Annotated in this window: 56 protein-coding genes (1 of these 56 running past the window's edge); 29 read left to right on the forward strand and 27 right to left on the reverse strand. The window is 33.9% G+C overall.

Annotation, left to right across the window (positions count from 1 at the left end; genetic code table 11):
* The first annotated feature begins 87 nt into the window (after positions 1-87).
* Positions 88-1,323, forward strand: coding sequence for a 4Fe-4S binding protein (locus tag ACJMLD_RS07120; protein WP_405269831.1), 1,236 nt, complete (start codon positions 88-90; stop codon positions 1,321-1,323).
* Positions 1,324-1,369: 46 nt separating this feature from the next.
* On the opposite strand, the gene ACJMLD_RS07125 is transcribed toward ACJMLD_RS07120, so the two are convergent.
* The gene (locus tag ACJMLD_RS07125; protein WP_405269834.1) at positions 1,370-2,626 is read right to left on the reverse strand and encodes a dihydroorotase; all 1,257 of its coding nucleotides are present in this window, start codon (positions 2,624-2,626) and stop codon (positions 1,370-1,372) included.
* Between the two features lie 91 nt (positions 2,627-2,717).
* Between ACJMLD_RS07125 and ACJMLD_RS07130 the strand changes: the two genes are divergently transcribed.
* The gene (locus ACJMLD_RS07130; RefSeq protein WP_405269837.1) at positions 2,718-3,812 is read left to right on the forward strand and encodes a nucleotidyltransferase family protein; all 1,095 of its coding nucleotides are present in this window, start codon (positions 2,718-2,720) and stop codon (positions 3,810-3,812) included.
* On the opposite strand, the gene ACJMLD_RS07135 is transcribed toward ACJMLD_RS07130, so the two are convergent.
* Entirely contained in the window at positions 3,796-4,914 is a 1,119-nt protein-coding gene (locus ACJMLD_RS07135) for an ATPase (RefSeq protein WP_405269840.1), read from the reverse strand. The genes ACJMLD_RS07130 and ACJMLD_RS07135 overlap by 17 nt on opposite strands.
* A 78-nt stretch (positions 4,915-4,992) precedes the next feature.
* Entirely contained in the window at positions 4,993-5,220 is a 228-nt protein-coding gene (locus tag ACJMLD_RS07140) for a KEOPS complex subunit Pcc1 (RefSeq protein ID WP_405269843.1), read from the reverse strand.
* Between the two features lie 206 nt (positions 5,221-5,426).
* On the opposite strand from ACJMLD_RS07140, the gene rplJ reads away from it, so the two are divergent.
* The 3 genes from rplJ (at position 5,427) to mfnA (ending at position 9,581) form a co-directional block, all read left to right on the forward strand.
* Positions 5,427-5,909, forward strand: a complete 483-nt coding sequence (gene rplJ / locus ACJMLD_RS07145) for a 50S ribosomal protein L16 (protein WP_405269846.1) — start codon at positions 5,427-5,429, stop codon at positions 5,907-5,909.
* Positions 5,910-6,089: 180 nt separating this feature from the next.
* Entirely contained in the window at positions 6,090-8,363 is a 2,274-nt protein-coding gene (ppsA, locus tag ACJMLD_RS07150; protein WP_405269850.1) for a phosphoenolpyruvate synthase, read from the forward strand.
* 60 nt (positions 8,364-8,423) lie between these two features.
* Positions 8,424-9,581, forward strand: coding sequence for a tyrosine decarboxylase MfnA (gene mfnA, locus ACJMLD_RS07155; RefSeq protein ID WP_405269853.1), 1,158 nt, complete (start codon positions 8,424-8,426; stop codon positions 9,579-9,581).
* Positions 9,582-9,584: 3 nt separating this feature from the next.
* Here the strand turns inward: mfnA and ACJMLD_RS07160 are convergent, their stop codons facing one another.
* Genes ACJMLD_RS07160 through ACJMLD_RS07175 form a run of 4 tightly spaced genes read right to left on the reverse strand, consistent with a single transcriptional unit; the run spans position 9,585 to position 12,635 of the window.
* The gene (locus tag ACJMLD_RS07160) at positions 9,585-9,959 is read right to left on the reverse strand and encodes a dihydroneopterin aldolase family protein (protein ID WP_405269856.1); all 375 of its coding nucleotides are present in this window, start codon (positions 9,957-9,959) and stop codon (positions 9,585-9,587) included.
* On the reverse strand, positions 9,960-10,679 hold the full coding sequence (locus ACJMLD_RS07165; RefSeq protein WP_405269859.1) for a sortase: 720 nt from the start codon (positions 10,677-10,679) through the stop codon (positions 9,960-9,962). It abuts the gene before it with no gap.
* Positions 10,680-10,715: 36 nt separating this feature from the next.
* On the reverse strand, positions 10,716-11,879 hold the full coding sequence (locus ACJMLD_RS07170; RefSeq protein WP_405269862.1) for a DUF515 domain-containing protein: 1,164 nt from the start codon (positions 11,877-11,879) through the stop codon (positions 10,716-10,718).
* Between the two features lie 60 nt (positions 11,880-11,939).
* The gene (locus ACJMLD_RS07175; protein ID WP_405269865.1) at positions 11,940-12,635 is read right to left on the reverse strand and encodes an archaetidylserine synthase; all 696 of its coding nucleotides are present in this window, start codon (positions 12,633-12,635) and stop codon (positions 11,940-11,942) included.
* Between the two features lie 428 nt (positions 12,636-13,063).
* Between ACJMLD_RS07175 and ACJMLD_RS07180 the strand changes: the two genes are divergently transcribed.
* The 11 genes from ACJMLD_RS07180 to atwA all read left to right on the forward strand — a co-directional run bounded on the left by ACJMLD_RS07180 (position 13,064) and on the right by atwA (position 22,342).
* The gene (locus ACJMLD_RS07180; RefSeq protein ID WP_405269867.1) at positions 13,064-13,702 is read left to right on the forward strand and encodes a hypothetical protein; all 639 of its coding nucleotides are present in this window, start codon (positions 13,064-13,066) and stop codon (positions 13,700-13,702) included.
* Positions 13,703-13,704: 2 nt separating this feature from the next.
* A complete protein-coding gene (locus ACJMLD_RS07185) occupies positions 13,705-14,778 on the forward strand; it encodes a rod shape-determining protein (protein ID WP_405269870.1) in 1,074 nt (357 codons plus the stop codon).
* Positions 14,779-14,824: 46 nt separating this feature from the next.
* The gene (gene rnhB / locus ACJMLD_RS07190) at positions 14,825-15,439 is read left to right on the forward strand and encodes a ribonuclease HII (protein WP_405269873.1); all 615 of its coding nucleotides are present in this window, start codon (positions 14,825-14,827) and stop codon (positions 15,437-15,439) included.
* Positions 15,440-15,528: 89 nt separating this feature from the next.
* Complete coding sequence (locus ACJMLD_RS07195; RefSeq protein WP_405269876.1) at positions 15,529-16,368, forward strand: MotA/TolQ/ExbB proton channel family protein; 840 nt, start codon at positions 15,529-15,531, stop codon at positions 16,366-16,368.
* Positions 16,369-16,376: 8 nt separating this feature from the next.
* Positions 16,377-16,790, forward strand: coding sequence for an ExbD/TolR family protein (locus ACJMLD_RS07200; protein WP_405269879.1), 414 nt, complete (start codon positions 16,377-16,379; stop codon positions 16,788-16,790).
* Between the two features lie 16 nt (positions 16,791-16,806).
* Positions 16,807-17,433 carry an IMP cyclohydrolase gene (locus ACJMLD_RS07205; protein ID WP_405269882.1) on the forward strand — a complete coding sequence of 209 codons (627 nt, stop codon included), beginning with the start codon at positions 16,807-16,809 and terminating at the stop codon, positions 17,431-17,433.
* 24 nt (positions 17,434-17,457) lie between these two features.
* On the forward strand, positions 17,458-18,231 hold the full coding sequence (locus ACJMLD_RS07210; RefSeq protein WP_405269885.1) for a coenzyme F420-0:L-glutamate ligase: 774 nt from the start codon (positions 17,458-17,460) through the stop codon (positions 18,229-18,231).
* Positions 18,232-18,240: 9 nt separating this feature from the next.
* Complete coding sequence (gene cofD, locus ACJMLD_RS07215) at positions 18,241-19,146, forward strand: 2-phospho-L-lactate transferase (RefSeq protein WP_405269888.1); 906 nt, start codon at positions 18,241-18,243, stop codon at positions 19,144-19,146.
* A gap of 21 nt (positions 19,147-19,167) precedes the next feature.
* Positions 19,168-19,929: a GTP cyclohydrolase III gene (locus ACJMLD_RS07220; RefSeq protein WP_405269891.1), complete on the forward strand. Its 762-nt coding sequence runs from the start codon at positions 19,168-19,170 to the stop codon at positions 19,927-19,929.
* A gap of 29 nt (positions 19,930-19,958) precedes the next feature.
* Complete coding sequence (locus ACJMLD_RS07225) at positions 19,959-20,669, forward strand: tRNA-dihydrouridine synthase (protein ID WP_405270053.1); 711 nt, start codon at positions 19,959-19,961, stop codon at positions 20,667-20,669.
* 74 nt (positions 20,670-20,743) lie between these two features.
* The gene (gene atwA / locus ACJMLD_RS07230; RefSeq protein WP_405269895.1) at positions 20,744-22,342 is read left to right on the forward strand and encodes a methyl coenzyme M reductase system, component A2; all 1,599 of its coding nucleotides are present in this window, start codon (positions 20,744-20,746) and stop codon (positions 22,340-22,342) included.
* A gap of 5 nt (positions 22,343-22,347) precedes the next feature.
* On the opposite strand, the gene ACJMLD_RS07235 is transcribed toward atwA, so the two are convergent.
* Positions 22,348-23,037: a M48 family metallopeptidase gene (locus ACJMLD_RS07235; RefSeq protein ID WP_405269897.1), complete on the reverse strand. Its 690-nt coding sequence runs from the start codon at positions 23,035-23,037 to the stop codon at positions 22,348-22,350.
* A gap of 203 nt (positions 23,038-23,240) precedes the next feature.
* Between ACJMLD_RS07235 and ACJMLD_RS07240 the strand changes: the two genes are divergently transcribed.
* From ACJMLD_RS07240 to hemA, 3 genes are read left to right on the forward strand one after another with little or no spacing between them, the layout of a single operon-like run.
* Positions 23,241-23,723 carry a methanogenesis marker 9 domain-containing protein gene (locus ACJMLD_RS07240; protein ID WP_405269900.1) on the forward strand — a complete coding sequence of 161 codons (483 nt, stop codon included), beginning with the start codon at positions 23,241-23,243 and terminating at the stop codon, positions 23,721-23,723.
* 1 nt (position 23,724) lies between these two features.
* Positions 23,725-24,345, forward strand: a complete 621-nt coding sequence (locus ACJMLD_RS07245; protein WP_405270056.1) for a bifunctional precorrin-2 dehydrogenase/sirohydrochlorin ferrochelatase — start codon at positions 23,725-23,727, stop codon at positions 24,343-24,345.
* On the forward strand, positions 24,342-25,541 hold the full coding sequence (hemA, locus tag ACJMLD_RS07250; RefSeq protein ID WP_405269902.1) for a glutamyl-tRNA reductase: 1,200 nt from the start codon (positions 24,342-24,344) through the stop codon (positions 25,539-25,541). Before ACJMLD_RS07245 ends, hemA begins: the two co-directional genes overlap by 4 nt.
* A 12-nt stretch (positions 25,542-25,553) precedes the next feature.
* Here hemA and ACJMLD_RS07255 read toward each other — a convergent pair whose 3' ends face one another.
* Positions 25,554-26,678 (reverse strand): AAA family ATPase, encoded by a 1,125-nt coding sequence (locus tag ACJMLD_RS07255; RefSeq protein WP_405269905.1) that lies wholly within the window; start codon positions 26,676-26,678, stop codon positions 25,554-25,556.
* A 92-nt stretch (positions 26,679-26,770) separates the two neighbouring features.
* Here ACJMLD_RS07255 and ACJMLD_RS07260 point away from each other — a divergent pair, with 92 nt between their 5' ends.
* The gene (locus ACJMLD_RS07260) at positions 26,771-27,838 is read left to right on the forward strand and encodes a metallophosphoesterase (RefSeq protein ID WP_405269907.1); all 1,068 of its coding nucleotides are present in this window, start codon (positions 26,771-26,773) and stop codon (positions 27,836-27,838) included.
* A 57-nt stretch (positions 27,839-27,895) separates the two neighbouring features.
* Complete coding sequence (locus ACJMLD_RS07265; protein ID WP_405269909.1) at positions 27,896-29,056, forward strand: zinc ribbon domain-containing protein; 1,161 nt, start codon at positions 27,896-27,898, stop codon at positions 29,054-29,056.
* Here the strand turns inward: ACJMLD_RS07265 and ACJMLD_RS07270 are convergent.
* Positions 29,053-29,889 (reverse strand): TIM barrel protein, encoded by an 837-nt coding sequence (locus tag ACJMLD_RS07270; RefSeq protein WP_405269912.1) that lies wholly within the window; start codon positions 29,887-29,889, stop codon positions 29,053-29,055. The two genes, ACJMLD_RS07265 and ACJMLD_RS07270, sit on opposite strands and share 4 nt — an antisense overlap.
* A 34-nt stretch (positions 29,890-29,923) precedes the next feature.
* The gene (locus tag ACJMLD_RS07275; protein ID WP_405269915.1) at positions 29,924-30,940 is read right to left on the reverse strand and encodes a phosphorylating glyceraldehyde-3-phosphate dehydrogenase; all 1,017 of its coding nucleotides are present in this window, start codon (positions 30,938-30,940) and stop codon (positions 29,924-29,926) included.
* A 121-nt stretch (positions 30,941-31,061) separates the two neighbouring features.
* Between ACJMLD_RS07275 and ACJMLD_RS07280 the strand changes: the two genes are divergently transcribed.
* Positions 31,062-31,835 carry an alpha/beta fold hydrolase gene (locus ACJMLD_RS07280; protein ID WP_405269918.1) on the forward strand — a complete coding sequence of 258 codons (774 nt, stop codon included), beginning with the start codon at positions 31,062-31,064 and terminating at the stop codon, positions 31,833-31,835.
* Positions 31,836-31,840: 5 nt separating this feature from the next.
* Here ACJMLD_RS07280 and ACJMLD_RS07285 read toward each other — a convergent pair whose 3' ends face one another.
* From ACJMLD_RS07285 to eif1A, 10 genes are all read right to left on the reverse strand, one after another.
* Positions 31,841-32,044, reverse strand: coding sequence for a heavy-metal-associated domain-containing protein (locus tag ACJMLD_RS07285; protein WP_405269921.1), 204 nt, complete (start codon positions 32,042-32,044; stop codon positions 31,841-31,843).
* A 30-nt stretch (positions 32,045-32,074) separates the two neighbouring features.
* Positions 32,075-33,940, reverse strand: coding sequence for a heavy metal translocating P-type ATPase (locus ACJMLD_RS07290; protein ID WP_405269924.1), 1,866 nt, complete (start codon positions 33,938-33,940; stop codon positions 32,075-32,077).
* Between the two features lie 60 nt (positions 33,941-34,000).
* Positions 34,001-34,273, reverse strand: a complete 273-nt coding sequence (locus tag ACJMLD_RS07295) for a metal-sensing transcriptional repressor (RefSeq protein ID WP_405269927.1) — start codon at positions 34,271-34,273, stop codon at positions 34,001-34,003.
* A 105-nt stretch (positions 34,274-34,378) separates the two neighbouring features.
* Positions 34,379-35,476, reverse strand: coding sequence for a DNA topoisomerase IV subunit A (locus ACJMLD_RS07300; RefSeq protein WP_405269930.1), 1,098 nt, complete (start codon positions 35,474-35,476; stop codon positions 34,379-34,381).
* Between the two features lie 8 nt (positions 35,477-35,484).
* Positions 35,485-37,194 carry a DNA topoisomerase VI subunit B gene (gene top6B / locus ACJMLD_RS07305; protein ID WP_405269933.1) on the reverse strand — a complete coding sequence of 570 codons (1,710 nt, stop codon included), beginning with the start codon at positions 37,192-37,194 and terminating at the stop codon, positions 35,485-35,487.
* Between the two features lie 349 nt (positions 37,195-37,543).
* Positions 37,544-38,161 carry a KH domain-containing protein gene (locus tag ACJMLD_RS07310; RefSeq protein WP_405269936.1) on the reverse strand — a complete coding sequence of 206 codons (618 nt, stop codon included), beginning with the start codon at positions 38,159-38,161 and terminating at the stop codon, positions 37,544-37,546.
* A gap of 196 nt (positions 38,162-38,357) precedes the next feature.
* Positions 38,358-41,825 (reverse strand): lectin like domain-containing protein, encoded by a 3,468-nt coding sequence (locus ACJMLD_RS07315; protein ID WP_405269939.1) that lies wholly within the window; start codon positions 41,823-41,825, stop codon positions 38,358-38,360.
* Between the two features lie 201 nt (positions 41,826-42,026).
* Positions 42,027-42,335: a hypothetical protein gene (locus tag ACJMLD_RS07320; RefSeq protein ID WP_405269942.1), complete on the reverse strand. Its 309-nt coding sequence runs from the start codon at positions 42,333-42,335 to the stop codon at positions 42,027-42,029.
* A 167-nt stretch (positions 42,336-42,502) separates the two neighbouring features.
* A complete protein-coding gene (locus ACJMLD_RS07325) occupies positions 42,503-43,276 on the reverse strand; it encodes a serine protein kinase RIO (RefSeq protein ID WP_405269945.1) in 774 nt (257 codons plus the stop codon).
* A gap of 26 nt (positions 43,277-43,302) precedes the next feature.
* A complete protein-coding gene (eif1A, locus tag ACJMLD_RS07330; protein WP_405269948.1) occupies positions 43,303-43,635 on the reverse strand; it encodes a translation initiation factor eIF-1A in 333 nt (110 codons plus the stop codon).
* Between the two features lie 79 nt (positions 43,636-43,714).
* Here eif1A and glp point away from each other — a divergent pair, with 79 nt between their 5' ends.
* From glp to ACJMLD_RS07345, 3 genes are read left to right on the forward strand one after another with little or no spacing between them, the layout of a single operon-like run.
* On the forward strand, positions 43,715-44,938 hold the full coding sequence (gene glp / locus ACJMLD_RS07335; protein ID WP_405269951.1) for a gephyrin-like molybdotransferase Glp: 1,224 nt from the start codon (positions 43,715-43,717) through the stop codon (positions 44,936-44,938).
* Positions 44,939-44,964: 26 nt separating this feature from the next.
* Entirely contained in the window at positions 44,965-45,426 is a 462-nt protein-coding gene (locus tag ACJMLD_RS07340) for a GyrI-like domain-containing protein (RefSeq protein ID WP_405269954.1), read from the forward strand.
* A 9-nt stretch (positions 45,427-45,435) separates the two neighbouring features.
* Positions 45,436-45,684, forward strand: a complete 249-nt coding sequence (locus ACJMLD_RS07345) for a hypothetical protein (protein WP_405269957.1) — start codon at positions 45,436-45,438, stop codon at positions 45,682-45,684.
* 12 nt (positions 45,685-45,696) lie between these two features.
* Here the strand turns inward: ACJMLD_RS07345 and ACJMLD_RS07350 are convergent, their stop codons facing one another.
* Genes ACJMLD_RS07350 through hypD form a run of 3 tightly spaced genes read right to left on the reverse strand, consistent with a single transcriptional unit; the run spans position 45,697 to position 48,767 of the window.
* Positions 45,697-47,007, reverse strand: coding sequence for a TldD/PmbA family protein (locus ACJMLD_RS07350; RefSeq protein WP_405269960.1), 1,311 nt, complete (start codon positions 47,005-47,007; stop codon positions 45,697-45,699).
* 7 nt (positions 47,008-47,014) lie between these two features.
* Positions 47,015-47,719 carry a phosphoglycolate phosphatase gene (locus ACJMLD_RS07355; protein ID WP_405269963.1) on the reverse strand — a complete coding sequence of 235 codons (705 nt, stop codon included), beginning with the start codon at positions 47,717-47,719 and terminating at the stop codon, positions 47,015-47,017.
* 1 nt (position 47,720) lies between these two features.
* Positions 47,721-48,767, reverse strand: coding sequence for a hydrogenase formation protein HypD (gene hypD, locus ACJMLD_RS07360; RefSeq protein ID WP_405270059.1), 1,047 nt, complete (start codon positions 48,765-48,767; stop codon positions 47,721-47,723).
* A gap of 91 nt (positions 48,768-48,858) precedes the next feature.
* Between hypD and ACJMLD_RS07365 the strand changes: the two genes are divergently transcribed.
* Together ACJMLD_RS07365 and ACJMLD_RS07370 are read left to right on the forward strand one after the other, a co-directional pair.
* The gene (locus ACJMLD_RS07365) at positions 48,859-50,535 is read left to right on the forward strand and encodes a cytidylyltransferase domain-containing protein (RefSeq protein ID WP_405269966.1); all 1,677 of its coding nucleotides are present in this window, start codon (positions 48,859-48,861) and stop codon (positions 50,533-50,535) included.
* A complete protein-coding gene (locus ACJMLD_RS07370; RefSeq protein WP_405269968.1) occupies positions 50,522-51,526 on the forward strand; it encodes an N-acetylneuraminate synthase family protein in 1,005 nt (334 codons plus the stop codon). The genes ACJMLD_RS07365 and ACJMLD_RS07370 overlap by 14 nt, the downstream gene beginning before the upstream one ends.
* Positions 51,527-51,556: 30 nt before the next feature.
* Here ACJMLD_RS07370 and ACJMLD_RS07375 read toward each other — a convergent pair whose 3' ends face one another.
* The 3 genes from ACJMLD_RS07375 to ACJMLD_RS07385 all read right to left on the reverse strand — a co-directional run bounded on the left by ACJMLD_RS07375 (position 51,557) and on the right by ACJMLD_RS07385 (position 55,682).
* Positions 51,557-53,083 (reverse strand): NERD domain-containing protein, encoded by a 1,527-nt coding sequence (locus tag ACJMLD_RS07375; RefSeq protein WP_405269971.1) that lies wholly within the window; start codon positions 53,081-53,083, stop codon positions 51,557-51,559.
* Between the two features lie 134 nt (positions 53,084-53,217).
* Positions 53,218-54,792: a glycosyltransferase family 39 protein gene (locus tag ACJMLD_RS07380; protein ID WP_405269974.1), complete on the reverse strand. Its 1,575-nt coding sequence runs from the start codon at positions 54,790-54,792 to the stop codon at positions 53,218-53,220.
* A gap of 47 nt (positions 54,793-54,839) precedes the next feature.
* Positions 54,840-55,682, reverse strand: coding sequence for a UbiA family prenyltransferase (locus ACJMLD_RS07385; RefSeq protein ID WP_405269977.1), 843 nt, complete (start codon positions 55,680-55,682; stop codon positions 54,840-54,842).
* 143 nt (positions 55,683-55,825) lie between these two features.
* Here ACJMLD_RS07385 and ACJMLD_RS07390 point away from each other — a divergent pair, with 143 nt between their 5' ends.
* Entirely contained in the window at positions 55,826-56,920 is a 1,095-nt protein-coding gene (locus ACJMLD_RS07390) for an inositol-3-phosphate synthase (protein ID WP_405269980.1), read from the forward strand.
* 172 nt (positions 56,921-57,092) lie between these two features.
* Positions 57,093-57,671, forward strand: partial view of a sodium-extruding oxaloacetate decarboxylase subunit alpha gene (oadA, locus tag ACJMLD_RS07395; protein WP_405269982.1) — the beginning only. 1,134 nt of this gene lie beyond the right edge of the window; 579 of the gene's 1,713 nt are visible here — the first part of the coding sequence; it begins with the start codon at positions 57,093-57,095; its stop codon lies beyond the right edge, outside the window.

The following is a 57,671-nucleotide window of genomic DNA, read 5'->3' on the forward strand; positions in this document are numbered from 1 at the left end:
AGTCAAATGAGATTAGCTGAAGTAGATATTGTAGACAGTGAAGGAAACCTCATTAAAAAATTCTAAATTTAAGGGGGTTTTTATAAAATGATAGTATTTAACGAAGATGGCTGTATTAAATGTGGCGCTTGTGAAGGTACTTGTCCTACATCAGCTATTGCTGTAAAACCTGACACAATCATTCACTGTGACACTTGCGGAGAAGAACCTAAATGTGCAGACGTTTGTCCTCAAGGAGCATTAAAAGCAGAAGAATACGAAATTGCTGATGGCGTAACCCAAATCAGATTAGTATTCAACTCTGTATTGTGTGACTCCTGTGGTAAATGTGAAGAAGTCTGTCCACAAGAAACTCTTAAAGTCACTGGTGAAAAATTAAAAGAAGTTGAAGGTTTCTGTGTAATGTGTCAAAAATGTGTTGACATTTGCCCAGTTGATGTAATTGGTATTCCAGGTGTAAAAGAACCTGCAGAATATGAGTTAGACCTCAAAGGCAAAGGCCCTGTTTTCATCGACGACTGTGTCGGTTGTGGAACTTGTGTCGACGATTGTCCTGTAAGCGCTATTACACTTGAAGAAGTAGGAAGCCCAATTACTGTAAATGATGATTGTATCAGATGCGGATTATGTTCACAAACTTGTCCTTGGAATGCAATTTTCATTTCTGAAAAAATACCTGTTAAACGTTCAAAAGAAATTACTTCATTTACCTTTGATTCAGCTAAATGTATTGGATGTAACACTTGTGTAGAAGCTTGTCCTGGTGATTTCATTTCTGCAAACAGTGCTAGTTTAACTGTTGCAATTCCAAGCGTATGTGCTGCATGTGGTTTATGTGCAAAACTTTGTCCTGTTGATGCATTAGATATCAATGTCGAATGGGGTGAAGGTGCACCTGTAGATGCAGAAGGTATTGGAAGAGATGTAGAAAAATGTGATTTCATTGGTGCATGTGCTAACAAATGTCCTACTGAAGCTATTCGTGTAGTTACCAAAACTGGTATGTCCTGTCCTGCTTTAGTAGAAACTGATGGTGAACCATCCTTTGTAAGCTGTATTAGATGTGGAGCATGTGCTTCAATGTGTTCTAACGACGCATTAAAAGTTGAACAATACGAAGTTACTATTGATGGCGAAGCTGTCACAAGAGACAGAATTGCATTCAACCCATCTAAATGTGATCAATGTGGTGACTGTATCGAAGCTTGTCCATATGACATGATTCATGAAACAGAAAATCCTAAATTACCAATTGCAGGATTCTGTACATTATGTGGTCAATGTATACAAGCTTGTCCTGAAGACGCTTTATGTTATAAATAGGTGTGATAACACACACCCTATTTTTTTCTTTTTTTAAAAAAATTAGTTATATTTTATCCATTACTATTTTTCCATTTACGATTGTCATTATAGGCATTCCAATGTAGCTCCAACCATCAAATGGAGAATATTCCGCTTTTGTTTTAAATTCATCTATATTGAACTTTCCTTCTCTTTTTAAGTCAATCACGGTAAAATCGGCATCTTTTCCAATAGCAATTTCTCCTTTATTTTCAAGCCCATAAACTTTGGAAGCATTCTCAGAAAAGATCTTTGGAATAATTTTCAAGTCAATATTGCCTTTATTCACCTCAGTCAATAATAATGGCACGACTGTTTCTAAATTCGGTATCCCCGGTGATGAATCCCAAACTCCTTTTGCTTTATCTTCTAATGTATGTGGTGCATGGTCAGTTCCAATAATCGAATCATCGTTTAAACAACTTAAGTTAACACTTTCCTCTTTTGGCCTTAAGGGAGGATTAGTTTTTATGAATGTGCCGTATATATTGTATGCAGAATTGTCGAGCAATAAATGGTGTGGTGTAAATTCCCAGGAAACCGGCATTGTTTTACTGGCATTTTCCAACATCCTTAATGATTTCAATGAGCTCAGATGGCAAATATGCAATCTCAAATCATTTTTTTCTGCAAGTCCAATAGCTTGCTTTACAGATTCATCTTCACTTCTTGCAGGTCTTGCATAACTGTAGTCAATAGCTTCATTTTCTTCTTTTTGTTTTAGTTTCTCAGTTTCGCATTCAACAATTGACTTTTTTTCACAGTGAGTTGCTACAAGCCCGTTGTAATCAGTAGTATTTTTCAATGTTGACAAATCTTTGAATATCTTTTCTAAGTCTTCGTCAGTTTCCAAGTCCATGAATACCTTAAAGGAGATTGGCTTCAATGCAAGCATCTTTTCCATTTCTTCAAGAGTATTGGGGCCTGCTTGAAGTTCAAAATTAACAACGGATTTTGTTTCGGCTATTCTGATTTTTTCTTTCAGTGCTTTGTAGGTATCTGTTTTTGGAATTGTATTGGGCATATCGATTACGGTAGTAAAGCCTCCATTTGCCGCACTTAAGCTTCCTGTTTTAAAATCCTCTTTTTGTGTTAATCCAGGATCTCTGAAATGTATATGAGGGTCAATAAAACCAGGCATCAAATAGTTGCTTTTTACATCGATTGCCTCATCGGCTTTAATCGGTGTTTTTGAAATATCGCAAATTTTACCGTCTACAACTTTAATGTCGTATTCACCAGGTTTGTCAACTAACCTACAATTTTTTATTACTAAATCCATTGTCAATCTCCCATGCGTTATATTTTCATATATATCTTTTAATATTTTTAAATCATAAGTTTTTTTTAATTTGAGAATTATATTTAATCTTATGTCTCAAGTTTCAAATATTCTTAGAAGGGATATGGAATTATTCTTCAATGATTTCGATTGTGAATGTAAAAATTCTGGCACCACCTCGGACATTAATTTAGTTGCCGATTTTACAGAATATAATCCTTTACATAATGGTCATTTTCATTGCATGAAAACTGCCAAACATATGTTTCCCGAGTCATTATTTGTAGCTATTGTACCGGGACTATTTGAGCGAAGTGGTAGGGGTATTCCATATATACTGCCTAGGGAAATTAGGGCAGAAATTGCAATTTCTGTTGGTGCAGACATTGTTGTTGAAGGTCCTCCAATGGGGATAATGGGATCTGGCCAATATTCCTTATGCCTATGCAAGATGTTTAAGGCATTAAACACAAGTCACATTCCGCGGGGCTATAAGCCAATTGAAGGCTTTGATGAAATACTCAAAAGAATTAATATGGGCCATCATGTTGCACCAAAGCCATATAAAATCGTCGATAAGACAACTAACGAAATCCTTCTAAAAGATAAGCTTGAAGAGGACAATTATGTAATCACTTCATTTTCAAACTCATTAAGCAAAATAGGCTTTGATTTTACAGGCAAGTTTATTTTTGTTGAAAGAATCGAAGGAGTTAGCGGAACGCTGATTCGTGAAAGCATCCAAAAGGATAATTTTGAAAATGTCTTGGATATGATGCCTGCGAAAACTATTGAAGTTTTAAAGAGGGAGATCAAGCGGGATGGCATCATTTATGGAATTAGGGATGAAGAATCTATCTTGAACACTGCAAATGATTTCTCCTTTGATGAATTATCAAATTTAAATTTATTCAATGATAAGTTAGCAAAAAATATTGTGGACAATGGGCCTTATGATAGTTTGGAACAATTGGAAAAATCAATACTGCACGGATTTTCTTCTCATTTTCACCAAAGGGTGCTAAGCATTTTAGAAAATCCGATACCTAAAAATATTATTTCTGAATACATTGATAAATATCCTTCAAACATTAGAATACTGGGATATAAAAATAAGGAAAGTTTAGAAAAATTTATAAAAAAAGTAAATAATGAAAATATTTCATTATTTAATGGGTTAAAATAGCGTTAATAACATTTTGCGGATTTTTAAGAGCAAATAATGCATCCAAGAAAGTTGGGTAATTTGAACTTAATAGGAATAAATAAGCCAAGTAATATAACACGATTAAAACCACTATTATTAGAATTATGGATAAAAGAATATCTATGATGCCCATAGGCTCTTTTTGATCTTGATAATTCAAATTATGGATATTGCCTTCTCCTTTTTCATCTAATAGGCCATGTTCTTTTAAGATTTCAGCTCGAATTCTTGCTTCCATTTCTTCAGGAGTCTCTGCTTTTGGAGCTTTTTCTTTTATAGCTTCCACTTTTGGAGCTTCTGCTTCTGGAGCTTCCATTTTTGGTTTTTCTTTTCTTCTAAGCAATCTCCTTTTGGAAACTTTTTCTTTTGGAGCAGGTTCCTCTTCAGGGATTTTAGGTTCTTCTACTTCTTTTGGTTTAGGAACATATTCTTTCTTTGTTAAAGAACCGTATATGGCTTCGTCTTTTGCTAATTGTTCTCCTAATGGGATGTCAACTTCATCAAAGTATAAGTCATCAAGGTATTTTTCGTATTTGTCCTCTAAATCTTGCCTTGCGCTAGTTGGCTCTGGCTGATAACTGTGGTCCGGATAAATAAAATCATCTTCAGTTTTAGTTACAGCCTGTTCAGGAATGGTACTTTCATTTTGAGCAATTTGTGGTTGTTCCTCTTGAGGGGTTTGGTATGTTTTTTCCACATCATCTAAATAGGAAGACTCAAGACCGCCGGAATATTCAATGTTGCTTCTGATATTGTATGGGGAATCTTCACTTATTCCTTTTATTTCAGGAGCAGGGGCAATCTCTTCTTGAGGTGCATATGGTGTTTCAAAATCTATTTGATCTTTTTGTTGAACTGCATCTTCAGTTGGTCTTTGAGGATTCAACCTGACAGGTTCTGCTTCAACAGGTTCCTGTGCAACAGGGGCACTTTCTGCCACTCCAACTCCAACAATTTTTTCTAAACATTCTTTACAATAAATTTTACCAGCTATCTGTATGCCACATTCTTCACAAATGGATTTTCCACATACTGCACATTTATTAATACTTTCCCTATCAGGATGATAATAACATTCCATAAATTCCACGCTCTAAATGATTAATTAAACATATTAAATTAATATATCTTTTTTTTATTTATATAAAACTTTTTATTATTATTGTACATTATGCATTATTTTTTCTACAACTATTTCAGATGCAATTAAATCGTCAGCAGTTGATAAAAAACTGCCTAATGTATCACTATTGATTTCATAAATTATTTTATCTTCTTCAAATTTTGATTTTAGATAATTTTCATTGTCTATTTCAAGCGAATCATAAACTAATTTTGCAGAATTCTTATCTTTATAATTCAAACAGATTTTGCCTTTTATTTTCATGCTGTCCCTTATTCTTTTTATTATTTTTTTTGAAAATTTTTTTCTGATTTATGGTAACATTTATTAATAACTTAATTAATATATTTAAGTATTCTATCTATGAAGATATATAATTTTTATATAGCTATTGTGGAAACTTAATTATATTATAGCTATTTTTAATTAAAACATGAATTAATGTTATGTTTATTTCGGAGGAATTATAAATGGTTCGTGCTTATACAAGAAAAGAGTATATTAGAAAAAACCCAAATTCAAGAATCGTACAATATGATATGGGTAACTTAAGAGATGAATTTCCAGTATCTGTAAGTTTAGCTGTTAAAAAACCAACTCAAATTAGACACAATTCTTTAGAAGCTGCAAGGATTGCTTCTAACAGATTAATGCAAAGGGCTGCAGGTAGAATGGGTTACCACTTAAAATTAAGAGTATATCCTCACCAAATTGTAAGAGAAAACCCAATGGCAACCGGCGCAGGTGCGGACAGGGTACAAAGCGGTATGAGAAATGCTTTCGGTAAGCCTATCAGTGTCGAAGCTGTTGTTAAAAAAGATCAAAGAATCATTACAATTGATTGTCAAGAAAGACACTTTGAACAAGCTAAAGTCGCATTAAAAAGAGCAGGCATGAAAATGCCGGTTCCATGCAAAATAGTTGTTGACAAAGGTGCAGAATTAATTAAATAGATTTTTTAATTAATTTTCCTTTACTCTTTTTTTTATATTTTCTATTTTTTTTATTAACATTCTATTTTTATAATTAAATATTTAAACTTTGAAATTTATATTAAAATATAATATTGACTATGTTTTGTTTATTAGGATATTGTCAATGTATTAATATTTCAAGCCAAGAGGTTATATTTCATGTATGTTATAAAATTTGAGGATTTAAGTAAATCCGATATCGGAATTGCAGGTGGGAAAGGTGCTAATTTGGGGGAATTAACTCAAGCAGGCATTCCAGTACCGCCAGGTTTTGTAGTAACTGCACAAGCTTACGAAAAATTCATGGAAGAGGCTGGAATTAATGATAAGGTCATGAGTATTCTTGATGAAATTGACATTAATGATACTAAAGCTCTTCAAGCTGCTGCTGAAGAGATTAAAAATATGATTAAGGAATCTTCCATTCCAGAAGACATGATTATAATGATTCGTGAAGCTTATAATCAACTTTGTCAAAGAGTTGGGGAAGATGATACTGATGTAGCTATCCGTTCTTCAGCTACTGCAGAAGACTTGCCTGAAGCTTCATTTGCCGGTCAACAGGATACATTCTTGCACGTTGCTGGTGATGATGAAGTGATTGAATATATCAGAAGATGTTGGGCTTCTTTATTTGAAGCAAGGGCTATTTTCTACAGGGAAGAAAATAACTTTGAACATTCTAAAGTATATATTGCTGTTGTTGTTCAAAAAATGGCAAACGCTGATAAGGCAGGGGTAATGTTTACTGCACACCCATCCACTGGTGAAGAAATTGCTTTAATCGAAGGATCCTGGGGACTTGGTGAATCAGTAGTGTCTGGAGATGTAACTCCTGATAATTATCAAGTTGATAAAGCTAACAATGAAATTTTAAATGTCACTATCAGTGATAAAAAAGTAATGTACACTAACGATGAAAATGGAACAAGTGTCAGAGTCGATGTTCCAGAAGAAAAGAGAAAAGAAAGAGTATTGTCTGATGAAGAGCTCATTGAATTAACTGAAATGGGTAAAAGAATTCAAAAGCATTACGGTGAACCGATGGACACTGAATGGGCTTTTGAAAATGGCGAATTATTCTTATTACAAGCAAGACCTATTACTACTTTAGGCGATGCTGTAGCAGATGATGGCGATGCTTCTTCACAACTTGGTGAAGTTCTTGTAAGAGGACTTGGAGCAAGTCCTGGAATGGCATCCGGAAAAGTCAAAATTGTTTTAGATATTGATGAATTGGATAAGATTAAAGATGGGGACATCATGGTTACCACTATGACCACTCCTGACATGGTGCCTGCTATGAGGAGAGCAAGCGGTATTGTCACAGATGAAGGTGGAGTAACTTGCCATGCATCAATTATCTCTCGTGAACTTGGAATTCCTTGTGTTGTTGGTACCGGTGATGCTACTACAACTTTAAAAGAAAATACAGGTGTAACTTTAGATGGTAAGAAAGGATTAGTATTTGAAGGAATCACCGAAACTAAAGAAGAAGCGGCTCCTCAAGTTGTTGCAGGTGCTGCAGCTCCAATCATTACAGTAACTGAAGTAAAAGCTAATGTGAGCATGCCTGAAGCAGCAGAAAAAGCTGCAGCAACAGGTGCAGATGGTGTCGGTCTTTTAAGAACTGAGCATTTAATGTTGACTGCTGGCGTTCACCCATATAAATTCATCATGGATGGCAGAGAAGACGAATTGATTAACACCATTGCGGAAAATGTTCAAATTGTGGCAGACGCATTCTATCCAAAACCGGTATGGTACAGAACTTTAGACGCTCCTACTGACGAGTTTATTACTTTGGAAGGTGGAGAAAACGAGCCTAGAGAACACAACCCAATGCTTGGTTGGAGAGGAATTAGAAGAGAACTTGATCAACCTGAAATCCTTCAATGTGAATTTAAAGCTATTAAAAAATTGCACGAACAAGGATACACAAACATAGGCATTATGATTCCATTATCACAGAGCCCTGAAGAACTTAAAAAAGCTAAAGAGCTTTGTTCTGAAATCGGTTTCGAACCTCACAAAGATGTGGAATTTGGTATGATGGTTGAAATTCCGGCAGCTGCAATAATGATTGATGAGTATATTGATGTTGGAATAGACTTTGTAAGTTTAGGAACCAATGACTTAACTCAATACACCCTTGCAGTTGACAGAAACAATGAGTTTGTAGCAAAACACTATACTGAAGAACACCCTGCAGTAATGAAATTGATTGAAAGAACAATCAGAAAATGTGCAGAAGCAGGTGTAAAATGCAGTATTTGTGGTCAAGCAGGAAGTGTTCCACACATTGTTGAAAAACTTGTTGAATTTGGAATTACAAGTGTATCTTCAAATACTGATGCTATAGCAGATGTTAGAAAAACTGTTGCTAGAGCTGAACAAAAAATTATTCTTGACGCTGCTCGCAGACGTTTATAATAATTTTTTATTTCTTTTTTTTATTTTTATTTTATTAAATTATACGAATTAGGTTATTTTATGGACGAGAAACCAATAGATAAAGAAATCATTTTAGAAGAATTGTCTGAAATGCATAAATTGGATTATGATTATGCTGATGGTAGAATTTTAGGTTCAATGTGTACTGAAGCGCATCCATTCGCTAAAGAAGTTTATTTTAAATTTTTAGATACTAATTTAGGGGACCCTGGGCTGTTTAAAGGTACAAACTTGATTGAAAGGAAGGTCATTGAATCTATCGGAGAATTATTATCTATTGAAAATCCTTATGGTAATATTGTAACCGGAGGAACAGAAGCGAATTTAATGGCCATAAGGGCCGCTAGGAATCATGCTAGAAAATATAAAGGCATAACTGATGGTGAAATCATTATTCCTGCTTCAGCTCATTTTTCATTTAAAAAAGCCGCTGACATGCTAAATTTAAAAATCGTCGAAGCAGATCTTGATGATAATTATAAAATTGATGTCGAATCTGTTAAATCATTGATTTCTGATAACACAGTAGCTATTGTTGCAATAGCCGGAACTACTGAGTTAGGTTTGATTGATCCGATTGAAGAGCTTTCGAAAGTTGCATTGGAGAACAATATCTATTTCCATGTCGATGCCGCATTTGGAGGATTCATCATTCCTTTTTTAAGGAGAATCGGATTTGACTTGCCTGTTTTTGATTTTTCATTAGAGGGTGTTTGTTCTATTACGGTTGATCCTCATAAAATGGGATTGGCTCCAATTCCTGCAGGAGGAATCATATTTAGAGAAGAAGAATATCTCCAAGTCATGGCTGTCGATTCCCCATATTTAACAGTTAAAACCCAATCTACAATTGTAGGTACTCGTTTAGGAGCATCTTCAGCTGCAACTTATGCAATCATGAAATATTTTGGTAAAGAGGGCTACTCTAAACTAGCAGAAGAATTAATGGAGACTACTAAATTTTTTAAAGAAGGCTTGGATGAATTGGGTTATGAAGTTGTCTGTGAACCCGAATTAAACATCGTTGCTTTTAATCATCCTGATATGGAAACAAATGTCCTGGCCGAAAAATTAGAAAAATTAGGTTGGAAAATTTCTGTTGCTAAATGTCCTGTAGCCATTAGAGTGGTCTTAATGAATCATATAAAGTTAAGCCACATAAAAGAATTATTAGAAGATTTAAAAGAAATATTTTAACTTTTAATCTTCTTCAATATTTTCAACATACATTAGAGGGTAATTGAGTTCTTCAATGAATTCAATTCTAATTACTGCTGTAACATTGTCTACTTTTGTAAATATTTTGACATCCAGCATATCGCCAGTAAGTGAAGTATAGTCAAATTCGGTCATTGACTCTTCAAGCTTGTCAAATCTGATTTTAACTTTAACGTCTTCGATAGCTGGTTGCAGTTTTAAAGATTCTTCCATAGCATTTTCTAGGCTTTTTTTAGTATCCTTATTTATTGGAGTTCCTACAAACTGATGGAATAGCGCCCCCATACTTATTGCACCTTCAAAAATTGCTCTTTCTCTGGTGCTTATATTTGAAAAGTATTCCTTATCAACATCCAATTACATTCCTCCATTTAAAAATATTATTTTTTCATAAATTAGTTCTGACGGAATAGGATTTATGCAGCAGTAGAATAGTACGGCAGATATGATTAATACGGTAGCCAGAATATAGATTCTGTTTTCCTTAGGGTAGAAATAGCTAAATATTAATCCGAGTATTAAAAATATTCCAGATATTATGTAAGCATTTGATTCTTGAGGGTTATCTTTAATAATTTCGTTATTTATTGCATCCTGACTTTTTAATTCACCTTCTATGATTAGTCTATTTGCTGTTGATCCTATCGGATCGCATGTTATTAAATATAGTGAATTATTGCCAGTGAATTCCACATATGCTGTTGCCGGAACAATGGTTGAGTTTACAACGGTATAATTCAACTCTCCAATTCCGGGCCATTCTAATAATAATGGGTCCCCAATTGAAAGCTCATTCAACCTTAAGAATGGTGAACCTTGCAGTGTTCTATGTCCGAAAAGCACAATCGGATCTTTTGTTGGAATATTTTCTCCAGGGTCACTTAAAACGCCCTGATTTAAAGATACATTATTGATTTTTTCATTAACACCGATATTCGGTATTACAATAGCCGGCGCTTCAATGTTTTTCTCCACAACTATCTTTGAAGAGAAATAGTTGACTTCACCCATTGCATATAAGCCGATTATTAGTATGCAGATAATAACTATGATTGTTGAAATGCTTGGTTTATTCATAGTATCACTTTTGTTAAATCTAATATAATACTTTTCTTAATATTGGCTGTTGGAACTTATTTCATTTATCATCCAGTTTGGTGCTTTTGATGTTGGAATTGTTAATATGATATTGTCCATATTATTTATCACATAATCAACTTTATCTTGTGGCGTTTCAATTAGAAGCATATATTGTGCATCCAAATCACCTAAATTTATTTGCCTTTCATAATTTGATAATTTAACCCCATAGTTTTTAAGCATTTCAAACGTTTCCTGCTCGTCATAGCCATCAAGCATGGAACCTTTAATAAGTTCCAATACATCGGATGAAAACGTTTTTGTGTTTTCTTTGGGATTTGTTGTGTTTCCCTTAACTAACATATTGGACTTAGAGTATTCTGAATCAATTTCTCCGTTGTTTTCATATCTCATTATGGCTAAAACAGTACAGCCGCTTATATTGGGGGTCGTATGATTTGGGACATAACTTTCGTTGGTATAATTGTTATTTGTATAGATGTCGACAACACTGCCTACATTTATCAATCCTGCTCCGGCCTGCAATCTAGAGACCAAAATGGGTACTGAAACGGTATTCGGGTTTTCAAATTTGATTTTTGAGAGTACTTCGGCGGTATTCTCATTTACAATCTGCAGGGCCTGTGATGATAGCAGGATTACATTTTTGCTTTCATTTGAATAGATTGCCATTGTCCGGTTATATTTGTCCTGGTTTGAAATAATCGATTTTTTGTGAAATGATTTCCAGTCTTTGGTTGCAGGTGTCAAAATATTGATTTGATCAATTTCCTCGGGGCTGTTTGCGGCATTTATTTTATCTTCTAGTAAGAATGCATTAGGCGAGGTTGTTAATGCTCCACTATACAGGTCATGAAGTTCATTAAGCTTTGTTGTTTTTGCAAGCGTCAAATCCTCCTGGTAGGGTTCATAAATTACAAAATAATAGGCTGAAATGATTAATGTTGCCAATATTAAAGTTGTAATTATCAACCCTATCCTTTTCTTTTTTTCATCATCAGTTATTTCTACCGAATCCGGGCTTAAGTAAACTCCAATTTTATGGTTTAATTTTTTTAGTGGTGTTAGTTCATCATCTTTCTTACTTGGTTTTGGATAATCCTGAGGGATTTGATTTTTCAATTCCTTCGCTTCTTCAAAACCTTTTGGAAATAGAGGGTCTCGTTTTTTATTCATTTTCATACTCCTAATAGTTAATGCTGCGATGGTTAATTTAATTAATAGGAGTAGTAATGCTCATTTTTTAATTAAATTAATTATTAGGTAGTATAAGCAGAATAATAGTAATAATGTAGCCGGAATATTGATGGAATATATGCTAATATTGATCTGAAGGATTAATATGAGTATTAATATGCAAGAAATCGCAATTAAAGGTATATTATCAAATTTCGGATATCTGATATTACTTATCATAATCAGTGAAACTATTGTGGCCAAAATCAATGCGACATATGGATTGAAAAATCCGCTAAGGTAAAATGAAGCCATAATTAAAGATATTCCTGGAATTGGAAAGCCAATGAAATCCTGTGTATCGATTTTGCCTGCAATTACATTATATCTAGTTAATCTTAAAACTCCACAAACAACTATTAATAAGCTAACTAGTACTACTATTATTTGAAAAATGCCTGGGGTGGTGTTAATGCAACTATAGATGAATATTGCCGGTGCAACTCCAAATGAAACAATATCGGATAGTGAATCAATATTTTTCCCAAAACCTAATTCGTCTTGCCTATTTGTTTTTCGTGCTACCCAACCATCTGCTGAGTCAAACATGATTGCAACAATCATAAGGATCGCGGCGATATTCAATTCTTGATTAATGGAGAATATTATCGCCAAAAATCCTGATGCCATATTAAGTAATGATATGACATCTGATATTGCTAGAAAACTTTTCATATTTGTACTTTCAATTTTCATGTTCAAACTCCAGTAATACTTTTTATTTTATTTCTTATTAAATTTATCTTTGTTTTCGTTTTATTTTTATTTATATTTCTATTTAATAGTTTATAAGTGTTATTTTTATTTAATCTAATTAATTATATTATCTTTTGTTCATTGACTTATATTATTAATTATGTTTTTGTTTTAGATTATTGTTTTGCTTTATTATTCCTTTATAATATTTTTTATCATATTCTTTTGAAAAATAACCATAAAAGATAAAATATATATAATAACATTTTTAATAAATATTAATTGTTAGACTTTAATAGATAGCCATTAAATTCTTTGTTCTTAAATCTTGAATTTAATTCTTATTTAATTAAATTTAATATTTTTTAATAAAGAGGTTATTTATTTCTGTAAAATGAATTTAGATTAATATTAATGCGAGTAGTTAGATGATTGAAGATAATATACGTGTTCTCAGACAGGCTGCAAAATTTACATCAGATAGTAGTTATAAAATCGAAAAAAGTTGGTGTGTTATTGCAGGAAACACTGATATAATTGATGATATGGCTTATAAAGCTATTGCATCTCACCACAGTGTTAAAATTTTGTTTCGGGAGCATGTTATATTAAATGATGGCAAATTAGATAAAAAATTTGATTTCATCATGCTTTACGGCAATGCCATTATCATTGATGAGTTTAAAACTCTTGCTAATCAAGGAGGCGCAGCCTATGTGAGAATTTCTCACAAATACTTAGAGGATGAACCAAATCTGATGGTATTTGTTGCACCTGATGATACAATAAAGGATACCGTGTCCATTGTTGAAAAATCAAGGATACCTTTTGCAATTCTGCAGGAATCACAGACTACTGGGTTCATTGATATTGATTTTAATAGTGAAGTCAAACTACCGAATTTTGTCAAATCTGCGTTAAAACCATTTTACAATGCAAATGAAGTTGTTTTATCAACAATTTTAATTTCTGTGGATAAAGACGAAGATATTGGAAAAGTTCAAAGTATAGCTACATCTAACAGAATTTTCGTTATAGATTTTAAAGATATTGTAACGGAGGATTAATCATGAACATTTTTGGAAAAGAAGAGGAAGAACCAGAAACTAATGACACTAAGGTTATTAGTAACAGTTTAGGTATTGATTTAGGAACATTAAACACAGTTATTGCAAAACCTTCAGGTGATAAATTTGATTTATACCAAATTCCATCTGTTGTAGCAGTTAAGAAAGATGATCCTTCAGAAGTTTTAGCCGTTGGTGAAGAAGCTAAAAGAATGCTTGGAAGAACACCTGAAGATATTCTTGCCGTAAGGCCATTAAAAAAAGGTGTCATTGAAAATGTTGTACAGGCTCAAGCATTATTGATCAAAGCAATGCAAATAGGCATTAATGAAGGGGAAAGCGTCGGAAGAATTGTCATTGGTATTCCTGGAGATGCTTCCGAAGTGGAAAAAAATGCGGCTGAAGAAATAGGCAGAAAAGCAGGTGCACAAAATATTTTAGTTATTAGTGAAGGACTTGCAGCAGCCATTGGTGCAGGATTGCCGATTGCTGAACCAAATGGAACTATGGTTATAGATATCGGTGCAGGTTCTACTGATATTGTGATAATTTCTCTTGGTGGCATTAATGACATTGAAACTGTTAGATGTGGTGGAGATGATGTCGATAACAAAATTGTTGAACTCGTTGCAGAAAGATATGATGTAGCTATTGGAATTCATGATGCTGAATCAGCAAAGATTGAAGTTGGTATGGTTCATTGTTCAGAACAAATCGAAAACTTAAGTGTTGAAGTCATTGGTAAATCTCTAGAAACAAATAGGCCTAAAAAAGTTATAATTGATTCAATGCTTGTTGCTGATGCAGTTGAGCCATTTATGCAACAAATTATCGGTGGATTAAACTTAATCTTGGAAAGATTATCTCCAGAATTGATGATGGGTGTTTACAATAATTCTGTCGTTGTTGGTGGTAGTTCAAGACTTCGCGGAGTGAAAGAAAGGATTTTCGATGAGATTTCTATTCCTGTTGAAATTTCCGATGATCCGATGACTGTTGTGGCAAAAGGTACTGCTATTGTTGCGGCCGAACCTCTTGCTTTAGAACCTGAAGTTCGTCTTAGAGCTATGAAATAAATAGTCTTCTATTTATTTCTTTTTTTTACTTTTTTTGCTGATTTTTATGGATATTTTAGGAATTGATGAAGCGGGCAGAGGCTCTGTTTTGGGACCGATGGTTATTGCAGGGGTTGTTGTTCCTGAAAAAATGGATAAAATTCTTGAAAGAATGGGCGTTAAAGATTCTAAAAGGCTCACTCCAAATAGGCGCACAATATTATCTAGAAAATTGAAAAAGATGTTCGAATATGAGATTGTAGTGATTTCTGCTCGTGAAATTGATGATTTAAGAGCCAGTGGAGTAAACCTTAATGAAATAGAAAAGAATGCTATGGAAAGCATTATCTTAAAATTAAAACCTGAAAAGGCAATTGTCGATGCTGTTGATGTAAAGGCTGAACGTTTTCAAGAAAACTTATGCAATGATACTGGAATTGATGTAAAGGCGGAACATAAAGCGGATGATAAATATATCGAAGTCAGTGCAGCTTCTATTATTGCAAAAGCTGAAAGAGATGATTATATCAAAGAGATTAATAAGCAGTATATTAAATCCGGGGGAATCGGTTCAGGTTATCCTTCAGACCCGACTACAAAAAAATTCTTAAAAAATTATACTTATGACGAAATGCCGGATTTTGTCAGAAAATCTTGGGCCACAGTAGCTAAAATGAAGTAATACTCCTCTTTTTTTTAAATAATATTTAAGTATAGGAATGAATAAATTATTCTTATAAACAATTTTTCAATATTATATAGAGGATGAATATGATTATTGAGTATATTATGCCTTTTATTGATGGAGTGGTGGACATATTCACTCAGGGAGGAATTATTACTTATATAATTCTCTTTGTTGGTATTTATGGTCTCATTATTGCATTAAGAAAGATAGCATATCTTAGAAAAATTAGTAAAGTAGACACTACTGAAATTTTTGGTGTTGTTACAGCATCTATGGAAAGAGGAGGTGCTGTTGAAGCATTAAAACAGATTAATGGCTTTAAAAATCCTATTTCTAGAATTATTTCTGAAACTTTGAAGATTGGTTATAAAAACAAAACCGAAGTTGAAGAAAGTATGGAGCAAATTTTCATTGTTGAAGTTGGAAAAATGACCAATGGGTTAAATACTATTAAAACTATTATAGAATTGGCTCCATTTTTAGGTTTAATTGGTACTGTAATTGGTATTTGGATGACTTTTAAAGCATTAGGTGTTCATCCAGATTCTGCTGCAATGGCGGAAGGTATTTACACTGCTTTAACCACAACTATTTTAGGCATGTTCGTAGCAATTGTATTGATGCCGCTTCACACATATATCCAAGGACTTATTGAAGCGGAAATGGATAAAATTGAACTTGCAACAAAAATGACAAACTGGGGTTATGCCGTAGTCAAGGTTAGAGTTGACTCAAATGTTGAATGCGCTCTTGAAGCTTTGCAAGAAGCAGAGGGTGTTGTTAACACAAGGTTGATTTCTGATCCTTATGCCAATATCAAGGTTTCCTTTAAACCAAGTATGTTAGATAAAAGTATTTCCAATATTATATTGGAAAAATGTAACGTTAATGCTGAAATTACTGAAAGCAAACTAAAACAATAGGTGATTAGATGGCAATTGATGTTGGAAAACATAAAAAGAAGATTTCGGATAGCAAACCGAGCATTAACTTGGTTCCTTTCATTGATATTCTATTCACAATAATGATATTTTTAGTTGTTACAAGTAACTTTTCAGCTACTGATGTTCAAACGGATGATGCTGATGTTGTAGAAGATGCGAGTGGAAAACCTAATGTCACTGATGTTTCCGGTGATGCAGAATATTACATTATGCCTGTAGCCAATTTGCATAAGGTTACAGTTAATGGTCAAGATCGCTCGGATGCAATAGCGGGCAGTGCAGTTGGAGTTCAAGCAAGAGTAATTGATGAGGGTCAGGTTATAATTAAACCTGGAGAAATTGTCATCACTACTCCTCCAGGAATTTCAGTTGACATGGCTGTTCAACGTCCGGAAGTTTAAAAATCGAGGGATGAAAATGTATACAGGAAGAATTTTATCAGCAGGTATGAATAGTGATGGTAAACCTTTTGTTGCATACAGGGTATCAAGCAGGTCATTTCCAAATAGGAAATGTTTGAAATATGATGGCCGCGCAGCTGTTGTTCCGATAGAAGGTTTTGAAAAGGATATCTATAAAAACGCTTATATTTCTTACAATTCTATTAAAATTGTAGATGATAAAATTGTTGTTTCTAATGGTTCTCAAACAGATGTTATAGCAGATAAGATTGGTGTAGGAATGAATATTAGGGATGCAATGGCATATTCATTGGTTACTATGGATTATGAAAAAGATGATTATAATACTCCAAGAATTGCTGCTGCTGTTACATCAACCGATAAAGAAGATGAATATGAGTGTTATATTGGAATTGTTAATGACAACAAGATATTAGTTGAAAAAGTTCCATATGGTGAAGCAGCATTTATTTCAACATATGGTAGTCAAGTACCTGACAAAGTTGATTTTGAAGCTAAAACTTCTGAAGGGGCTGCAAAATATATTTTTGATGAAGGTACTTTTGCGAATTATGAAAAACCAGTCACATCTTGTGCTGCTGTTTTTGATGGAGAATGGACTATTGATGTCTATAATCCATAATTTTTCTTTTTTTTAATTATTTAGTTGATTATTATGAGTATTGAATTATTTGGTTTAGAGAATATTCCTATTGTAGATGGCAGTAGCGATATTTCAAAGATTATTAAAGAGGCAATTGAAAAGCAAGGTTGCGGATTAAATCATGGGGATATTATATTGATTGCCGAAACTTTAATTTCAAAAGCTGAAGAAAATTTCATAAAATTGGATGAATTAGTTCCATCCGAGCAAGCTATTGAATTATCAAAACAATGTAAAAAAGACCCTAAATTGGTTGAAGCTATCATTCAACAATCAAATGAAATTGTTGAGATAGGCCCTAATTTTATCATAACCGAAACAATTCATGGTTTTGTTTGTGCTAATGCAGGCATTGATGAATCTAATGTTGGTGATGGGTTAGCTACTCCAATGCCAATAAATGCCGATAAGTCTGCTTTTGAAATTCGCGAATTTTTAGAGCAGGAATTTGGAGAAGAAATAGCAGTAATTATCACTGATACTCAAGGAAGAGCTTTTAGATTTGGAGCAATCGGTACTGCGATTGGATGTTCTGGAATCACACCGATTTGGAGAAGAGTCGGTGAAAAAGATTTATATGGTCGTGAGTTAGAAACTACTGAGATTGCAACTTGCGATGAATTGGCCGCAGCAGCATCTCTCATAATGGGTCAGGCTGATGAAGGCCTTCCAGTAGTCATTATACGCGGATTTGATAGTTTTGATAAATTAAGAAATGCCGATTCAAATATTAAATCTGTTATCATGCCAAAGGAATTTGACGTATTTAGAAAATAAGTGGTTTTTATGATTACTGTTTTATCTGGTGGAACTGGCACCCCAAAATTATTGCAAGGGCTGAAGGAAATTATCAATCCTGAAGATTTAACAATTATTGTTAATACCTTGGAAAATGATTATTTTTCAGGCGTTTATGTCTCTGCGGATATTGATACTGTTTTGTATACGATGTCTGACATGATTAACGATGAATTATGGTATGGTGTTAAAGATGACACTTTCATCACTCATGAGAGACTTGAAGAGATAGGATGTCCTGAATTGCTCAGAATAGGGGATATAGATCGTGCTACAAAAATTCAAAAGACACAATTAATGGAAAAGCATGGCCTTTTAAAAGCTGTTGAAATTCAAGCTCGAAATATGGGCATCGAATCCAAAATCATCCCGATGAGTGAAGAAAATTCGGATATCAAGATTATCACTGATATTGGGGAATTGGAGTTTCATGATTTTTTAATCAAGCATCAATCCAGTCCTGAAGTTTTGGATGTTAAATTCTCCAAGGTTTCTCCAAGCGAAGGGATTATTGATATCATTAAAAATTCTGAAGCCGTGATTATAGGTCCATCAAATCCTATTACTTCAATTTCACCAATATTATCACTGGAGGGTGTTCGTGAAGCTTTAAAGGATACTTATGTCATTGCAGTGTCTCCGATTATAGGTTCCGATTCTGTTTCAGGGCCTGCCAGTAAATTCATGAAAGCTTTGGGCATTGATGTTTCATCAGTGGGTGTCGCATCATTATATGAAGATTTTTTAGATGTAATGGTAATTGATAATAAAGATGAAGATAAAAAAGTTTTGGTAAACCAAATAATTAATAAGGTAATAGTTACAAATACAATTATGAATAATTTATATGCTAAAAAAAATTTGGCTGAAATTATTATTGATAGTATTCCTTAATATGAAATAGGCGGTTATTCAATGATACAAATGACTTTAATACAAATTGACAATTATGGCCCTTGGACAGTTACTCCAAGGCCGAGAACTGAATCTGATTTACAAATGCTTCAAGCAAGTTTATTCGCTGATTTAAATAATCATTTTGGAAATAAAAAAGGTTTAGTCTTCTTTACTAGATTCGATAACTTACTTGCAATCTCAAATGGTCTTGATGAAGAAGATCATTTAAGGATTCAAAGATCTATTAGAAATAGATACCCAATCACTATAAGTATGGGTGTAGGTGCGGCTGAAACTCCTCATGAAGCTCAAAAATTAGCTACAATTGCACTTCAAAAAGCTGGAAGCGCTCAATCAGGGGAAAGAAAAGAAATATTGGCTATTGATAGTTTAGTTAGTGAAGAAGATAGTTTTGTTCAAGCAGCACACATTGATATTAATAGCGTTACAGAAACCTTAACTGACATCGAATCCGCTTTTGACACTAGTTTTATGGTCAATAAAGCTCAACATTATTTAATGACTAAACTTATTAAGAAAGGATCACTATTGTTCTTCATTGGTGGAGATAATTTCATGTCTCCATGCAACGGATTATCTGAACAGGAAATTGAAGATATAATGGTTGAAATCGATGAGGAGATCGGCATTAAACTCAAAGCCGGTATTGGCAGAGGTAAAAATGCTGAAGATGCAGCATATATGGCTGACATAGGGCTTGAAGAAATTCGCGCTCACAATAATGAAATGTGGACTTGGGTCATTGAAAAAGAATATTGAGGAATATCATGCTTAAAGTAGTTGCGCCTATGGCGGGAATAACTAACGCTGATTTTCTAAATAAGGTTATTCCTTATGGTTTTAATGTAGCTACTTTAGGAGGATACAGTTTGGATAACCCCACAATTGAAGCAAGTGAAAAGATTATCGAAAGAGGAAGGAAAGAGTTCGTTTTTCCTTCAGATACTATTTTTAGACATATTGAAAGTGAAGTTGCTTCAATTAAAAAAGCCCATAATGATGTAAAAGTTTCAGCAAATGTACGTGCAACAACTCCGCAGCCAATTATTGATATTGGAAAGATTAAGGATTTGGATATTGTTGAAATTAATTGTCATTGCCGTCAGGAAGAAATTTTAGCGGTTGGTTGTGGGCAAGAAATGTTAACTCGCAGAGATTTGGGAGACTTCATATCTCAAGTTGCCGATAATGTGGACTGTGAAGTATCAGTGAAAATCAGGGCAAATGTTGAAGGTGTTGATACTTCAAATGTTGCAGATATCATAGAAAATGCGGGTGCTGACTATTTGCATATTGATGCCATGAAAAAAGGCGTTTTTGAAGCGGATTGGGAACTTTTAACTGAAATCTGCGACAATACTAATATTAAAGTCATCGGAAACAATTCTGTAAACTCTGAAGAAAATCTTATAAAAATGATTAATACTGGTGTAGATGGATTTTCAATAGCTCGTTCAGTAATTTCAGGAAATTTAGATTTTAATATTGCTAATTTTTAAAATTTTTAAAACAATTGTTATTAGAAACTTATATTAATAGTCGAAAATAAAGATTATTTTAATAAGGTGATTTCATGGATTTTATAACACTTAAGAATATTACAAAAACTTTTGATGGTGTTGATGTTCTTAAAGATATTAATTTGAAGATTAGTGAAGGGGAGACTTTAGGTATATTGGGACGTAGTGGAAGTGGAAAATCTGTTTTAATTAACATGCTGAGGGGTACATTAGATTATAAACCTGATGCTGGTCAGATTATTATGAATGTGGCTGTTTGTCCAGATTGTTTAGCAGTTGATTCTCCATCTCATGCTGGTGAAAAATGTAGTTGCGGTGCAACTTTAGAAGCTAAGGAAGTTGATTTCTTCAACGCTGAAAGGAAGTTGTTCGCAAGTATTAAAAGAAGAATCTCCATCATGTTGCAACGTAACTTCGCATTATATGATGAAGAGACCGTAATTGAAAATATTATGAGGGCAATGCCTGAAGATAAAGGATATGAAGAAGGCATTTACGAAGCTTTAGAATTATTAGAAATGGTTCAAATGAATCACAGGGTAACTCATATTGCCCGTGATTTAAGTGGTGGGGAAAAGCAAAGAGTTGTGCTTGCAAGACAATTGGCTAAAAGTCCAATGATGTTTTTAGCGGATGAACCAACTGGTACTTTAGACCCACAAACTGCAGTAAAACTTCACAATACCTTAAAAGAAGGTGTTAAAGATGAAGGAATCACCATGTTAATTACTTCACATTGGCCTGAAGTCATGATTGAACTTGCTGACAACGTAATTTGGTTGGAAGAAGGTAAGATTAAGGAGGAAGGAGATCCTCATAAAGTTGTAGAAGAATTTATGGCAACTGTGCCTGTTCCTAAAAAACCTGAAATTCCGGAATTCGGTGAACCTGAAGTTGTTCTCGAAGATGTCAAAAAACATTACTATTCTATTGAACGTGGTGTAGTTAAAGCTGTTGACGGCGTAAGCTTAACCATTAATAAGGAAGAAATCTTTGGTATTGTAGGTTTAAGCGGTTCTGGTAAGACCACCACCACTAGAATGTTGATAGGTTTGACTGAGCCAAGTAGTGGTGATATTCAAATCAAGCTTGGTGATGAATGGATTGACATGACCAAAGTAGGTCCTCTCAACCGTGGACGTATCATGCCTTATATCGGTTTATTGCATCAGGAATATTCATTATATCCTCACAGAACAATTCTCGGTAACTTGACTGATGCTATCAGTTTAAATTTGCCTGCTGAATTTGGTAAAATTAAAGCTATTCATGCATTGACCACCGTGGGTTTTACTGATGATGTTGCAGCAGCGATTCTTGATAAGTATCCTGACCAATTAAGTGTGGGAGAAAAACATAGGGTTGCTTTGGCACAAGTTTTAATTAAGGAGCCTAATATCATTCTTTTAGATGAACCAACAGGTACTATGGATCCTGTCACTCGTGTTATTGTAACTGATTCTATATTAAAAGCACGTACTGAATTAGAACAAACATTCATTATTGTTTCTCACGATATGGACTTTGTATTGGATGTTTGTGATAGGGCTGCTTTAATGAGAGGAGGAAAACTCCTTGATATTGGTACTCCTGAAGAAATCGTTGAAAAATTAACTGTAGATGAAAAAGAAGACATGCTTAAAGACAGATAATCTTCTTATTCATTTAATATTTTTTTTATTTCTTTCCAGTTCGGACAATATTTGTCCATTAATTTTTTAAATTTTTTTCCATGATTGAACTCAATCAGATGGCATAATTCATGAATCATCACATATTCAAGACAAATGGGGTCTTTTTTTGCCAAATTTAAATTTAGGGTAATCCTTCCATCTTTTTTACAGTTTCCCCAATTTTTCATTTTTCTTACTTTAATGTCTTTTGGTTGTTTCCCGACAATTTTGCTGCATCTACCTAAAACAGGAGGAATTGCATTTTGAAGTTCTTGTCTGTAGAATTCATTTAGAATTCTTTCCCTTTTTTCTATGGTGCTTCGATTAGGAACCGGCAAGTATAGAATTTCCTTTTCTTTATCAACAACTACACGTTTAATCGTGCTATTCTTAATTAATTGTAATGCATACTCGCGACCCCATAATGGATGCTTTTCTCCATTTAAATATTTAAATGGGGCTTTGATTTCATTTTTCAAAATCAGTTCTTGCTTTTTTAATATCCATTCTTTGCGAGATTTTATAAACTCTGATATGTCTTCATAGGATAAAAATAAGGGTGCTGAGACTTTAACTTCACCATTTGGCGGTAACACTCGAAGATACATGTTCTTAATGTTTTTTCTCTCTAAAGTGATTGGAATATCTTCGATTGTAATTTCTTCTTTAGTCATGATTATCTATATTTAAGTAAGTCCTAATATTTTAAAAAACTTTTTTTTCGTGTCTTGTTATTTTTGCAATTGCTGAGTTTAAATAAAATTAACTATTTATAAAAAAGATTATATATGCATTGTTCAAATAAATTATATCATTATTTTATAATTATTGATAATTATTATGTAATTAGAAATGAAAATTATTTTGGAGGTTTATCATGACTTGGGAAGATGCACCATCTCATATTTGCAGAGGAGGAGATGTAAGGGGACTTGCTTTTTGTTGTCCTCCAGTCAAACCCTGCCCGGTTTTAAATGCATTGCAGGAAGTTAATTTAACTCCTCAAGAGTTTATTAACATTAAACTTCAGTTTGGAAAAGAAACTAGATTGGGTGAAGGAGCCGGAACTTGTTTTGGATCACTTGTATGGTGTTGTAAACCATCTAAGCCTTGTCCATTGAGGGATATGACTTTAAGAAATATGGGCATGACTCATGATGATTATTTGGACTTGAAAAAAGAATTGTCAGAAAGGTTAGTCGGTGTAAATAAACCAAATCCTGATGAAAAAGCTGAAGCATTAGCTGAAACATTCAATGTAACAAAACTAGAAGCAATGAATGTTTTAACTGAATGCAATAATGATTTAAGAGCGGCTGTAAAAGTTTTGCATGCAAGATCTCTTGAAAATTCTGATTAAAATGGATTGGACTTCTCTTTATTTAAAAACTGCTGATTTGAACGTTTTTATTTTAGGCACTGGTGAAGTTGCAACTAGAAGAGCGAACAGATTCTTAAGTCATGGGGCTAATGTAAAATTGGCAGGAAACAATTTATCTGAAGAATTGGAACATAACGGGGCTGTTTTATGTTCCACTGAAAATGTGGATGAATTGGTTGAATGGGCAGATTTGGTTGTAGTGGCTAGTGGCGATGAAGAGTTATGTAATCATGTTTGTGATATTGCTCAAAATAAATTAGTTAATAGGGCAGATTATCCGCAAAAAGGAGATATTATTGTTCCAACAAGTTTTAATATAGGAGAAATTGAAATATCTATTTTTACTAATGGTAAAAGTCCATTAATGGCTCGGCAGCTTCGAAAAAAGATTCAGTCAATAATCACTGAAGAGGATATTTTAGAAATTGAACTTCAGGATTATGCTCGCACTGAATTGAAAAAAGTCATTGAAAATCAAAAGGAGAGAAGGGAATATCTCTATGAGATATTTGATGATGAAAATATCAATGATTTGATTAAAAATAGACAAATCGATGAGGCCAAATGTTATATTGATAATTTAATAAGGGGATTAGAGTGATACTTAATTTAAGAGTTGACCATAAAATTGCAGATATCCAATCAATGGAGATTATTTCAAAGGACATTGATGACTTATTTTGGAAATTGCAGGAAAAATATTCGATAGGTGAATATATTGAGATTTCAACCTGTAACAGAAAAGAGTATTATATCAATAATGATTATATTCCTGAAGATGAGGAACTGCTGTCTCATGAAAACCAGAGTATTGTAATTGAATATGGGCAATCTGCCATAATGCATCTGTTACGTATGACTTCAGGTTTGGAATCCATGATTGTTGGTGAAGATCAAATTCTGGGTCAGGTAAAGGATGCTAAAAATAAAGCTGTTAAAAATCATCATTGCGGTAAAGTCTTGGATGCGGTATTTACAAAAGCGATTCATGTCGGTCAGGTCGTAAGAAATAAGACCAACATTAATAAGGGCTCTGTTTCTATTGGTTCTGCTGCAATCGATTTGGCAGAAAAGCACATTGGCAGTCTTGATGATAAATCCGTTTTGGTTATCGGTGCTGGAAAGATGGGCAGGTTGGTTGCAAAGGCACTTGCCGAAAAAGATTTGAATGCTATTTTTGTTGCAAATAGGACTTATTATGTTGCCGTTGAGCTTGCTCAGGATTTGGGTGGTGAAGCAATATTGTTTAATGATTTGGAGGAATATTTGGCTACTGCAGATGTTGTTATTAGTGCTACAAGCGCTCCTCACCATATTATTACCAAAGAACGTCTTTTAGGAATTGATATGGATTACGAAAACTTGATGATGGTTGATATTGCTAACCCTCGTGATATTTCCGATGACGTTTGTGAATTGGGTGTCAAATCATTTAACATTGATGATTTAAGGGAGATTGCTGATGAAAACACTCGCCTTAGAAAGAAGGAATTTGGCGAAGCAGAAAATATCATCAATGAAGAGTTCCTTTTACTTAAAGAATCCTTCAAAATAATGGAAGTTGATGAAATACTTGGTAATTTAAGGGCATCTATGGAAGAGATAAGACAACGTGAAACTCAAAAAGCCAGTGTTAAGTTAGCTGATGTAGATGGTAGTGTAAAAATATTGGATAATTTAACAAATTCCATTGTCAATAAAATATTTTATGATATTTCTAAAAATGTTAAAAAAGCTGCAAAAGAAGAAAACGAGGATATCCTCCTCGCTTGTGAGTATATCTTTAATAATGGTTAAGTGAATGTTGGTTTATTCGAACATTCCTTTAACATCACTATTTTTTATTTTACTGTTTTTAATGGCATAATCGATATTTTCCATTGTGATAATTTCACAATCATTAGCTATTGCATTGTGAAGGGCGGTTTTTAGAATTTTTTCTTTTAAATCCCTTCCAGATAATCCTTTTGTTATTCTAACAACTTTTTCTAGGTCAATATCATAATCCAAAGGCATAGTCTTAAGATTATTTTCTAAAATTGCCAATCTTTCGTCATCATCAGGTAATTTGAATTCTATCTCTTCCTCAAATCTGCTTCTAACTGCAAAATCAAGGGAAGTCGGATTATTTGTAGCTCCAATAGTTATGACTGATTCATTGTCGCTGATTCCATCCATTTCAGTTAAAAGAGAATTCACTATTTCAGAAACATCTCCCCTTAGTGATTGAAAGGATCTGTGGAGTGCAACGGCATCCATTTCATCAATGAAGATTATGGATGGTGAATTTTCGCTTGCCTTTTTAAATAGATCATGGATTTTCGATGCGCCATCCCCGACGTGGTCACCAATCAATGATGTTGCTTTGATTAAATACAATGGAACTTCAAGTTCGTTGGCAAGCGCTTTTACAAGCATGGTTTTGCCGGTACCTGGAAGGCCGTAGAACAAAATATTTTTCGGAGCCCAAGGTCCGAATTTTTCCGGATCTTCCAAATATTTTGTTATAACCTTAACTTTGTTTTTGGCGTTGACTTGTCCGACAATATCTGAAAGGAGTATATTTGATTTTATTTTAGATTCATTGCTTTTATGTTTCAATTCATCAGTGATAAGCTTGATTTTTGTATTTTCAGATATTATTGAGTTGTTTGGTCTTGCCTTTATTATTTCAAAACCATAATCCGGTATGATCTTCTGGTCAAATAAATGTGAGTTTTCACGAACAACCAATCCAAGCCATTGTTCACGGGCATACTCTTCAAAAAGTTCCTTGTTGGTAATTTCAATGTTCTCGTCCATTAAATTAAATTCAAATGGATAGCCAACCGGTTTTAGAACAACACATTCTGCATATTCCTTGCTTTCAGTTTCTTTAATGGGTTGTTTTTGGTTAGTTGTTTTGATTTCCGTTATCTTATTATCACTTTTCAAATCACTCACCTCCGATATTTTTGTTACAAACTAACATTAGTTTTAATTATTTAAATACTTGTTGAAATATAGTTATTTTAAGAGGTTCTATCATGAGTTTTCGTACACGAAGGGTATTGTCTGTAACGCCATTTTATATGCTATTTGAGTTTTTCCTGCTAAAATATCTATTTTTATTATTTGGTGGATTAAATGATATCTATCTAATCGTTTTAACCATTTTAATTGGATTGCTGCATTGCATCCCAATGTTTTTTGAAACTAAAAAATCAACTTCTTTGGGCAGGCTTTTAACAACAATCAATGGTGTTTGGATGTGGGCCTCCGTAATGTTTCTAATCGATATCATCATTATCTATTCGGTTGGAAAGTTTATAGCATTGCCATTTGAACTGATTTTAGCCTTAATTTTAATCGTCCCGATTTTAGGCGCCTATAATTACTATAAAGCTCATAAATTAGTTGTCAATGAGAAAACATTGGAATTGGATAACTTGCATAGGGATGTTAACATTGCACACTTGTCTGATGTTCATTTTGGTTCCGTGCATCACAAGCCAATCATCGATTCAATAGCCGACAAACTAAAGGAACTTGAAAGCACCTGTGAGTTGGCCATCATTTCCGGTGACCTGGCCGACGGATCTTCGGCTGTTGAAAAAGACGATTTCGCTGCACTGAAGGAAGTGAGCATGCCGATAATATTCACTCCAGGCAATCATGATTTCTATCCTGGGATTGATAATGTTGTAAAGGCCTGTGAAAATGCAGGCATTATTGTTTTGGATAATGAAAGAAAGGAATTTGGTGATTTGAGTATTTTTGGCCTAACTTTTAGTTTTGATGATAGGGATGTTCCAAAGATTGATGAAAGTTGCCTGAATCCGAATCTGGTTAATATTATTAATTATCATGTTCCATATTATTGGGAGGATTTTTCTTCATTGGGTTTTGATATTCAATTGTCAGGACATACTCATGGAGGGCAGTTCTATCCGGCCATTAATTTTGCCAATATCCTCTTTAAGTATAATAGGGGCCTTTTCAAAAATAAGTTGGGAAAATATCTTCATGTTACGACCGGTGTCGGTTCAATGGACACTCCAATGAGGTGGGGAACAGACTCCGAGATAGTGATTTTGAAATTAAGGAAAAAATAGTTGATTCAATATACCTAAGTATATTACTTACTTCAATTAAACCATTATTTGGATACTATGATTTGTGAGGGATGCAATAAAAATAATAATGCTAATAATCTTTTTTGCATTGGATGCGGCAAATTGTTAAGGGATTACTCAATTAAACCATCGAATTTGGATTATTCTGGTGATGATGAAGACCTATTGGCCCAAGTGGCAGTGGAATTCGTGAAAACTATAGGACAATATGATAATCTGATGGGAGACTTTTCACAAGGAATAGATAACTCTTCTTTGAAGTTAAATGGCATAGTTGAAAAATCAGATAAATTTCAAATAACTCCAATGGAATTTGAAGTTAAGCTGATGGAAATTTTAAATGATTTGTCGGACTTGTTTGAGAATAATCTTGCTTCAATTCAGGATGTTTCATTTGAATTGCTTGAGTATTCAAACATCATATTCGAAATCGTCGCTAAATTTAAAGAAGATATATCTAAATTGGATGAAAGCCATTCTAATCTTATCAGGTCTATTGAAAGTATGGTAGAAACTTCAAAGATGTCAAAAGAATCTTTATTATCTATAAATATTGAAAACCCATCATTGGAATTTGAAAATTCAAAAGCACGATTTTCAAAAGACATAGATGAATTTGTCGTTTTCAATGAATCATTAAGTCGCGAATTAAAATATATTAAAGATAAGCATAAAAATAGTAATTGTATGTCACAGGATAACAAAAATCATTTTTGCATCTACTGTGGGGAGAAATTGGACCCCGGACAAAATTTCTGCTCTCAGTGTGGAAGGGAAATCTATCATGAGGGGCCTGTTGTCGAGCCGGTTTCTTCAAAATACGATGAAAGGATTGCCGATATAGAGCAGGAATATAATCTTAAACAACAAAGGGCACGGGAATTAGTTGAAAAACTATTCGATCCCACTCACATGGCTTACAATAAGTTTTCTTCTTCTATTGATAGGTCTAATCAATTATTCAACAACCAATTGGAAGTAACAAGAAAGATGGTTGAGCTGGATACTGACAACAATGAACTTGTTGAAAAGGAAATCGAGAATAAAATTAAGACATTGGAGGCTTTCATTGATAAGATGGAAGATCTGATTAATGAACTGGTTATTCATTTGAGTTCAAATAAGAAGGATAATGATGACATAAATAATCTTTTCAATGATATGGATGATTTGATCCGCTCTGTAAAAGACTACTAAATCATCTCTTCATACATTTTTTTCATTTTTAAGGAATCGACATCACGAAGAGGAGTTTCGCATATGATGTTTGCATTCCAACCGTTATCAATCAGATTTTCGAGCAAATCCCTAATATTCGGCCCGTATTCATCACTTTCATCCATGGTATGATGCTTCACTTCTCCGCCCTGCCCATATTCTATTGTTGTAAAGTGGCAATGCAGGATATCAATATCCAATCTGTCTTCAATAGTTGAAAAAATACAGTTGTAATCTTCTTTTTTAGTTAAAAATCCCCTTCCTCTTGCATGAACATGTGCAAAATCGATTGTAGGTTCGAAGTGATCAAAGCTAGCGCAGAGCTCAACAACTTCACTGACATTACCAAGCTGTGTTCTCTTGCCCGTAGTTTCTGGAGCGAAAGTAAAGTTTTCAATGCCTTCAGCTTCAAGCTCTTCAAACAAGCGGTTCACGGTATTTTTGGATATTTCCATAGCCTTTTGGGGTTTTCTGTTCATGTATGCTCCAGGGTGGAAAACCAATCTGTAGGCTCCCATCCACTCACCGGCACGGGCTGCGGCTATTAGGTGGCCAATGCTTTTATCAAGTTTTTCCTCTTCTTTTGCGCACAGATTAATGTAATATGGCGCATGCATGGAAACTAGAATGTCATGTTTTTGAGATTCGTCCTTTAGTGTTGTTGCCGCTTTTTCACCAATTCTCACTCCATAGGGAGATTGGTATTCATATGAATCAAGTCCTTCTTCATTGATGTATTTGGGGGCTTTATAAGCCGCGCCTTTATAGTCAACTGGACTTCCCGCAGGTCCAAAAAGTACTTTATGTTTCATTTAAATCGTTAAAAAAATAGTAAAAAGAGGGAATTTAGAAGATTCCCATAGCTTCGTTAGTTTTTGCAATTGATTTTTCGTTGTCACTTTCCATTTCTAGAAGTGCACGAATAGCATCAATGTTTTCAGGTATTACATCAGATTCCTGATGCACTGCTTGCATGTAGAACAATTCGTTTCCTACAACATTAACGGACTCTTTCCAAACTGGAATTTCGTATAAGTCATTTCTGCTTCTTCCAAGTTCTTTGGCATATTCCATTAATTCTGCAGTTGAACCTAATCCTTCTTCAGCAGAAACGATAATTACTCTGGAACGTTTTTCCAATGCTTCAAGAATGTCTTCAGTTTCCACATCATTGTTGATTTCAACCATAATGTTGTGTTGGTGCATTAAGGTAGTAGGTACGAGCAATGCCATGGTTGTAACGTCAATGCCTTTCATAACGGTCTGCACATCAGGACCGTGGTGAGAAGGTACTTTTGGAGGATTTGGAACAATTGCGTTGATTGGTCCTTTTTTGATTTCAGATGGGTCTGATCCTCTTCTAACCATTACTGCCCTTACTTTCTTAATGTCTGCAATTTTGTCGATTGTATGTAATGTACGGGTTAATCCAGTAGTGTTACATGAAACTACTCTGGTGTAGTCTGCACCGTATGAATCATCGTAATTTGAAATGGAGTTAAATGAAAGACCGGTCAGTTCATGGTCTTCTCCACCTTGATAAATTGCTTTAACGCCGGCTTTTTTATACATTTCAAGGTTTTGTGGTCCTATACTTCCAGGAGTACAGTCAACAACCACATCTGCTTCTTGAATCATTTCTTCAACAGTACCGGCTATTTCAATTCCAGCATCTTTGAATTGTTGTTCTCTTTCAGGAATTCCAATGTATAATGGATAGCCTTTTTCTTCAACAGCAGTTCTTGCTTCATAGTTAGGCCTAGTTTTACTAACACCTATTATCTTCATATCATCTTGAGCAGATACGGCATCTGCTACTCTTTTCCCGATGGTTCCATAACCATTAATAGCAACTGTTTTCATTTCAATCCCTTTTTATTTTATAATAATTTTTAAAAAGTTATTATATGATTTATGATTTGTCAGTTAAGTTATTTAAAATTTGATATTTAACTTATATAGCCCTTAGAACAAAACATAAAATATGGATTTGAATTTTAAAGTTGAAGGAAATGGCAAAACTTTGGTTTTAATTCATGGGCTTTCCGATAATTTGTTATACTGGGAATTTTTGGCATCTAATCTTAAAAAAGATTATCAGGTTATAAGAATCGATTTAAGAGGTCATGGAGAGTCTGAATTGGATGATGATGAAATTACTGCTGATAGTTATGTTGAAGATTTAAATGACCTTTTAGATGATTTAAACATTTCAAATGTTAATCTGATAGGGTTTTCGTTAGGTGGAGCTATTGCCATTGACTATGTGCTTAAATATCCTCATAAAGTGGATTCGCTTGTGATGATGTCAAGTTTTATCAAAACAGACAATCATCTGAAAAATATTTTTACTCAATTCAAGAATTCTTTGAATATTGGCTTTGAAGAGTTTTATGACCTAATTTTGCCAATGGTATTGTGTCCTGAGGTTATTAGTCAGAATCGTGAAGAATTGGATATGCTTAGAGAAATTGCTTCAATTACTGCAAATACTGAAGCATATATTAAGGCAATTGACGCTTTCATAGATTTCAACATTGAAAACGAGTTGTCGAAAGTTCATGTCCCGACTTTAATTTTGGCCGGAAAATATGATGATATTACTTTGTTGGATTCACAAAAGCAATTGCAGTGCCAAATCAAAAATTCTGAAATGGTTGTTTTTGAAAATGTAAAGCACAATCTTTTGGTTGGAAAGAATAATGAGAAAATCCTGAGCAGTTTAAAAAAATTTTATAAAAAAATAGAAATTAAGTAGAATGATTATTCTACTTTGAAGCCTGCTTCTTCAACAGCTTCATTAATGTCTGCATCGCTTACGTCATCAGACATTGTAATGGTTGTAATTCCGGTGTCTAAATCAGCTTTAGCGTCTTCAATTCCATCAACGTCTTTTAAACATAATTCTACAGCATTTACACAGGATGGGCAGTGCATACCCACAACTTTAATTTCTTTTTCAGCCATAATAAATCACCTTATTATCGATATGTATAGTTAGGTCATTGCTTTATTTAAAGTTTTAGTTATGCCTAACTTTCCTGATTTTTTGCAGTCTTTTTTTGATATTTTATATCTGACTAGTGTTGATGAATAGGCAATTACAATAAATGAACCGATATTATGGATTAAAGCACCTTCAATTGGATTCAAGTATCCTAATATTGCTAAAGCCATTGCAATAATGTTTACTGCTAATGAAAAAGCAATGCTTACATTTATTGTTTTAATTGTTTTTCTTGCGATTCCAATTAATTGGGGGAGGTCTTCGATATTGTCGTTGATTAATGCAATATCTGCAGCTTCAAGGCTGATGTCGCTTCCCATGTTGCCCATTGCTATTCCAACATTGGCCTTTTTTAGAGATGGGGCATCATTTATTCCATCCCCTATCATTGCTACTTTATGTCCCAAGATTTGCTCTTGGGCAATGTAGTTGGTTTTATCTTCAGGCAAGCAGTTAGATTTAACATTTCTAATTCTGATTTTCTTTGCAATGTATCCTGCAGTTTTTTCGTTGTCTCCGGTTAATAGTGTTGTTTTAATTCTCAGTCCTTTGAGATTTCTGATTGTTTGTTTGGAAGATTCCCGTAATGTATCTGCAAGATATACTTTTCCGATGATTTCTCCCTCTTTTGCAACATATATTACGATTTCGCCATTTTGAGGTTCATCACTGTTTTTTAAAGGAATATTTGCTGATTTTAATAATTCTTTATTTCCAGCAAGTATCATTGATCCGTTGATTGTTCCACTAACTCCCTTTCCAATGTGCATTTTAAAATCTTTCACATCAGCCAAATCATTATCATCATAATTTTTAACAATTGATTTTGCAAGTGGATGTTCTGATTTGGATTCAAGTGATGTGAGCAAATACATCATTTCTTTAGGGTTGTCTGAGATGATATCAACGACTTTGGGTGTGCCATGTGTTAATGTTCCAGTTTTATCAAATACTATTTCACTAATGTGAGCCAGCTCTTCAATAGATTCGCCATTTTTCACTAAAATTCCGTATTTTGTAAGATTTCCAATTGAGGCCATGATTGCAGTTGGTGTAGCCAGAACTAATGCGCATGGACAGAACACAACTAAAATTGTCACTGCCCTTATTATTTCAAATGTATATAAGTAAGTCAATACTGCAGCTATAAAAGCTATTACAACAATCATTGTAGCCCACTTGTCTGCTGTTCTGACGATTTTTGCGTTTTCAGGTTTAGCGGAATCAACCAATCTGATTAATTTTTGAAGGGAACTCTCTTGGCTGATTTTTGTTGTTTTCATTGTAAATGAACCGTAAAGATTGATTGTTCCACTATAGACTTCATCGTTTTCTTTTTTATCTACAGGAAGTGATTCTCCAGTCAATGTTGACTGGTCGATTGAAGTTTCGCCATTGACAATAACACCGTCTGTTGGTATGCTTTCACCTGGAAGCACCTTTAAGATATCTCCGACTTGTACATTTTCGACAGATATTTTTTCTTCAACTCCATTTTTAATTCTTGTTGCAATCTTGGGTGTCATTTTCGCAAGCTCTTCAATTCTTCCCTGAGTTTTTCTTACAGTGTATTCTTCTAAAAATCCTCCTATTGCCATGATTGTTGCAATTTCACCGGCCGCAAATACCTCTCCAATTATGATGGATGCTATAATAGCTATTGAAACAAGTAAATCGGCTTTTATATCAAATTCAGTTATCAATCCTTCAATACATTCTTTAAATATTGGTATTCCGCATAGTATGACGGCAATCCATGCAAGGTAGTCGAGAGATAGGATAAAACTACCAAAAACACTTATTGTGGAAATAATTATGAAGATAATATCTTGTTTTTCATCTATTGTAAAATTCATTTTAAACAGCCTCCCCTAGTCCAATATACCCTATGGGGTATAAACCTAATTTAAAAAAAATTAAAGTCTAGAGTAATATTCTAAAATTGATGAAATGTCACTTAATGCTTCATCTGCGTCTCCTTCTTTGATAGCGTTTTTAACACAATTTTCTAAATGCCCTTCAACAATGATTGATCCGACCTTATGTAATGCTGATTTTGATGCATTTACCTGCATTAATATCTGTTCGCAAGGAATATCCTCGTCAATCATACGGTCGATTGCATTTATTTGACCGATGATTTTTTTGAGTCTTCTATGCAAATTTTCACTATCCATGCATTCTTTCATAAGTTTCACCTCCTATACCATAGGGGGTATATGTTAGAAATAGTATATAAAGATTTGCATTTTTGAAAAAAAAATAAAAAAAAGAAAGGAGGAAAAAGCATAAAATTATGCTTGATTTTCCATTTCCTCAAATTTGGCCGGGAAGTATTCGTCTACTACATACTCGAGACCATATTTGGAGAAAGATTGCTGTTCTGCTTTTTTACCGATTTTAAGCATCTTTTTGATTTCAGTTTGCCAGAAATCAGTTTTATACCTTGGGTCTTTAGAGAGCTCTTTAAGTCTCATAACGTCAACATCTTTGAGTTTATCGGTTGGCAAATCATAATTGATAATGTCGGATGCTGTTACTCCAATGAATTTAGCGTCAGGAGTTGCGAGGTCATGATTAACATGAGCTAGTTTTGCACTTCCGGAAATAATTACCTGTGCAATGTGGAATCCCCAAGGGTCTCCGTCGTTACAGATGTATACAGGAAGATCAAGTTCTGTGTTTACTCTTTTAATGAATCTTCTTGTAGCACGTGCGGCTTGTCCTTTAAGCCCAACAATCAAACAATTGAATCTTTCATGAGCGTTCTCTTGAACTAACCTGTGGAACATTCCCATTGTTTCCACTGCCAATACTTTGTCTACATTATGGTCTAGGAAATCTACTTGGTCGATTGTTGGTGAAATGGTATAACCGGATTTTCCCATTTTTGAAGCGTTAACTTCCACTTCATCAAGTAAGGTAATGTCTCCATATACTGATGCACCGTCTTCTTCCGGCATTAAGCCCAAATCTTCACGAGTAGTACCAAGTGTTACTTCTAAATCTTCCCCAACAATGTTTGATTCTTGTTGGTTTTTAAAGCTGATTCCCCAACCTTCGGAAACATAATACATTTCCCTGATGGTAGCTGTTTTTTCACGAGCCACTAAGTCTTTACAGAAATTGGCAACATAAACCATTTGACCTAATTTTCTGATTTGCTTTACATTTCCTAAAGATCTTCTACCGTATCTATCACCTAAGACATAGTATCTTTTAGCATCATCATAAACGATGTTTCCAGTACCTCTTGAAGGAACTTTAATGTTAGGAACTTTGTTTTTTTCGATTTCTTCAATAATTTCAGCACCTAAACCTTTAAGCTTGTTGTAGGTGTATTCTTTCCTAAGTTCTTTGTGTGATTTGCCTTCTTTTTTTGCTTCAGCCATTTAATCACCTATTCGTCCTCAAATTCATCAACATCATCCTCAACGAAGTTGTCTAATGTGGAATTTCCTGATTCAACAGCATTTCCAAATTCATCAACTTCTTCCATGATGATTGCATCAAGTTCTTCTTCTTCCTCTTCATCTTCAACTTTTTCACCAAGCAGTTCCGCAAGAGCTCTTTTTGTAACTTTTGCTAAAACTTCCTGATATTCAGGAACTCCGGTTTCACCAAGTTTCGCAGCTTCTTCAATAATCACTGGAACGTAATCTTCAAATATTTTAGAACGTTTTTCTTTTTCTTTCGCTGCTCTTTTAGCTCTGATATGTTTTTGAAGTTTACGAGCTAATTTCATGGTAGCTTGTCTGATTTCCTGAACGATTTCAGGTTCTGGTGATACGCTTTGTTTACCAGTTGAAAGGTAAGGTACTTGTGTTGAGATAATATTTACAAATAATGTCAATGGAGTATTATCCATGTCTCTAAGGCCGTAACGTTTCCAGTCAATACTTTTAAGAGCTTCTGTAATAGCACAGCTTCCTGCATCAAAAGTCAATGGAACTCTGTTTGCAAATCTCATTATTTCAGATTTTCTTTGTTCACTAACGACCCTTCCAGCATTTCCTCCATAAGCAAGTCCGGCTTCAATAATAAATGAAACACCACCTGCATAGGTTACAGGCTTTCTTGTTATTGTCGCAACAAATTCTGGTTTAAGGATTTGTTTCATACCTTTTTCAACTTGTTCGGATCCGATTGGTATAAGTCCGTCAGTAGGCGGAGCCATGAATTTCATTTTCTTAAAGCAGTGAACAATAGCTTCCGCTTCTTGGAATGTCATGTCTTTCGGACGTTTGTTCATGTCAATTCCAGTAATTTCTGCAATTTCATCAACCCTTTTATTTGACATTCTGGACATTGAAGAAGTTAACATACTTTTATATCTTCTGCTGTCAGTGTTTTTAGCCATTGTCATTAAATCGTCAGCGCTTACACCTTTAGGGTGAGGAAGTACTTCTTTTGGTTGCACTGGCACTACATCTGCTGCTCTTTTGAATATATATTTGTGTCCTGAAGGGTCCCTGAATGTAATTTTAGCGTGAGGGTTTCCAATCATTGTTCTTCTGATATATTCAAATGCACCTTGTTCAGCTAAAGAGTAAGAAACATCTTTGAACTGCAATTCAATACATACTCCAGTACTTTCAGCAGGATAATCTTCCCTTTCCATTAAAATTCCACGGTTGTTTTCAACGTCCATTTGGAATTTCATTTTCACTCCTTTAATTTCATCTCCGTCTTTATAGCATGAAATTACGCGAGCAGGTTTACCTGTAGTCATTTGTGATAAAAGTACACATCCACTACAACCTAATCCTTGTTGTCCTCTGGATTGAATATTTCTGAATTTTGATCCTGCAAACATCATACAATATACTTGCATTACATAATCTTCAGGAATTCCAGGTCCGTTATCCTTATGTCTTAAAATATAATGTTCTTTATCGATACGTTTTAGTTCAATATCAATATCCGGTAATATTCCAGCTTCTTCACATGCATCAAAACTGTTTGTAATCAGTTCGTGGAATACAATAGTCAATGAACGAATCTTACCAGTAAATCCAAGCATCTGCTTGTTTTTTCTAAAGAACTGGGATGGGGTCAATCTCTGAAAATCTTCTTCCCAATCAAGTCCTAATTGTTCTGGTTGAGCCAAAATTTTTTCCTCCTATAACATATATGTTTAAAGTTATCATATTTCCTATATTTAAATTAAGCCAGAGAGCATTTGGTAAGTAATATTTTTTCAGTACCCTATCTAACTTGTATAATAATATGGTAAAATAATAATTTAAAACTTGTAGAAATAATAGTATTTGTACTATGTTATCTATATATGTTGGTTAAAGTATATAAGGTTTTACTATATTGCCTATAATTTTTATAGGTATCTTTCATTAAAATTGATTTGTGTTTGTAATATTTCTTTGATGTTGAATTAAAAACGGTTTTGTATAAATTGTTATGTTAGCAAAATAAGTAAAAAAAGTTAGGAGTTTTCACTCCTAGAAATGTTTTTCGTCAAATTCAATGCCTTCCTTGAATTCAATCTTATCTTCTTCGATTCCAACAAGTTCATTGAATTCCTTTCTTTTCAAATCTTCTTTTTTATGTTCCAAAAATCCGTAAACGGACTTGTGTCTTGATCCGTTCAGAATCATTTCAATGGCTTCTTTTGCAATCATGATGTTGTCCATCTCACCAATCAATGAAACGGTTTTTCCATAAACCGCCATATCCACTTCTGCCATTTCCATGATTATTTCACGGGTCTTGCCGTCCTTTCCTATAATTCTTCCTTTGTGTCTTGCAAGGGCTTTTTTGGATTTGCCTATGTATAACGGTAAGCTGATTACTTCTAGATAAATGTCATCGCTGATTAATTTGAGTGCAACTTCAGGATTGAATCCTCTTGCCACTGCCTTAACAATATGATTTGCATTCCAGACTCCCAATGGGTCTTCCATATCTTCTCTAGGTGTGATATAAACTGTGCCTTCATCACTATCAATGTCCAAAATGGTTCCAGTTGCTTTTTCAATGGACTTTTTAACGTTACCATTGCTTCCAATTAATGCCCCTACTCTATTTTGAGGTATTTTTAAATAATCTGTTTCTGGCATAATTTTTCACCTTTATTTTTAATTAGAATTAATAATAGTTATTTAATCGAAATTATTTAAAATTTAGGATTAATAATAATCTTAAATAAAAAATTATTGGGAAAGGATAGGTTTTCCTTTAAAATTAGTTAGTTATTTTGTATGTCCTTGGGGCCTCTCAACAATTAATAAGAAAAAAGAGTAGATGAAATATCATTTACTTGACTTTAATGCTAGATTTTATTGTGTCTTTTAGGTAAGTAATTTTGACAGTGTATGTTTTACCCTTTTTGAGCTTTTTGATAATTTTTTTATTGAAGGTTTTTTGTGCAATACCTTTTTTATTGGTTTTTACCTTGTAGGTTTTTCCGTTGAATTTGAAGGTTATCTTTTTTCCTTTTTGGAGTTTTCCGTTGATTTTAAGCTTAGCTTTTAAGGTAAATTTCTTACCAGTCTTTTTGACGGTAACTTTACTTGCCTTAAGCACATGTTTTACGGTAATGGTGTTTTTGTAGGTTTTGCCGTTGAATGTAGTTTTGATGGTGTATTTTTTAGGAGCCCCAGTTATTTTAATTTTTGCGATTCCTTTTTTGTTTGTTTTTACGGTGGTTGTTTTCCCGTTAATTTTGAATTTTACGGAAGCTCCGCTGACAACTGTTTTACCATCGGATGAAACCACTTTTACGCTAAAGTAAGACTTGCTTGCATAATCTACTTTAATGTTTTTATTGCCCATTATCTTACATATTTTCAAGTTTAATTTTACAGTAAGCTTATTTTTGTAGGTTTTGCCATTGTGGGTAGTTACTACATTATAGGTACCTGGGGCATTTGTTATTTTTACTTTAGCTATTCCATCATTGTTTGTTGTTGTGCTAGTTGTTTTGCCGTTGATTTTGAAACTGACTTTTTCACCTGCACCAACTGGGCGGCCGTCATCGGTCACGACTTTAACACTAAAGTAGGATCCGCTACCATAATCAACAGAAATGTCTTTGTTGTCTATGATTTTAGTATCATCAACCACAGTGTAGACTTTAAGACAAACGGTTTTGTTTAATGGAGCAAAATCAATCCAGCTGCTACCTTTTTTACTTACTAAAGATGTACCATTCAAGTAATGCATTCTTGACCATGCCTGATAAGGAACGGCATTGCTTTTAAATACTACTTTGAATTGGTCTTCTTTTTTAATTGGAATGTACTTATTTAAAACAATTGTTCTAAAACCTGCAAATTCACTAATTCCGCTTTGTGAATGTACCTTATTGCCATTTACAAAAATGTCAAATGAATAGTCGATTCCAGACTCATTGAAGTAGGTTCCAACGGCACCAATCAACTCATCATACTTTGATGTAAATTCATTTGAATAATAAGTGTAGTTTCCATCAAAACCCGCCAAGCCGGTAAGGTCTGTCTGATAGTTGACATGATAATCAATTGCATTCTCAAAGATATAGGCTATTGCAACCCTTTGGGGCGCAATTGCATAGTAATCTATTTGCGGGAAATTGGTGTAACTGTTTTGGTCGAAACCGCTCAAGGAATCCTTGGTTATCCAAGCACCTTTATTGTCATTATGGCCGGCAACATTGTCGTCCCATCCTATGAGTGTAATGAAATGTGTGTCGTGATCCATAAGGGAAATGTCCTCGCCTTCAGTTGGTATTTCATCTTCAGGTTCATTTACATACTTTTGGACAGCGACTGCCCCATATTTCAGTATGGCTCTCTTTAATTGATTTATGGTGTCATCCGTTCCGGTATAGATGAACGCGGCATCCTGAACGTGAATTCTCTCAACATCCATATCTGTATCGGCAATCATTCCGCGGTCATCATATGCGCTGTCCATGGAAAGAACTCCATACCAGCTTAATGCATAGCCTAAACCGCTGTATGAAAAGCCGGTTAGGCTATTTCTTAAATCTCCGACATTATAATATTTCAATTGTAGTTTTTGAGCATAGTTTTGCGATAGGTTGTATGCGATTCCGGTTGATTTGAGAAGGCTGGTTTCCAATGATGCCACTGTAGCAAATGCCCAACAGTCATCATTGTCTCCCTGTATTTTTCCAGGTGTTGTCCATCCCCAGTCACGTGCATCAAACTTGGATGGGAGCTCATCAACAATTATCTCATTGTCTGTTAGATTAATCTTGATTCCTTTGTTTTCAACAGAAACAATATAATCCTGATTGTCCATCAGGAAAATATCGTCATTTTTCTCGATGTTTTCTAATTTTGAATCGCTTGCAAAGTCTGCATAAACAGCAACTCCTCCATTATCAAAGGTGGAATCTGAGAAGTGTGCCTCAACATCATGGGCATAAATTGCATTTGCTGAATTGAAAGGTCCATCAATAGCCTTATTGTCCTTGAAATTGGATTCTTTTATTGTCAGCTTGTGCTTGTCAAAATATATTGCTCCCGCATTTTCAGCGGCAGTATTGTTTGTGAAATTTGACTTGCTGATGTTTAAATTAGTCCAGGATGAGTAAATTGCACCTCCTTCGAAGTTTGCAGTATTGTTCATGAAATTACACTCTAGGACATTTAATGTTCCGCCTAAAATGGATATCGCTCCTCCAAATTTGGCTCTGCAGTCAGTGAAATTTGAATTGATGACATTCATGGTTTTTGGAATATTATGGGCGGCGGAATCCAGATCAATGTGTATTGTTCCACCATTGTTGCTGCATGAAAGATTGGTAAATATACAATCTTTGAATAAAATTGGATAATTTCCGCTATTTGAATAGTCTGGGTCATCCGAATAGATATTCGCGAAATATTTTCCGAGAATCGCTCCTCCACTTAAATTGGAATATGCATTTATGAATTTTGAATTTATGATTTCAAAGCGGTCGCCCTTGAATTCAATCATGGCTCCATTTTTATAGGTGAAGTTTTCAAAAGAGGAATTGTTAATAATCAGCTGCCATCTGTTGACTAGAATCGCTGCGCCATTATTGTGGTTTCCATAAAATCTTGAATTGTTGATGATTGTACTTGAATAGTCGCCCCTTATGAGATGGTTTGCTTGGTTTGAATAAAAACTGCAGTTATTTGCAATGAGGCGGGCATCGGTATATGTTACAATAATATCCGCATTTGTGTTATTGAAGTCTGTAAAATTAACATTGTTTAATGTAAGTTTTCCCTGTGTTTTTAAAGTGGACTGATTATAATTCCTAAAGGTTAAATCATTAATGATAATTTCTCCTTCCTGGTTTTCAAAATTAAGATATGCTCCACTTCCTGCGCCATCAAGGACGTGATTGTTACCATTGAGCACAAATTTATTTTTATCTACAGAAATCAGTGTAAACCCCCATTCTGTTAAATTGTCTTTATCAATGCTTTCATCGAATTTATAGTCATGAGTGAGGTTGAGTTCTTCTTTGGATTGGTTAATTTCTGTAGCGAGGGCTGTAAAGGATGATTCGTCTTCAGGACCGCTTTTGATATTATCAGTTTTCGAAACGCCTAAAATATCTTCAATGCCCTCTGAATTCAGATTAGAATTTAACTCTATTGAATCTTGAGTTAATTCCCTATTTGATTGATAATCATTATCCTCAGTAATATTAGATTGGATTTCGCTTGCCGAAACGGCCGTAATGCTGAATAAAATAGAGATAATAATTAAAAATACAAAAAGTTCAGATTTGATTTTCATTTCGCTTCACCTATTGAATTTAAAAATTATTAGAATTATTTAAAAAAGATTAAGATTTTTAATTATACATTTAATTTTCTAAAAATTTTTTTATATAAATTTATATATTTTTTTAAGGAATTTCCTGATTGATGTAAAGTATTTCATATCAACTTACATTATCGAATAGGCAATATTCAAAACTAATGGCTGTTTTTTGTTTTAAAGTTCGAAATTGAAGCTTACTGCCGTAAATTTCATTCCGCTATCTCTGATTTTTTTAGATTTTATCTCAACGTCCCCGTATTGCTTTAAAAAGGAATTGATCTCTCTAGAAATGGAGTCGTATTTTCTTCTGTCATAAACCCTGTAATTTCCCATGAATTTAACTGTATCATTTTTGTTCAGGACATTTACTCTGTCCAACCTAAAGGATTCGTCATTTTCCTCTAAAACAGAGTTTATTTTCTCTACAATCTCTACTTTGATTTTTTCTTTTTCTTCACTGCTGATTATGATATCATCTTCCATCTATTGTCCGCGGTGCTTTTGCATCCCACAAGAAGTTTAGTGCATAAATTTAAGTTTATTTATATGACATGTTATATTTCATTATTGTTATAATTTATTTGGGAGATTTAGTATGATAAGTGATAATTGAATTTAATGTGTTTTTGCAATGTTTGTTAATGTAATGTTTAAAACACCGGCGCAACATATTCCCAAACTTCTTCAAAACTAGTTTTAACACCGAGTTTGGTATATTCCCTTACAAGGGTGTTGATGTCCCTTTCAAGAAGTTCCTTTGAAATCGGATTGTCCAAAACCACGGATTGTGAAACGTCAATGATTACTGGTTCTTCATCTTTATTTAGAATATTGTAATTGGATAAATCCCCGTGAACCAGTTTTGCTTCATTCACGAATAGTTTCAGATTTACAAGCAGCTTGTTGAAAAAATCCTCAGGGTCTTTTGGGGGCTGGTTTTTGGCCGGCTGTGCAGGATTTCCATCCTCATCGCCAATAAATTCAATAAGCAATACATTGTTTGAGCTTGTAATCGGATGGGGTACATTTACTCCCGCAGATTCAAGTCTAGTCAAGTTCTTGAATTCTTTTGTAACCCAGGAATAGATTATCTTCCTTTTGTTTTTGGTCTTGATGTTGAATCTCGGGTCCCCCTTAAGGTAGTAATCCATCTTCTTAAAATCAGATGTGGCGATTCTGTAAATCTTAACGGCCACGAATTTTTCATCATCGGTAATGCCCGTAAGCACATTGGCTTCCTTTCCTGTGCTTATTGCACCGTTTAAAATGTCAATGTATCCTTGATTAGCTAATTTGTATAATGTTTCTAGAGTGATCTTGTCGAAAATCTCATTCCCTGTTTTTCTATCGGAACTGTCCTTTTTTCTCTTTTGGGAATGCAGTTTTTCATGTTTCGCATCTGCTTTAGCTACTTTAGGATCCATTAAAATCAAAAAAATAGGTATTGAGACTACATTTTAAGGTAGCCTTTTCTTTCAAGCCAATTGGATTCTGTTTTTGTGTATCTCCAGATTACATCGGCCTTTTCATCAGATTGGAAATCCCATGGCTTTACAAGGATTACGTCTCCTTCACGAATCCAAATACGTTTTTTCATTTTTCCAGGGATTCTGGTCATTCTTATATGTCCGTCGGCACAGCGGACTTTTAATTTTCCATGTCCCATAATTTGTTCAACTATTCCAGGAATCTCCCCTTTCTTGGGAGTCCTTACTCTTCTGTATTCTTGTTGTTGATTTTGATTAGGTCTAGACAAATACTCTCCTCCGAAATAATAATACATTTCTCCATATGATTAAATTATTTATATATTTATCAATATATTATATATTAATTTATGGTATTTTATATAAGTGGTGATTATGGGAACTGAATTTTTAAAAATTAAGGAATGTGATGAAGCTATTGATATTATTCAAAATTTATTCGATGAATATTTAAAACCACAAAGTGAAGAAATTCCAGTTACTGAAGCTTATGGAAGAATTTTATTTGAGGATGTTTATTCAAGAATGGACTTTCCGCCATTCGACAAGGCACTGAAAGACGGTTTTGCAATACTTGCAGAGGACAGTTTCGGTGCTTCAGAAGAATCCCCAAATACCTTGGAAGTAATTGATTTTTTAGAGGCAGGTTCAACAACAGACAAGATAGTTGAAAAAGGAAAATGTATTGAAATCAGCACTGGCGCTGCGATGCCAGAAGGTTCAGAGTCTGTTGTAATGGTCGAATATGCGGAAAAATTTGATGATAAAGTTAATTTATTGACTACCGCAACTCCTGGCCAAGATGTTGCCAAAAGGGGGTCTGACATTGAAGAAGGAAATCTGATTCTTAAAAAAGGCGATTTTTTAAATCCCGGCAAGATTGGGGTTTTGCTTTCACAGGGTTTTGAAACAATCGAAGTCTACAAAAAACCGAGTGTTGGTGTAGTGTCATCCGGAAATGAGATTACCCTTCAAGGCCAAGACTTGCCATATGGTAAGATTTACGATGTAAATGGTGGAATGATTAAAAACGATGCTATTTCCTGCGGTGCAGATGCCAAATTTTTAGGCGTAATGAGGGATGACTATGATGAGGTAAAGGAAAAAATTACAAAATCCCTTGAAGATGCAGATATTTTGCTTTGTTCCGGCGGAACTTCAGCAGGTCTGGGGGATGTCCTAAAACATGTTTTGGATGAATTGGGTGAAGTCTACATCCATGGAATTTCAGTCCAGCCGGGAAAGCCAACCATTGTTGGGGTTATTGACGGCAAAATAATTATTGGCCTTCCGGGAAATCCTGTATCCGCTTTGATGATATTCAATGCATTTGTGGCAGAACCATTGACTAAACTGGCAGGCATTGAAAAGGACTTTGAACTTAAAACAGTTAAAGGAGTAATGACTCGCAGAATCCATTCTCCTGTTGGAAGAATGCAATATCAACTTGTAAAAGTTGATGGAGAAGATGTAAATCCAATATTTAAGGATTCAGGAGCAATATTTTCCCTATCAAGTGCTGACGGTTATGTGAAAGTTCCAAAATCTGTTGAACTTTTAGACGAAGGGGAGCAAGTAGAAGTTTATTTATTTAATTAGGATAATATTTTTAAGTAGGTGTAATTATGGATTATGAGGTAAAAGTAATTCCAGAACAAAAATTAGGAGTCATTAACTGCAAGACTCCAATTGAAGATTTAGATATATTTCTTTCCATGTTAATGGGTTGGGTTGAAGCAAAGGAAATAGAAACTGATGGTGAACCGTTCATTGTTTATTATTCACCAAGGCATGAAGTCAACGAAGGCGATGTAGTTTATGATGTAAGCATTGCAATCAAAGAGGATGCTGATGAATATGATAGGATTCGTGTTGTTGACATGATTGAAAACAAAGTTTTGGCCGGAAAGCATTTCGGTCCGACTGACAATATTTTAGATACTTACGCTGAATTGGTTGATGTTGCTCAAGCTAACCATTATGATATTATCGGATCACCTAAAGAAGTTTTAATCAAAGGTGTCCACAATTGCGATAATGAAAACGATTTCATAACTGAAATTCAATTACCTATTATCGAAATGTAGGTGTTTTAAATGTCTAAAGAAGAATTTGATATAGATAAAGAAATTGAAAAATTATCTCGCAAATCCAATATTAACATGAAAAAATCAGAAGATTCTTTTGAAAATAGGCTAAAAAGATTAGATAAGGATATCGATGAGGTAATGAATAGGAAAATTAAGGCATTTGATGATTCTAAAGAATTAACTTCTGAGTATTTGACTATTGATTATACTCAAGATGCAATTGACAGATATAGAGAAAAATTAAAAAAGATTTAATTTTTCTTTTTTTTAATTTTGCCCGACAACCCTTAAGTCGTGAACTAACAATTTTGGTAAGATGAATGAACCATATTGTTTTATTTCTGAGTTCAGACCTTCTACTTTTTTCATAATTTCAAAGATATTTCCAGAAATCATAGCCTTATTGATAGGATCAGTCAATTCACCATTTTCGATTTTGAATGCATTGCTCGCTTCAACTGAAAAGTCTCCTGAAATCGGATTTGCAGTATGTGCGCCCAAAACACTTGTTGTTAAAACACCCTTGTCTATTTCTTCCAAATCTTTCATTTCGCTAAATTTAAACTCCAGATTTGTAGGTGCAATCATTGGTGTTGTCAAATATGACCCTCTAAGTCCGTTTGAAGTTGTTTTCACACCAACCTTATTTGCAGTATAGATGTCATAAATAAATGAATTCAAGACACCCTCTGTTATCAAATCGGTTTTTTGGCTAACGCTACCTTCGCCATCACATTTGGAAGTATACATTCCCTTTTCTAGAAGTGAATTGTCAGTTAATGTCAATTTTGGACTTGCAATTTCGGTGTCCATCTTATCTTTTAAAATTGACCTTCCCCTCATTACATTTTCACCGTTAAATGCTCCAATGAATGTTTGTAAAAGTCCGGTGGCAGCGTAATAGTCAAGCACAACACTATAGTCATTTGTTTCGACTGGTTTTGTATCAAGGGATTTTTTTGCTAGGTCACACACCTCATTAGCTAATTTTTCCCCTTCCAAATCGAAAAATCTTGAAGATTGGGAGTTATAGGCGGTTGCAATCTTCCCGTCTTTTTGCAGATTTACAGATATTCCAATGCCGAATCCAGTTCCTTCGTCTTCTATTGAAACGCCATTTGAATTTAAAAGGAGTGATCTTCCTTCACTTGCTGAAAATCCAGCTCCTGTTACTTCGCATCCGGTTTCCAAAGCAGTATCAATGGTTGTTTTTAGGAATTCAATTGATTCGTCGAGACTTAAATCATTGAATTTTTTGTCATATACATCTTCTATTTTCGGAATCTTTTCAACTTCCGCAAAGGCGTAGTTTTCATCAACCTTATTTAGTTTGGTGTTTTCAACAGCCTGCTTTGCAGTTTCAGCGATTTTTTCCATATTGGAAGTGAATGCAAAACCGACTTTATTGCCTTTAATTACACGAATTCCCACTCCACGCTCTATCTCTTCCTTAGCGAAATTCAATTCCTCTTTCAGGGAATCCAATTGGATGGATTTTGATTCGTCAATATAAATTTCATAAGCATCACAATCGTTTTCAATTGCCTTTTTTGCTTCCTGTGCCATTTCATATATCATATTATCACTATAATGCAAATTTTTCAATAGCTTCGGCGACTCCATCGCCGTAAAGTCCTTTACAGGTATATGTGCTGATTTCCTTAAGTTTATCTTCAGCATTACCGACAGCTATTTTATATCCTGCTTCTTTTAAGAAATCTTCATCGTTTTGGCTGTCTCCAATCGCCATTACATTTTCCATGTTTATTCCGTTTCTTTCACATAGATACCTTAGTGAAGTTCCCTTATTCACGCGCTTATCAGTAATGTGTAGTGCAAAACCGCTATCATAGATTTCAAGCTGGTCTAAGTATTTAAAATCTTTAAGTGCTTCTTCAAGTTCTTTTCTCTCTAAAGTCTTATAGAATACGGTTTCTGTCAATCTGTACATGTTGTCGTGGGAGGCATGTTCGTCGAATTTTTCACCTAATTTTTCTTTCAGGTGATTTTCAGCCGAGGTTACAAAATCTCTTTCAACTAATGTTTCAACAGCGTTGTTGTTTTCACCTTCTTTAAAAACGACTCCTCCGTTTTCACAGACAAGCCCTCCGCTACATCCAATTAGCACTTCAGTTGCATATGCGTAATTTACAACATTCCCAGTAACGATTATTGTAGGTATTCCCGCCGCTTCTGCTTTTCTTAAAGCTTTAATTGCGGATATGCAAATTTGTCTTTTATCGTCTGTTATTGTTCCGTCAATATCTACTGCAATTGCTTCTACTGTCATATTATCCTCTTGAATATCTATGTGCGATGTTGCATGTACCTTCTTTACTTACCATACATGCTCCGATTGGGTGTAGAGGGTTACATGCTTTTCTAAATAATTTACAATCTTCAGGTCTTGCAAGTCCTCTTAAAATTGGACCACAAATACATCCTTTTGGAGCTTCATTAACATCTTTAACTTCAATGTCGTATTTTTCGCGAGCGTTAAAATCACTAAATTCATCTTTTATTTCCAGAATGGAATTTGGAATCTTTGGAAATCCTCTCCATTCCCTTGAGGTTACATCAAATACTTGGTCAATCATGTCCTGTGCAATAACATTTCCTTCTTCTTTAACTGCTCTTTTGTATTCATTTTCAATTTTCGGTGTTTCGTTTTTAATCTGTCTTAAAATCATGTAAACAGACATTAATATGTCTAATGGATTAAATCCTGCTACAGTTTGGGGGATTCCAAAGTCAGTTGAGAAGTATTCGAATGGTTTTGTTCCGATTATTGTGCATACATGTCCAGGTTGGATTAGCGCATTTAGACTTGTTTCTCCGGAATTTATTAAAAAGTCAATTGCTGGAGGTATTAACCTGTGGCATGAAAGTACTGAGAAGTTTTCAGGAGGTGTGGCTAATAATTCTGCTGCAGTTGTTGGGGCGGTAGTTTCAAAGCCTGCTGAAATGAAAGCGACATCATTATCTTCCTTTTGCGCTATTTCAATAGCTCTATTGATTCCGTATACTACCCTAACATCCCCTCCTTCAGCTTTAGCATCTGCAAGAGATCTTTCAGAACCAGGAACTCTTAACATGTCTCCGAAGGTGGTTATTGTAACTCCCCGGTCAATAAGTTCCAATGCTTCATCGATTTCACGTGAAGGCACAACACAAACTGGACATCCGGGACCTGCAATGATTTCCACATCGTCTGGAAGCAGACTTCTTATCCCATTTTCCATTATAGTATGTTCATGTGAACCACACACGTGCATTATTTTAACAGGTGTAGCTAATTCATTTATTTTTTCTATAAGCTTTTGTGACATATTTTTCATATTCATTTTAACACCGAAGATTTAATAATATATTATAGATATATTTAATATTGGATTAATTAAATTTTATTGTAATTTTTAAGGGATAGACATGTTTAACAATAATAAAATTTTAGTAGTTATTCCAGTTATTGATGATTTGATAGGAATTCCTAGAAAGCATATCCGTTTAATGAACAATAAACCATTGATTTCTTATTCTATTGAAATTGCTAAATCATCACAATATGTTGATGATGTTGTGGTAACTACTGATGATTCTGAACTTGCATTGATATCTGAAAGATTTGGAGCGAGCGTCATTAGAAGATCCGGAGATTTGGATAATGATGGCATATCTCTTGAGTCAGTTATTTATGATGCAATGGTTCAAAAAGAAAAGCTGGCTTTTGATGAGTATGATATTGTAATCATTATCCGGCCTACTGCACCTTTGCTTAAAGCAACTACTTTGGATAAAGTAATAGAAAAATTTGAAGACTTTGCTATTGAAAGCGTAATTGGATGTGTTGAAGATTCTCATTTAAGTTGGGGATATGATGAAGCTAATGAGAGATATTTCCCAAATTATATTGGAAGACTTAAAGAAGATTTGCCGAAATCTTTTAGAGAATCTGGAGCCATTATAGCTAGCCGCAGAGGATATATTCATGAGGATTCATATCTTGGTTCAAATATAGATTTAATTGAATTGTCCCGTGAAGAAAGCATTAATATAGAAAATTATGATGACTGGCTGGTTGTAGAGAATAACATTCAAAAGAAAAGATGGGCATTCATTGTTAATTCGGATAACGAGATTAGCAACAGGCCTATTTATAACTGCTTGTCAATGGCTTCTAAGCTGATTTCTCATGATTTAATTATTCTTTTAGATGAAAATTATGAGTCCGGCATTAAGATAACTAAAGATTATGGCTTTGATTATAAAGTTTATGATGGATTTGGAGAATTATTTTCTATTTTAAAGGAATTTAATCCGCAAATTGTTGTTAATGACATACAGGACACTTCTGAAGATTACATGGCCACTTTGAAGAATGAAGGTTATTTTGTTGTCAATTTTGATGATTTGGGTGTTGGAATAGATTATGCCGATGCGGTATTTGATCCGTTATATGAACATGACTTGAGTGAAAAAAATGTTTTTTCAGGTTATAAGTATTATGTTTTAAAAGATGAATTTTATTTCCAGCCCACTAAAGTAATTACTCAGGATGTCAGTAATGTTTTGATTATCTTTGAAGGAAGCGATCCCAATAATCTTTCCGAGTTATTTTTAAGCGCAATTCTTTCCACAAATTATGAAGGTAAGATAAATATTATATTGGGCAGAGGATATGATAATATTGAAGGATTGATTTCTAAATATGAATCTAATCCGTTAATCCAGATTTATCAAAATGTATCTGATGTTAGTGAGTTCATGTTTAAGGCAGACATCATCATTACTTCTGCCAGTAAGATGATGTATGATGCATGTGCACTGGCCGTTCCAACAATTTGTGTTTGCCAAAATGATTTGGAAAAGATGCATGTCTTTGCAAACGCAGACAACGGCTTTATAAACTTAGGCATGAGTGAAGAATTAACTGAACAGGAAATTGCTACTCAATTTTCAAATTTAGTTAATAGTCATGAACTTAGAATTCAAATGAACAATAAAATGAAGAGAATAGACTTAAGACACGGATTTGAGAATATTAAATCAGTTATCCGTGAAAGATATGTTCTTTTTAAAATGGGAGAGACAAATGAATATCTTTAAGAAATATCCTTTTTTAATCGCGGAAATTAGTTTTAATTTCTATGACCTTGCTCGAAAAGATGAAAGTCCATATTTGGATGTTGCAAAATTGCTAATCAAAAAAGCTAGAGACTGCAGTATTAATGCAGTTGATTTTCATGTTGGCGATTCTGAATTTCTGCATTGCAAATTCGAAGAGGATTCATTAAGCCCATCCGATGAGTTAAGTTATGAGGATTATATGCAAATCTCAGGCTATTGTAAAGAATTGGGTCTTGTTTTCATCATAACTCCTTCTGATTATGATGATGTGGACAACTTAGATGAGTATGTTGATGCTTATAAAATCGCTTCCAGCGATTTGACCAACATTCCATTCATCAGACATGTCTCCAGTAAAAATAAACCGATTATATTGTCTACTGCAGCTGCAACAATAAAAGAAATTAAAGATGCTATTGATGCTATTGAAGACGAATCAAATTTTAAAATTGCATTGATGCATTCAGTTTTATCATATCCTACAAGCTTGGAAGATGCTAATCTTTTAATGATTAAGGATTTGGCGGAGTCATTTGCTGATTATGATATCGGGTATTGCGATTATACAATCCCTGATAAAAACATGTTTGTTTTAACAACAGCCTATAACTATGGTGCTGTAGTTCTGGAGAAATATTTCACATTGGATAAATCTTCAGAGGGTCATGAATTTTCGATGGATGAAGAGGATGTTTATATTTTCAGATTGAATACTCAGGTTTTATCTAAAATTAATGGTTTTAGAAATAAACAACCTTTGATTTGCGAGTCTTTTTCAAGAAGAAATGTTAGAAAATCTATTGTTGCAAAAAGAGATATCAAAAAAGGCGAAACGATTGAAATATCTGACATTGAGTTTAAAAAACCTGGAACCGGCATATCCCCATCTGATATTGATGAGGTAGTGGGTAAGGTAACAATCGAAGACATTGAAAAAGGATCCTTATTAAATTATGATGTTCTATCTTAAAAGATTTAATTTAAAATAAAAAAAGAAAAATTAAATTTCTGAAGAACAATCTGCGGCATATCTGTTAATTAAAACAGCACATTTGTCAATTGTTTCAGAATCTAATTTTATTGTTGCAGTTTGGATTTTGTTTAATAATTCTTCAATAAACAGGTCTTCATCGGTTAAAGGCATATTTATAACAACTACTTCGTTATTTATAAAACCTACTAATGGTTCAACAAAACAGTTTTTAATGTTGTTGTCATTGAGGAAATTAATTAAATCTTCACCTAAACTTAATGCTTTTTGTTTAACTTTATTGTCTTGTGAAAATTTAGCTTGTTTTGTAGTATATCTAAATCTTCTCATATTTCCAGAAATTGGAATCTCTTCAATTTTTTCTTCATCCAATTCACTTGATCCAATCAGATTCAGATTTTCATTTTCTGATTCTAATCTGAGTTTTGGAGTGTATTTTTGTGAAAGCAGAGCATAAATTCCAGTTGGGCCTATAACTACATGGTTAATACCTGAATTTGAAGTAGGAGTTTTAACATTATAGAATACGTAATATTCATCAGAAAGAGTTAACAAATGTTCTCTGATAATTCTTGTTCTTTCTTCAGTTTGTTTCACGTCTCTAGTTTTATAAATTCCATAACATAAGATAATTACTCCAATAAATAATGCAATAATGCCTATGCCACTATTTATAGTTAATATTTCAATTATGCTCAAAATGAAGATAACTGCACCGATAATAATAATTGTATTATTAATATCCAAATCTCTTATGTCAAAATCAGATCTATTTTCAAGAATGGAAGTGATTGAAGATTCGGTTTCTTCACTATTTGGTTCACGCAAACTGATTTTATCAAGAAATCCTTTATTTTCTGCACTTTCAGTTTTAGGATAGTATTCATTCATTCCTTTTAAGAACTCATCTTTAAGGAAATTTTTTAAAATACCATAATCATCAGTTTTTGGAACAGCAAATTCTTTTCCAAATTTTGATTGAACAGATTGGGGTATTGTAGTTCTTGCAGTTTTTTCAGTCAGTTCCTCTTCTAATTCCTTTTCTTTTTTCTCATCATCTGCTATTTGCAGCATACGTTCTTCTGAAAAGAAATTTTCAAGCCTATTAGTAATTGATTTTAAGGAGTGTACGTTATCTTCTGTTTTTAATTCTTCAGATGTTGGTTCTTTAGTTTGTGATTCTTTTCTAATGTTTTGAAGTTCTTTGCGTCTTTCTTCAATATATTTATCTAATTCTTTATTCATCTCGTCATCTAAATATCTTAAAGAACCTCCACAACTTTCACATTCATAATCAAGTATGCTATCGCTACTTTTGATTTTGTATTTTAGCCCACAATCCTGACATTGGACAATGTAGGAATTATCATACCTGAATGAACTAATGAAAGATGAACGAGAACTTTCAACTTCATCAGAATAATCTTCTAAATATTCTAAGTCACCTGCACATGAAGAACACTCGTATGTTGTGATATCGTCATCATCATCGAGTTGGTATTTTGCACCACAGTTCTTACAGCATACAACTTTCATATTACCCTCTTGAATTACTTTTTATGATATTAGTTTTTTATTTTTTTTATTATATATGTTTCTAAAAATTGCCATGTTAATGTTAAAATTTCATAAAAAAAATAAATTGAATAAATTTTTGTTAATATTTCAATCTAAACATTAATATTCTCATAAAGGTATAATTGGTCAATATTCTTTATTTCTGTGTAATTTGTAAGATTGTCCAACTTCTTATTTGAAATATAATACGTTACATTGCTTTTATCTATTTCATCTACTGAATCTACAGGTATGCCGGTTGTATTTCCTCCAAGCCACCAGCAGTAGGGTCTGAGGTTATAAACTCCGATTTTCATGTTTTGATAATCAGGATTATTTTCAATGATGTAGTTGGACATCTCTTCTGTTGAAGTGTATTTGTCGGTAGGTTCAAATGTGGCCGTAAATGCGAAAGCCTGAATTATGAATGCTAGAATTAAGAGAATAGGAATTAGGTTTTCGTTGATTTTCACATGTCTGTTGGTGTATTCAATTGAAAGGAGAATAAAGTAAATGAACGGTGGAAATGTCGGTATTATGTACCTGTTTACCTTGATTTGATAATAACTTAAAAATATTGCATTGCACAATATCCATGCAAGCATGAAAAGTCCGGTTTTATTGTCTGTGTCTTTACCGATTAAGTATAATCCAATTAAGATAAGCAATGTTGTAATTACGGAGCTCACCCTTGTAAAGCTCAGAATGGCTATCAAAAATATTGCAAGAGGAACAATATCCGTTTTCTCAAATCTGATATTATTGTCATATAACCAGAGTCCGGCACCTATAAGGAGCATTGCAAATATCGCCCAGGACAATATTGTAGGATTTTCCAAATCGGGATTTGCATTGAATACGGAATGTGAATTTGAGATGAAGTTGGGATAGTTTACCAAATAGTAACTTGGGTCAGGATTGAAGGCTGGATCGCTATCAGAACCGATATTTCCTATAATTCCATGGGAAATCTGATTTTTGGCTTCAAATTGGCCATGGCCCATAATTGTCACTGTAGATAATATCACTATTGCAATTGCCGCTGCAATCAAGACCCCTTTTATTATATGCCTTAAATCAGAATAGTTTATTTTGAATCCTTTTTCATAGACATAAAACAAAGCCAATGCAGGCAATGTCAAAATCACAGTGTATCTTGTGAAAAATCCGAGAACTATCAAGGGCATCAGGTATTCATAATATTTCGGATTTTCCTTTATGGCGACGTATGTAAATAATACAATCCAAATAATCATTCCGGTTGCCGGAATGTCAAGAGTGCCGTTTGCAAGCCAGGTCAAGCAAAGGGAAAAGCTTGAGTAAAGAATTGCACCGGTCAGACTTAAATTCTCATTGAAGTATTTTCTTAAAAGCAGGTAAAATCCGATATTGCCGAAGACTGCAAAAGCTCCGGTAACAATGTATATTGCTAATTTATCTACAAAACCCACTTGGAAAAATAATGAAGTCAAAAAACATATCAGAGGGGACAGGTAAATGAAATCCGTTGAGTTCACATTTGTTCCAGTATAGTAAAGTGCATTCAAAAGGTAGATGTATACATCGGAGCATGAAATTCCAATGCTGTCGTTGAAATTAATGTAGTATCCAACCAGAACTGCACTGAAAAGAACAATGAATATCAGATAAATTCTGTCCTTTTGTTTTATATTGAAATTAGCAAACATTGATTATATTTCTTTGGTTAATTGGTATAAATAATAATTGCTTGAATCTAAAAGGATCCGAATACAAATGCAACAAAAGCTATTAACATTCCTATTTTCAAGTATTTGGAAACTTTTGTAGCTGTCTCTTTTTCCTGTGATTTTAGAATTGATATTGCACAATAGAGGAAGAGTATAACTGCAATTGCTATCACAACCAGATACAGAATTCCAAAAATATGATAGTAATATAATAAAGGGCACAATGCGCTGTCAATAATTATCAGAACTGCAGCCAATATTGCAGGCTTTTTCTCGCCAATTAAAATAGGCAATGTCTTTGCGCCATCGGCTTTATCCCCTTCTATATCCTCAATATCTTTCACTATTTCACGTGCTGTTGTCATTACAAATGCAAAGAATCCTAAAAGTATTGAAGTTGTTACAATGCTTGGGTTGTTGATTGAAAATCCTCCGAATACAAATCCGAAACCGGTCATGAAACCGACAGTCAGGTTCCCAATCAATGGGGTTGTCTTTAGTTTATATGCATATAAATAGAGTATGATGTCTGCAATAATGACTATTCCAAACGGAATCCAGTTGTTTGTAAGATAACTAATTAAAAAACCGCATATTGTTCCTGCAATGAATAAAAAGTATGCATAATTTCTACCGTTTTTAAGTGAAATTCTTCCAGAAGGTATTGGCCTGTCAGGTTTATTTATTAGGTCAATATTATAATCAAAATAATCATTTATTACATTTCCGGCGGCAGTTTCGAAAAATACCGCAATCATTGCAAGTATTATGGGGATTGAAAATGTTTTATCAATAAGTGCAACAAGAATGATGGATATCGCACCCATCAATGCATTGCCGGGTCTTAGAATTTCAATATATGGATTCATTGTATTATTTCCTTTTTATTCATTTTGCTTGAACTTTTATTTATAACAAAAGCATAATTATATAAAGTATATTATTTAACATATTATTAGTATTTTATTTAATTTAAAGTATTACTTTATAATTTATTAAGCTGGTGTTTATATTGAACAAGATTAAGATAGCAATTGTTGGAATAGGAAACTGTGCTAGTTCTCTTATTCAAGGAATACATTATTATGATGGTAAAAACCCAAAAGATGCAATAGGACTTATGCATTGGGAAATCGGTGGATACGAACCTAGTGATATTGAAGTTGTTGCAGCTTTTGACGTTGATGCAAGAAAAGTCGGCAAAACTATTGATGAAGCAATGTTTGCAAAACCTAACTGTACAACAGTTTTCCAAGAGGATATTCCAAAATATGACGTTAAAGTAAGTATGGGTCATGTTTTGGATGGGGTTGCAGAGCACATGTCAAATTATGATGATGATTATACTTTTGTTGTAAGTGATGAAGATCCTGTTGATGTAGTTGAAGTTCTAAAACAAAGTGGAGCTGAAATATTAGTCAATTACTTGCCGGTTGGTTCAGAAGAAGCCGCAAGATATTATGCGCAATGTGCACTTGATGCAGGAGTGGCATATGTAAATTGTATGCCTGTATTTATTGTCAGTGATGATGAATGGGATGCTAAATTTAGAGAAAAAGGCATTCCTATTGTCGGTGATGATATAAAAGCTCAAATTGGAGCCACTATTACACACAGAACACTAGCTAGTTTATTTATGGATAGGGGTGTAAAATTAGATAGGACCTATCAAATCAACACCGGAGGTAATACTGACTTTTTAAATATGCTCAATCGTGAAAGATTGGACTCTAAAAAGGAATCTAAAACTGAAGCAGTTCAATCAGTCTTAAAAGAAAGAATGGACGATAGAGATATTCACATTGGACCTAGTGATTATGTCCCATGGCAAAACGATAACAAATTATGTTTCCTCAGAATGGAAGGCCGTACCTTTGGTGATGTTCCAATGAATATAGAACTCAGGCTAAGCGTTGAGGACTCCCCAAACTCTGCGGGCTGTGTAATTGATGCTGTAAGATGTTGTAAAATAGGTTTGGAAAGAGGTGTTGGTGGACAATTAACTTCTATCTCTTCTTATACAATGAAACATCCTCCAGTTCAATATGATGATGATGAAGCATATGAAAATGTTGAAAAATTCATTTCTGGCGAATTAGAAAGATAATTTTTCAATTTTTCTACTTTTTTTCTTTTTTTATTGCATTATTTTTTTCCCAATTTTTTTGAATATTATCTAATATTTATTATTTAGTATACTTTATATAATACAAAAAACATATTATATAGTTGGATATTCTAGGATTATTTATTAATGAAAATTGAAAGAGGTGTAATAAATGGCGAAAGTAAGATTTACAGAAACAGTACTTCGTGATGCTCACCAATCTCTACTTGCAACTAGGATGAGAACCAGAGACATGATTCCTATTGCTGAAGAAATGGATAAAGTAGGTTATTTTTCAGTAGAAGCTTGGGGTGGAGCTACTTTTGATACTTGTATTAGATATTTGAACGAAGACCCATGGGAAAGATTAAGACAATTAAAATCTGAATTTAACAAAACTCCTATTCAAATGCTTTTAAGAGGACAAAACTTAGTGGGTTATAAACACTATCCTGATGATGTTGTAACAAAATTTGTTGAGAAATCCTATGAAAATGGTGTAGATATTTTCAGGGTTTTTGATGCTTTAAATGATATTAGGAATATGGAAAAGGCTATTAAAGTAGCTAAAGAGCAAGGGGCTCATGTACAAGGTACAATCAGTTACACCATTAGTCCAGTACACACATTGGATGATTTTGTTGATTTGGCTAAAAATCTAGAAGCTCTCGATTGTGATTCTGTAGCTATTAAGGATATGGCTGGATTAATTACTCCTACTTCCGCTTATGAATTAGTATCAAAACTAAAA

Source organism: Methanobrevibacter sp. (genome assembly GCF_045112895.1).
GTDB lineage: Archaea > Methanobacteriota > Methanobacteria > Methanobacteriales > Methanobacteriaceae > Methanocatella.

What these genes read in the sequence shown, in the direction of transcription:
- ACJMLD_RS07120 (WP_405269831.1), top strand. Translation starts at nt 88, where the DNA reads ATGATAGTATTTAACGAAGATGGCTGTATTAAATGTGGCGCTTGTGAA.
- ACJMLD_RS07125 (WP_405269834.1), bottom strand. Translation starts at nt 2,626, where the DNA reads ATGGATTTAGTAATAAAAAATTGTAGGTTAGTTGACAAACCTGGTGAA.
- ACJMLD_RS07130 (WP_405269837.1), top strand. Translation starts at nt 2,718, where the DNA reads ATGTCTCAAGTTTCAAATATTCTTAGAAGGGATATGGAATTATTCTTC.
- ACJMLD_RS07135 (WP_405269840.1), bottom strand. Translation starts at nt 4,914, where the DNA reads ATGGAATGTTATTATCATCCTGATAGGGAAAGTATTAATAAATGTGCA.
- ACJMLD_RS07140 (WP_405269843.1), bottom strand. Translation starts at nt 5,220, where the DNA reads ATGAAAATAAAAGGCAAAATCTGTTTGAATTATAAAGATAAGAATTCT.
- rplJ (WP_405269846.1), top strand. Translation starts at nt 5,427, where the DNA reads ATGGTTCGTGCTTATACAAGAAAAGAGTATATTAGAAAAAACCCAAAT.
- ppsA (WP_405269850.1), top strand. Translation starts at nt 6,090, where the DNA reads ATGTATGTTATAAAATTTGAGGATTTAAGTAAATCCGATATCGGAATT.
- mfnA (WP_405269853.1), top strand. Translation starts at nt 8,424, where the DNA reads ATGGACGAGAAACCAATAGATAAAGAAATCATTTTAGAAGAATTGTCT.
- ACJMLD_RS07165 (WP_405269859.1), bottom strand. Translation starts at nt 10,679, where the DNA reads ATGAATAAACCAAGCATTTCAACAATCATAGTTATTATCTGCATACTA.
- ACJMLD_RS07170 (WP_405269862.1), bottom strand. Translation starts at nt 11,879, where the DNA reads ATGAATAAAAAACGAGACCCTCTATTTCCAAAAGGTTTTGAAGAAGCG.
- ACJMLD_RS07175 (WP_405269865.1), bottom strand. Translation starts at nt 12,635, where the DNA reads ATGAAAATTGAAAGTACAAATATGAAAAGTTTTCTAGCAATATCAGAT.
- ACJMLD_RS07180 (WP_405269867.1), top strand. Translation starts at nt 13,064, where the DNA reads ATGATTGAAGATAATATACGTGTTCTCAGACAGGCTGCAAAATTTACA.
- ACJMLD_RS07185 (WP_405269870.1), top strand. Translation starts at nt 13,705, where the DNA reads ATGAACATTTTTGGAAAAGAAGAGGAAGAACCAGAAACTAATGACACT.
- rnhB (WP_405269873.1), top strand. Translation starts at nt 14,825, where the DNA reads ATGGATATTTTAGGAATTGATGAAGCGGGCAGAGGCTCTGTTTTGGGA.
- ACJMLD_RS07195 (WP_405269876.1), top strand. Translation starts at nt 15,529, where the DNA reads ATGATTATTGAGTATATTATGCCTTTTATTGATGGAGTGGTGGACATA.
- ACJMLD_RS07200 (WP_405269879.1), top strand. Translation starts at nt 16,377, where the DNA reads ATGGCAATTGATGTTGGAAAACATAAAAAGAAGATTTCGGATAGCAAA.
- ACJMLD_RS07205 (WP_405269882.1), top strand. Translation starts at nt 16,807, where the DNA reads ATGTATACAGGAAGAATTTTATCAGCAGGTATGAATAGTGATGGTAAA.
- cofD (WP_405269888.1), top strand. Translation starts at nt 18,241, where the DNA reads ATGATTACTGTTTTATCTGGTGGAACTGGCACCCCAAAATTATTGCAA.
- ACJMLD_RS07220 (WP_405269891.1), top strand. Translation starts at nt 19,168, where the DNA reads ATGATACAAATGACTTTAATACAAATTGACAATTATGGCCCTTGGACA.
- ACJMLD_RS07225 (WP_405270053.1), top strand. Translation starts at nt 19,959, where the DNA reads ATGGCGGGAATAACTAACGCTGATTTTCTAAATAAGGTTATTCCTTAT.
- atwA (WP_405269895.1), top strand. Translation starts at nt 20,744, where the DNA reads ATGGATTTTATAACACTTAAGAATATTACAAAAACTTTTGATGGTGTT.
- ACJMLD_RS07235 (WP_405269897.1), bottom strand. Translation starts at nt 23,037, where the DNA reads ATGACTAAAGAAGAAATTACAATCGAAGATATTCCAATCACTTTAGAG.
- ACJMLD_RS07240 (WP_405269900.1), top strand. Translation starts at nt 23,241, where the DNA reads ATGACTTGGGAAGATGCACCATCTCATATTTGCAGAGGAGGAGATGTA.
- ACJMLD_RS07245 (WP_405270056.1), top strand. Translation starts at nt 23,725, where the DNA reads ATGGATTGGACTTCTCTTTATTTAAAAACTGCTGATTTGAACGTTTTT.
- ACJMLD_RS07260 (WP_405269907.1), top strand. Translation starts at nt 26,771, where the DNA reads ATGAGTTTTCGTACACGAAGGGTATTGTCTGTAACGCCATTTTATATG.
- ACJMLD_RS07265 (WP_405269909.1), top strand. Translation starts at nt 27,896, where the DNA reads ATGATTTGTGAGGGATGCAATAAAAATAATAATGCTAATAATCTTTTT.
- ACJMLD_RS07270 (WP_405269912.1), bottom strand. Translation starts at nt 29,889, where the DNA reads ATGAAACATAAAGTACTTTTTGGACCTGCGGGAAGTCCAGTTGACTAT.
- ACJMLD_RS07275 (WP_405269915.1), bottom strand. Translation starts at nt 30,940, where the DNA reads ATGAAAACAGTTGCTATTAATGGTTATGGAACCATCGGGAAAAGAGTA.
- ACJMLD_RS07280 (WP_405269918.1), top strand. Translation starts at nt 31,062, where the DNA reads ATGGATTTGAATTTTAAAGTTGAAGGAAATGGCAAAACTTTGGTTTTA.
- ACJMLD_RS07285 (WP_405269921.1), bottom strand. Translation starts at nt 32,044, where the DNA reads ATGGCTGAAAAAGAAATTAAAGTTGTGGGTATGCACTGCCCATCCTGT.
- ACJMLD_RS07290 (WP_405269924.1), bottom strand. Translation starts at nt 33,940, where the DNA reads ATGAATTTTACAATAGATGAAAAACAAGATATTATCTTCATAATTATT.
- ACJMLD_RS07295 (WP_405269927.1), bottom strand. Translation starts at nt 34,273, where the DNA reads ATGAAAGAATGCATGGATAGTGAAAATTTGCATAGAAGACTCAAAAAA.
- ACJMLD_RS07300 (WP_405269930.1), bottom strand. Translation starts at nt 35,476, where the DNA reads ATGGCTGAAGCAAAAAAAGAAGGCAAATCACACAAAGAACTTAGGAAA.
- ACJMLD_RS07310 (WP_405269936.1), bottom strand. Translation starts at nt 38,161, where the DNA reads ATGCCAGAAACAGATTATTTAAAAATACCTCAAAATAGAGTAGGGGCA.
- ACJMLD_RS07315 (WP_405269939.1), bottom strand. Translation starts at nt 41,825, where the DNA reads ATGAAAATCAAATCTGAACTTTTTGTATTTTTAATTATTATCTCTATT.
- ACJMLD_RS07320 (WP_405269942.1), bottom strand. Translation starts at nt 42,335, where the DNA reads ATGGAAGATGATATCATAATCAGCAGTGAAGAAAAAGAAAAAATCAAA.
- ACJMLD_RS07325 (WP_405269945.1), bottom strand. Translation starts at nt 43,276, where the DNA reads ATGGATCCTAAAGTAGCTAAAGCAGATGCGAAACATGAAAAACTGCAT.
- eif1A (WP_405269948.1), bottom strand. Translation starts at nt 43,635, where the DNA reads ATGTATTATTATTTCGGAGGAGAGTATTTGTCTAGACCTAATCAAAAT.
- glp (WP_405269951.1), top strand. Translation starts at nt 43,715, where the DNA reads ATGGGAACTGAATTTTTAAAAATTAAGGAATGTGATGAAGCTATTGAT.
- ACJMLD_RS07340 (WP_405269954.1), top strand. Translation starts at nt 44,965, where the DNA reads ATGGATTATGAGGTAAAAGTAATTCCAGAACAAAAATTAGGAGTCATT.
- ACJMLD_RS07345 (WP_405269957.1), top strand. Translation starts at nt 45,436, where the DNA reads ATGTCTAAAGAAGAATTTGATATAGATAAAGAAATTGAAAAATTATCT.
- ACJMLD_RS07350 (WP_405269960.1), bottom strand. Translation starts at nt 47,007, where the DNA reads ATGATATATGAAATGGCACAGGAAGCAAAAAAGGCAATTGAAAACGAT.
- ACJMLD_RS07355 (WP_405269963.1), bottom strand. Translation starts at nt 47,719, where the DNA reads ATGACAGTAGAAGCAATTGCAGTAGATATTGACGGAACAATAACAGAC.
- hypD (WP_405270059.1), bottom strand. Translation starts at nt 48,767, where the DNA reads ATGAAAAATATGTCACAAAAGCTTATAGAAAAAATAAATGAATTAGCT.
- ACJMLD_RS07365 (WP_405269966.1), top strand. Translation starts at nt 48,859, where the DNA reads ATGTTTAACAATAATAAAATTTTAGTAGTTATTCCAGTTATTGATGAT.
- ACJMLD_RS07370 (WP_405269968.1), top strand. Translation starts at nt 50,522, where the DNA reads ATGAATATCTTTAAGAAATATCCTTTTTTAATCGCGGAAATTAGTTTT.
- ACJMLD_RS07375 (WP_405269971.1), bottom strand. Translation starts at nt 53,083, where the DNA reads ATGAAAGTTGTATGCTGTAAGAACTGTGGTGCAAAATACCAACTCGAT.
- ACJMLD_RS07380 (WP_405269974.1), bottom strand. Translation starts at nt 54,792, where the DNA reads ATGTTTGCTAATTTCAATATAAAACAAAAGGACAGAATTTATCTGATA.
- ACJMLD_RS07385 (WP_405269977.1), bottom strand. Translation starts at nt 55,682, where the DNA reads ATGAATCCATATATTGAAATTCTAAGACCCGGCAATGCATTGATGGGT.